The 43,954-nt window shown below is 70.1% G+C and carries 39 protein-coding genes, 1 pseudogene and 1 other annotated feature; of the genes and pseudogenes, 18 read left to right on the top strand and 22 right to left on the bottom strand.

Annotation, left to right across the window (positions count from 1 at the left end; all coding sequences use genetic code 11):
- Positions 1 to 56: 56 nt before the first annotated feature.
- Positions 57 to 1,289, bottom strand: a complete 1,233-nt coding sequence (locus tag FM125_RS04010; RefSeq protein WP_087133712.1) for a cytochrome P450 — start codon at positions 1,287 to 1,289, stop codon at positions 57 to 59.
- Entirely contained in the window at positions 1,286 to 1,723 is a 438-nt protein-coding gene (gene panD / locus FM125_RS04005; protein WP_087133716.1) for an aspartate 1-decarboxylase, read from the bottom strand. Before panD ends, FM125_RS04010 begins: the two co-directional genes overlap by 4 nt.
- Positions 1,724 to 2,013: 290 nt before the next feature.
- On the opposite strand from panD, the gene paaZ reads away from it, so the two are divergent.
- The 3 genes from paaZ (at position 2,014) to FM125_RS03990 (ending at position 6,578) form a co-directional block, all read left to right on the top strand.
- Positions 2,014 to 4,128: a phenylacetic acid degradation bifunctional protein PaaZ gene (gene paaZ, locus FM125_RS04000; protein WP_087133711.1), complete on the top strand. Its 2,115-nt coding sequence runs from the start codon at positions 2,014 to 2,016 to the stop codon at positions 4,126 to 4,128.
- 304 nt (positions 4,129 to 4,432) lie between these two features.
- On the top strand, positions 4,433 to 5,380 hold the full coding sequence (locus tag FM125_RS03995; RefSeq protein ID WP_067192348.1) for a hypothetical protein: 948 nt from the start codon (positions 4,433 to 4,435) through the stop codon (positions 5,378 to 5,380).
- Between the two features lie 289 nt (positions 5,381 to 5,669).
- On the top strand, positions 5,670 to 6,578 hold the full coding sequence (locus tag FM125_RS03990; RefSeq protein ID WP_087133710.1) for a hypothetical protein: 909 nt from the start codon (positions 5,670 to 5,672) through the stop codon (positions 6,576 to 6,578).
- Positions 6,579 to 6,654: 76 nt separating this feature from the next.
- Here the strand turns inward: FM125_RS03990 and FM125_RS03985 are convergent, their stop codons facing one another.
- From FM125_RS03985 to paaI, 3 genes are all read right to left on the bottom strand, one after another.
- Positions 6,655 to 7,290, bottom strand: a complete 636-nt coding sequence (locus FM125_RS03985) for a TetR/AcrR family transcriptional regulator (protein WP_087133715.1) — start codon at positions 7,288 to 7,290, stop codon at positions 6,655 to 6,657.
- A gap of 185 nt (positions 7,291 to 7,475) precedes the next feature.
- Complete coding sequence (locus tag FM125_RS03980) at positions 7,476 to 8,825, bottom strand: phenylacetate--CoA ligase family protein (RefSeq protein WP_067191427.1); 1,350 nt, start codon at positions 8,823 to 8,825, stop codon at positions 7,476 to 7,478.
- A gap of 10 nt (positions 8,826 to 8,835) precedes the next feature.
- Positions 8,836 to 9,255, bottom strand: coding sequence for a hydroxyphenylacetyl-CoA thioesterase PaaI (gene paaI / locus FM125_RS03975; protein WP_245829782.1), 420 nt, complete (start codon positions 9,253 to 9,255; stop codon positions 8,836 to 8,838).
- Positions 9,256 to 9,632: 377 nt separating this feature from the next.
- Here paaI and FM125_RS03970 point away from each other — a divergent pair, with 377 nt between their 5' ends.
- From FM125_RS03970 to FM125_RS03945, 6 genes are all read left to right on the top strand, one after another.
- On the top strand, positions 9,633 to 13,412 hold the full coding sequence (locus tag FM125_RS03970; RefSeq protein WP_087133709.1) for a TM0106 family RecB-like putative nuclease: 3,780 nt from the start codon (positions 9,633 to 9,635) through the stop codon (positions 13,410 to 13,412).
- Positions 13,413 to 13,445: 33 nt separating this feature from the next.
- Positions 13,446 to 15,029, top strand: a complete 1,584-nt coding sequence (locus FM125_RS03965; protein WP_143745213.1) for a hypothetical protein — start codon at positions 13,446 to 13,448, stop codon at positions 15,027 to 15,029.
- Positions 15,030 to 15,138: 109 nt separating this feature from the next.
- Positions 15,139 to 16,578 carry an adenylosuccinate lyase gene (gene purB / locus FM125_RS03960; RefSeq protein WP_087133707.1) on the top strand — a complete coding sequence of 480 codons (1,440 nt, stop codon included), beginning with the start codon at positions 15,139 to 15,141 and terminating at the stop codon, positions 16,576 to 16,578.
- A 377-nt stretch (positions 16,579 to 16,955) separates the two neighbouring features.
- On the top strand, positions 16,956 to 17,372 hold the full coding sequence (locus FM125_RS03955) for an acyl-CoA thioesterase (protein ID WP_087133713.1): 417 nt from the start codon (positions 16,956 to 16,958) through the stop codon (positions 17,370 to 17,372).
- A 190-nt stretch (positions 17,373 to 17,562) separates the two neighbouring features.
- Positions 17,563 to 18,780: a trimeric intracellular cation channel family protein gene (locus tag FM125_RS12430; protein WP_342743399.1), complete on the top strand. Its 1,218-nt coding sequence runs from the start codon at positions 17,563 to 17,565 to the stop codon at positions 18,778 to 18,780.
- A gap of 23 nt (positions 18,781 to 18,803) precedes the next feature.
- Positions 18,804 to 20,399: a DUF1846 domain-containing protein gene (locus FM125_RS03945; RefSeq protein ID WP_087133705.1), complete on the top strand. Its 1,596-nt coding sequence runs from the start codon at positions 18,804 to 18,806 to the stop codon at positions 20,397 to 20,399.
- A 203-nt stretch (positions 20,400 to 20,602) separates the two neighbouring features.
- On the opposite strand, the gene FM125_RS03940 is transcribed toward FM125_RS03945, so the two are convergent.
- The 5 genes from FM125_RS03940 to FM125_RS03920 form a co-directional block, all read right to left on the bottom strand.
- A complete protein-coding gene (locus tag FM125_RS03940) occupies positions 20,603 to 21,235 on the bottom strand; it encodes a hypothetical protein (RefSeq protein ID WP_087133704.1) in 633 nt (210 codons plus the stop codon).
- Between the two features lie 415 nt (positions 21,236 to 21,650).
- Entirely contained in the window at positions 21,651 to 24,512 is a 2,862-nt protein-coding gene (locus FM125_RS03935) for a hypothetical protein (RefSeq protein ID WP_087133703.1), read from the bottom strand.
- Positions 24,509 to 25,264, bottom strand: a complete 756-nt coding sequence (locus FM125_RS03930) for a hypothetical protein (protein WP_067191417.1) — start codon at positions 25,262 to 25,264, stop codon at positions 24,509 to 24,511. The genes FM125_RS03935 and FM125_RS03930 overlap by 4 nt, the downstream gene beginning before the upstream one ends.
- Before the next feature lie 220 nt (positions 25,265 to 25,484).
- On the bottom strand, positions 25,485 to 26,048 hold the full coding sequence (locus FM125_RS03925) for a DUF3427 domain-containing protein (RefSeq protein WP_174520650.1): 564 nt from the start codon (positions 26,046 to 26,048) through the stop codon (positions 25,485 to 25,487).
- Positions 26,049 to 26,068: 20 nt separating this feature from the next.
- A protein-coding gene (locus FM125_RS03920) for an IS3 family transposase (protein WP_087133702.1) occupies positions 26,069 to 27,261 on the bottom strand; the annotation gives its coding sequence in 2 pieces (ribosomal slippage) (positions 26,069 to 26,974 and positions 26,977 to 27,261; 1,191 coding nt in all).
- A 262-nt stretch (positions 27,262 to 27,523) separates the two neighbouring features.
- Between FM125_RS03920 and FM125_RS11710 the strand changes: the two genes are divergently transcribed.
- From FM125_RS11710 to FM125_RS12450, 6 genes and pseudogenes are all read left to right on the top strand, one after another.
- Positions 27,524 to 27,793 (top strand): hypothetical protein, encoded by a 270-nt coding sequence (locus FM125_RS11710; protein WP_210386710.1) that lies wholly within the window; start codon positions 27,524 to 27,526, stop codon positions 27,791 to 27,793.
- Between the two features lie 29 nt (positions 27,794 to 27,822).
- Positions 27,823 to 28,764 carry a metal ABC transporter substrate-binding protein gene (locus FM125_RS03915; protein WP_087133701.1) on the top strand — a complete coding sequence of 314 codons (942 nt, stop codon included), beginning with the start codon at positions 27,823 to 27,825 and terminating at the stop codon, positions 28,762 to 28,764.
- The gene (locus tag FM125_RS03910) at positions 28,764 to 29,501 is read left to right on the top strand and encodes a metal ABC transporter ATP-binding protein (protein WP_067191410.1); all 738 of its coding nucleotides are present in this window, start codon (positions 28,764 to 28,766) and stop codon (positions 29,499 to 29,501) included. The genes FM125_RS03915 and FM125_RS03910 overlap by 1 nt, the downstream gene beginning before the upstream one ends.
- Positions 29,501 to 30,376, top strand: a complete 876-nt coding sequence (locus FM125_RS03905) for a metal ABC transporter permease (protein WP_070637270.1) — start codon at positions 29,501 to 29,503, stop codon at positions 30,374 to 30,376. Before FM125_RS03910 ends, FM125_RS03905 begins: the two co-directional genes overlap by 1 nt.
- 60 nt (positions 30,377 to 30,436) lie before the next feature.
- Positions 30,437 to 30,571, top strand: a pseudogene (locus FM125_RS12455) (metal-dependent transcriptional regulator); the annotation flags it as partial.
- Between the two features lie 12 nt (positions 30,572 to 30,583).
- Positions 30,584 to 31,081, top strand: a complete 498-nt coding sequence (locus tag FM125_RS12450; protein WP_373279965.1) for a metal-dependent transcriptional regulator — start codon at positions 30,584 to 30,586, stop codon at positions 31,079 to 31,081.
- Positions 31,082 to 31,086: 5 nt separating this feature from the next.
- Here FM125_RS12450 and FM125_RS03895 read toward each other — a convergent pair whose 3' ends face one another.
- From FM125_RS03895 to FM125_RS11705, 3 genes are all read right to left on the bottom strand, one after another.
- The gene (locus FM125_RS03895) at positions 31,087 to 31,767 is read right to left on the bottom strand and encodes a metal-dependent transcriptional regulator (protein WP_067191406.1); all 681 of its coding nucleotides are present in this window, start codon (positions 31,765 to 31,767) and stop codon (positions 31,087 to 31,089) included.
- A gap of 278 nt (positions 31,768 to 32,045) precedes the next feature.
- Positions 32,046 to 33,294, bottom strand: a protein-coding gene (locus FM125_RS03890; RefSeq protein WP_087133700.1) for an IS3 family transposase whose coding sequence is annotated in 2 segments (ribosomal slippage) — positions 32,046 to 32,994 and positions 32,993 to 33,294 — 1,251 coding nt in all. Because the reading frame shifts where the segments join, the coding sequence is not laid out codon by codon here.
- Positions 32,886 to 33,016, bottom strand: a sequence feature (AL1L pseudoknot). (Overlaps the previous gene by 131 nt.)
- A complete protein-coding gene (locus FM125_RS11705) occupies positions 33,240 to 33,848 on the bottom strand; it encodes a hypothetical protein (protein WP_141756329.1) in 609 nt (202 codons plus the stop codon). Before FM125_RS11705 ends, FM125_RS03890 begins: the two co-directional genes overlap by 55 nt.
- Positions 33,849 to 33,929: 81 nt before the next feature.
- Between FM125_RS11705 and FM125_RS03885 the strand changes: the two genes are divergently transcribed.
- Complete coding sequence (locus tag FM125_RS03885) at positions 33,930 to 34,601, top strand: DinB family protein (protein WP_082740066.1); 672 nt, start codon at positions 33,930 to 33,932, stop codon at positions 34,599 to 34,601.
- Positions 34,602 to 34,610: 9 nt separating this feature from the next.
- On the opposite strand, the gene FM125_RS03880 is transcribed toward FM125_RS03885, so the two are convergent.
- The 3 genes from FM125_RS03880 to FM125_RS03870 all read right to left on the bottom strand — a co-directional run bounded on the left by FM125_RS03880 (position 34,611) and on the right by FM125_RS03870 (position 36,211).
- On the bottom strand, positions 34,611 to 34,889 hold the full coding sequence (locus tag FM125_RS03880; protein WP_067191534.1) for a hypothetical protein: 279 nt from the start codon (positions 34,887 to 34,889) through the stop codon (positions 34,611 to 34,613).
- 13 nt (positions 34,890 to 34,902) lie between these two features.
- Positions 34,903 to 35,616 (bottom strand): RelA/SpoT domain-containing protein, encoded by a 714-nt coding sequence (locus FM125_RS03875; protein ID WP_082740069.1) that lies wholly within the window; start codon positions 35,614 to 35,616, stop codon positions 34,903 to 34,905.
- A gap of 130 nt (positions 35,617 to 35,746) precedes the next feature.
- Positions 35,747 to 36,211, bottom strand: coding sequence for a hypothetical protein (locus FM125_RS03870; RefSeq protein WP_087133699.1), 465 nt, complete (start codon positions 36,209 to 36,211; stop codon positions 35,747 to 35,749).
- A gap of 298 nt (positions 36,212 to 36,509) precedes the next feature.
- Here FM125_RS03870 and FM125_RS03865 point away from each other — a divergent pair, with 298 nt between their 5' ends.
- Positions 36,510 to 37,949, top strand: a complete 1,440-nt coding sequence (locus tag FM125_RS03865) for a hypothetical protein (protein WP_087133698.1) — start codon at positions 36,510 to 36,512, stop codon at positions 37,947 to 37,949.
- Between the two features lie 97 nt (positions 37,950 to 38,046).
- Positions 38,047 to 39,165, top strand: coding sequence for a hypothetical protein (locus tag FM125_RS03860; protein WP_087133697.1), 1,119 nt, complete (start codon positions 38,047 to 38,049; stop codon positions 39,163 to 39,165).
- Between the two features lie 75 nt (positions 39,166 to 39,240).
- Here the strand turns inward: FM125_RS03860 and FM125_RS03855 are convergent, their stop codons facing one another.
- The 6 genes from FM125_RS03855 to FM125_RS03830 all read right to left on the bottom strand — a co-directional run bounded on the left by FM125_RS03855 (position 39,241) and on the right by FM125_RS03830 (position 43,883).
- Complete coding sequence (locus tag FM125_RS03855) at positions 39,241 to 39,978, bottom strand: hypothetical protein (protein ID WP_087133696.1); 738 nt, start codon at positions 39,976 to 39,978, stop codon at positions 39,241 to 39,243.
- A gap of 147 nt (positions 39,979 to 40,125) precedes the next feature.
- A complete protein-coding gene (locus FM125_RS03850; RefSeq protein WP_143745211.1) occupies positions 40,126 to 40,404 on the bottom strand; it encodes a hypothetical protein in 279 nt (92 codons plus the stop codon).
- A gap of 106 nt (positions 40,405 to 40,510) precedes the next feature.
- Entirely contained in the window at positions 40,511 to 41,563 is a 1,053-nt protein-coding gene (locus FM125_RS03845; RefSeq protein WP_087133694.1) for a hypothetical protein, read from the bottom strand.
- The gene (locus tag FM125_RS03840; protein WP_087133693.1) at positions 41,560 to 42,759 is read right to left on the bottom strand and encodes a hypothetical protein; all 1,200 of its coding nucleotides are present in this window, start codon (positions 42,757 to 42,759) and stop codon (positions 41,560 to 41,562) included. The genes FM125_RS03845 and FM125_RS03840 overlap by 4 nt, the downstream gene beginning before the upstream one ends.
- The gene (locus tag FM125_RS03835; protein ID WP_087133692.1) at positions 42,756 to 43,220 is read right to left on the bottom strand and encodes a PadR family transcriptional regulator; all 465 of its coding nucleotides are present in this window, start codon (positions 43,218 to 43,220) and stop codon (positions 42,756 to 42,758) included. Before FM125_RS03835 ends, FM125_RS03840 begins: the two co-directional genes overlap by 4 nt.
- Positions 43,221 to 43,445: 225 nt before the next feature.
- A complete protein-coding gene (locus FM125_RS03830; RefSeq protein WP_087133691.1) occupies positions 43,446 to 43,883 on the bottom strand; it encodes a hypothetical protein in 438 nt (145 codons plus the stop codon).
- Positions 43,884 to 43,954 lie beyond the last annotated feature (71 nt).

Below are 43,954 nucleotides of genomic sequence, written 5' to 3'. Positions count from 1 at the left end.
GCTTGGGGGCAAGACTCCCGCTCAACGAGTGTCATCAACGTGATGGCCGGGTACACCTAGGCGGGCACCCCCTGGCGGAGCACGAGTCCACGCACGGCGTATCCGGCGATCAGGTCCTCCCACTCGATCCGCGGCTCCCCCACGAGCTCCACGTCCCGGCGCAGCAGCCGCTCGAGCAGCACCTCGGTCTCGATCATCGCGATGGTGTTGCCCGGGCAGCGGTGGGGCCCGTCCCCGAAGCTCATCACCTCGGCCCGCACGCCTCGCGGCAGGGTGCGCTCCGGGCACAGCCGCTTCCCGTCGTCGCCGATCGCCGGGTCCGCATTCGCGGCCCGGACGTAGAGGTCGAGGCGGTCGCCGGCCGGGATCGTCACCTCGCCTTCCTTCGTCATCAGGCGGACGTCGACGACGGCCCGGCGCAGCAGGTGCCCGACCACCGGTTCCAGCCGGAGCAGCTCGTGGAGGATCCGCCGCCTCCCGGCCGAGTCGGCCCCAAGGAACCGGGTCCGCAGGTCCTCGTCCGTGAGCAGGTGCCAGGCGCAGACCTGCAGGAACTCGCGGGTGGTGACCATGCCGGCCGCGGCGTAGGTCACGCACTCCATGACGATCTCCAGCTCGGAGTAGCCCTCTGCGATCAGATGGGACAGCACATCCTCCCGCGTCTCGGCGCGGCGGGCCTTCAACGCGGGCCGGACGTCCTTGAGGTGGAAGCGCAGCAGCTCCAGCGAGCCGGGCAGCGCCGCGGGCAGGGACAGCAGGCGGCGCCAGCCGGAGGCGCCGGGCTCGAGGACGGCGGCGGGCTGGTCGAAGAACCCGACGAGCCGCCGGGCCATCGCCTCCTGGTCCGAGTCGGTCAGGCCGATCACCTGGGCGGCCACCTGCGCGGAGAAGTGCAGGGTCAGCTCGGACATGTCCACGGCCTCACCGGCGTCCAGGCGGGCGAGGAAGGCGTCCGCGCGGGCCTCGATGAGCTCCCGGTACCGGGCGTCTACCACCGTGGGCGCGAAATAGCGGGCCACCTTGGTGCGCTGGGCGCGGTGTTCGTCCCCGTCGGCCCACAGCACGGGCCAGCGCGTGAGCGGCATGCTCTGGCGGACCGCCTCGGAGCCGAAGCCGGACTGGTGGACCTCGCCGCTGCGGCGCAGGACCTCGCGGACCAGGGCCAGAGAGCGGACGTGCCACGTCGCGCGGCCCTGCTCGTCCACGGTGCGCTCGAGCGCGGGGGCGTCGGCCTCCCCGGGGCGGTCGGTGATGCGGTCGGACCCCGTCACCGGGCAGCCGACGGTCACAGCTCAGCCTGGGCCTCGCCGAAGCTCCGGGACTGCGGCGGGCGAGAGGTGCCCTCCACGATCGCGTCGGCAGGGTCGTGGCCGAGCTCGACGATCCGGTTGTCCCCGTCCACGTGCACCACGGTGGGGGTGAAGGTGCGGGCCTCCTCCTCGTCCATCTGCCCGTAGGCGATGAGGATGACGGTGTCACCCGGCTGGATCAGGCGGGCGGCGGCGCCGTTGATGCCGATCACGCCCGAGCCGCGCTCGCCCGGGATGGTGTAGGTCTCCAGGCGGGCGCCGTTGGTGACGTCCACGATGGACACGAGCTCGCCGGGCAGGATGCCCGCCGCGTCCAGCAGGTCCTGGTCAACGGTCACCGAGCCGACGTAGTGCAGGTCGGCCTGGGTCACCGTGGCCCGGTGGATCTTGGCGTGGAACATGGTGCGCAGCATGGGTGAGGCCTCGCAGAGGTGGGCGGCAGGGAGAAGGTGAGGGGCCATCGTCGGGAAGGGCCCCGTGCTCCAGCATAGGTGCGCCGGCGAGCGCACCCCAGACCCGCCGCCGGACGATCAGCCCCCTCCCCCTCCCCTGGCGCGAGCTTCTGCGGTAGCGTGGAGGCAAATACCGACCGATCGGTCGGGCACGCGTGCGCACGCCCCGGACCTCACCGCCGGTGGCACCCGCCGGCAGGCCCGGAGCGCGCCGCACGCATGATCACCGCCGCCCTCACGAAGGAGTCAGTGTGACCACCACCGCCGAGAAGACCCCCGCCGTCCTTTCCAGCTACGTCTGCGGACAGTGGTGGGCGCCGGAGAACCCGTCGAAGAAGACCGCCGTCCTGGACGCCAACACCGGCGAGCACCTCGTGGACGTGTCCACCGAGGGCCTGGACACCGCCAAGGCCATCGAGTACGCCCGCACGGTGGGCCAGCAGAACCTCGGTGAGCTGACCATCCACGAGCGCGCGCTCAAGCTCAAGGAGCTCGCGATCTACCTGAACTCCCGCATCCAGGAGCTGTACGAGATCTCCTTCGCCACCGGCGCCACCCAGCGCGACCACGCCTTCGACGTGGACGGCGGCGTGGGCACCCTGTTCACCTTCTCCGGCAAGGGCCGCCGCGAGCTGCCGAACTCGAACGTGATCATCGACGGCAACGTGGAGCCGCTGTCCCGGGACGGCTCGTTCATCGGCGAGCACATCTACCAGCGCATCCCGGGCGTGGCCGTGCAGATCAACGCCTTCAACTTCCCGGTGTGGGGCATGCTGGAGAAGTTCGCCCCGTCCTTCGTGGCCGGCGTGCCGACCGTCGTGAAGCCGGCGACCCCGACCGCCTACGTCACCGAGGCCTGCGTGCGCCTGATGGTCGAGTCCGGCGTGCTGCCAGAGGGGTCGATCCAGCTGATCTCCGGCTCCGCCCGCGACCTGTTGGACCACCTGGACTACCGCGACCACGTGGCCTTCACCGGCTCCGCCGCCACCGCCGCCACGCTGAAGAAGCACCCGAACGTGCAGGAGGGCGGGGTGCGCTTCACCGCGGAGACCGACTCCCTGAACGCCGCGATCCTCGGCCCGGACGCCGCCCCGGGCACCCCGGAGTTCGAGGCGTTCGTGAAGATCGTGTTCCAGGAGATGACCGTCAAGGCCGGCCAGAAGTGCACCGCCGTGCGCCGCGTGATCGCCCCGCAGGCGCACGTGGACGCCGTGGTGGAGGCCCTCTCCGAGCGCCTGTCCTCCAAGGTGGTGCTGGGCGACCCGCGCACCGAGGGCACCACCATGGGTGCCCTGGCCTCCAAGGAGCAGCAGGCCGAGGTCCGCAAGGCCGTGCAGCGCCTGGTGGACGCCGGCGCGAAGGTCCGCCTCGGCGGCCCGGACGCGGACACCGGATCGGCCGACGCCGAGGCCGGCGCGTTCTTCGCCCCCACCATCCTGTCCTTCGACGACGCCCGCACCCCCGAGGTCCACTCGGTGGAGGCCTTCGGCCCGGTCACCTCGGTGATCGGCTACACGGACGTCGCCGAGGCCGTGGAGCTGGCCGCCCTGGGCTCCGGCTCGCTGGTCGCCTCCGTGGCCACCAACGACGGCGAGACCGCCCGTGAGTTCGCCGCCGGCATCGGCGCACACCACGGCCGCGTGCACTTCCTGAACCGGCAGACCGCCAAGACCACCACCGGCCACGGCGCCCCCGTCCCGGTGCTGGTCCACGGCGGTCCGGGCCGCGCCGGCGGCGGCGAGGAGCTCGGCGGCGTGCGCGCCGTGAAGCACTACATGCAGCGCACCGCCATCCAGGGCTCCCCGGACCTGCTCACCGCCGTCACCGGCGTGTGGCACCAGGGCGCAGCGGCGGACACCGTCACCCGCGAGGACGTAGAGTCGGGCGCCAAGAAGCACCCGTTCTACAAGTCCCTCGCGGAGCTGAAGGTCGGCGACCAGTTCGCCTCGGGCCTGCGCAAGGTCACCCTGGAGGACATCACCGAGTTCGCCGAGAAGACCGGGGACAAGTTCTACGCGCACACGGACGAGGAGGCCGCCATGGCCAACCCGTTCTTCCCGCGTCGCGTGGCACACGGCTACCTGCTGGTCTCCTGGGCCGCGGGCCTGTTCGTGGCCCCGGATCCGGGCCCGGTGCTCGCCAACTACGGCCTGGAGAACCTGCGGTTCATCACTCCGGTCACCTATGACGACTCCATCCGCGTCACCCTGACCGCCAAGCGCATCACCCCGCGCGTCACCGACGAGTACGGGGAGGTCGCCTGGGACTGCCAGATCCACAACCAGGACGACGAGCTCTGCGCCCAGTACGACGTGCTCACCCTCGTCACCAAGACGTGGCCCATGAAGGAGCAGCCGGAGGCCTGACCCCCTCCGCCGGGCCGGACTGACGTCCACCCCTTCCCGACGACGGCCTCTCGCCCTGCGCTGAACTGCTCCCTGTCTCCTGGAACTGGATATCCAGTCCAAGAAACGGGGACCAGTTCAGCAGGGCGAGGGGCCGTTCGCTGTGGTCGCCGACGGGGGCCCGCCGCCCAGGAGGTCGGGACGAGCTTTCGGCGGGCTGGCCTGGGCGTCGTGACGTTGCCGTGCCCTGACGCGGGGATCGTTGTGAGGACGAGACCGCCGGATCCCTGGTCCCGTTGCCGCGGCTGTGGCAACGTCCCGGCACATGGATACGAACGCCAAGGACACCACGAAGCGCACTCACACCACCCCGGCCCTGGCCGGCACCGCACTCGTGCTGACCGCGGCCCTGGCCCTGGCCGGCTGCGGCGGGAATCCCGCCGAGGCCGAGAGCACGCCCACGACGACGACAGCCGCGGCGAGCACGCAGTCCGCGGAGGCCTCGGACGAGGCGACCGACGAGGCCTCGGACGGGGCAACTGACGAAGCCGCGGACGAGGCGAGCGACGAAGCCACGGATGAGGCCTCGAGCGGCTCGGACTCGCCCGCTTCGCCGAACGAGGACGCCGGCACTGCCTCCGAGGCCGGCGGCACCACCGCCGTCCCGCCGGTCCAGGAGGAGCTGGACGCCATGGTGGCGGTGGTGGAGGAGCACCTCGGCCCGCACGCGGACGCCCTCACCCGTACCCCCGAGGAGATGACCGCCTCGGCCGAGGAGCGCATCGCACGGGAGGAGGAGAAGGTCGGCGGCGACTTCTCCGAAGAGTGCGTTGCGCAGCTGGTCGCCCGCGACAGCGTGCACCTGGATGCGGACATCGCACACACCCAGGTGAACGGGGCGCCGCAGGACATGGACACCGCGCAGAGCTGGTATGTGAACCGGGAGGACACGGACTCCCCGCAGAGCGCGATCGCCTTCCGGGACGCCGCCGTCACCCAGGTGGAACTCCCGGCCTGCGCGGACGAGGAGAAGTTCCTGAAGCCGGAGGTGGAGCGCACGGAGCAGCAGCCATGGGGCGAGGGCACCGTGGAGCACATGGTGCACGGGAACCTGGACGACGGAGGCCTGCGCACCGTGCAGACCCTCGCCGTGGAGGGCCCCCGCGTCTACGAGATCAGCCACCCCGCTCTGGGCGCGGACCAGGCCGAGGAGGTGAAGCAGCGCAACGAGGCCCTGCTGGAGGACCTCCGCGCCGACGCGAAGGACGGCTGAGGCCTGGCGGGCTGGGAAGGCCGAGGCCTGGCGGGCTCGGGCGGCTGAGGCCCGCCGAGCTCGGAGGGCTGAGGCCCTGGCCGCCCAGGAGGGACGGCGCTCTGGCCGCCCGGGACCGCCGATCGCCCACCTGCCCCGGGCCGCGGGCCGTAGGCCCCGGCGGTGGACCGTGGACCGTGGGCCGTGGACCCGGCCGTGGGCGGTGGGCCGTGGCCGCGGACGGAACCGTTGCCGAACCGGTATCGTTCCGCCGCGGCTTCGGTGAGTGTGATCTGGAACACTCATCTCCATGAGGACTCATCGCCGCCACGCCACACCCCTCGCCGGCTCTGCCCTGATGCTGGCCGCCGCCCTGACGCTCACCGCCTGCCAGCAGGCGGACCAGGACGCCAGTGCCTCGGCGAACCCTTCGGACACCGACCCGGCGGCCTCGCCGTCAGAGGGCGCGGCCTCCGGCGGCGACGGTACGGGAGGCTCGGAGGGCTCCGGTGACGAGAACGGCCCGGGCGACGCCGAGATCTCGGCCTCGGCTGTGCCGGACCACCTCCTGCCACCGGACGGAGACAAGACCCGCGCCATGACGAGGGCCCTGGAGAAGACCATGGGCCGCCCCGTGGCCTCCGTGAAGGGAGGCACCGTCGCCGACCATCAGCGGGACAGCGAACAGTCCCTCGAGATTCTCCAGAACCCGAACGCGAACCCCATGGTCTCCGAGCAGTGCCGAGAGGACGTCGTGGCCCGGGCCGAGGTCTACGCCGCCGCCACGGCACAGACCACCCGCTTCTCCGGAGAGTCACCCGCCGCCGGCGGAGACGGGGACACCGTGAGCGCCCCGTACCTGGTGGAGGTGGACACGTTCGAGGGAACCGCCGGCGCCGCAGACTACGTGGAGGCCATGCTCACGGTCGCCGACAACCAGGAGTGCGTTGGCGAGCCGGTGGTCGCCACCGCGGTGGTCGCCACCGCCGGTTCGGGCCACGAGGAGCACGAGTGGGGCGAGGGCACCCGCTACACCTTCGCCACGGACCGCGGCGACGGCCAGGGGGTCTACGTGGGCACCGTCGCAGTCGACGGCAACCGCGTCATCTCCATCACGGACAGCACCGCACCGGACGAGGATCCGTCCGCTGTCCTCGAGCGGCACGCGGAGGCCGTGGACGCCCTCGCCGACGTCATCGGAGAGCCGCTGCGGGACTGAGCCGCCCCGCCTCGGGACTGAGCCGCCCCGCCTCGGGACTGAGCCGCCTCGCCTCGGACGGTCGCCGGGTGGTGCGTCAGCCGCGCACTCCCCTGAGGACCACGCCGGTGACGGAGTGGACCATGTCCTGAACGGTGTGTGGGCCGTCCGGGCGGAACCAGTCGACGATCGAGTTGATCATGCCCAGGGTGAGGCGGGCGAGGTTGCGCGGGGTGACGTCGTCCCGGACGGTCCCCTCGGCCTGGCCGGCCTCCAGCAGGCCGCCCAGGCGCCGGGTGATGGTGCGGCGGCGCTCCATGGCGCGCAGCTCCACGTCCGAGTTGCCGCGCAGCCGCAGCAGGAGCGTCACCTGCGGCATGTGGTCCGCCAGAGCCTGCAGGGTGCCGCGGACGGCGGCCTCCACCCGCTCACCGGCCGAGCCCCCACCGGCCTCGACGGCATCGAACGCCGCCTCGAGCGCACCGAGTGCGTCATCGAGGGCCTGCTCGAGAATGGCCTCCTTCGAGTCCACGTGGTGGTAGATCGCGGACTTCGAGATGCCCAGATGCTTGGCCAGCATGCCCATGGACGTCGCGTCATAGCCGTGGCGGATGAACACGTCCACACACACGGCCATCAGGGTCTGCCGGTCATAGCCGGGACGGCCGCGGCGCGCAGGCCCGCCCGACCCTGCCGAGGCCGCCCGAGGCCCACCGCCGGGCTCGCCCGGCATGGGCCGGGAGACGACCGGGCGCACCCCGGTGAGCGGCTCGCCGAGGCGGGTGCCGTCGTCGTGGGATGCGGCGGTCTGCGGGCTCACGGTGTCCTCCTGTGGGGCTGGAAGACCCACTCTAGGCGGAAGTCGGCCGGTGGGCGGACCGTCACAGACGGCAGCACCGGGGGTCGGCCGGGCAGGCGTCAGTCGTTGCGGCGGTCGTACACGCGGCGCAGCTTGCCGGAGGAGCGGACGAGGGTGTCCGGCTCGACCACGTTGATGGTGCAGGACGAGCCGATCTTCGTCTTGATCTCCTTCTGCAGCACGCGGGCACCGCTCTCCGCGTCCTGCCTGGAGAACTCCGGACGGCGCTCGATGTTCACGGCCATCTCGTCCATGCGGTTCGGTCGCGTGATCTCGAGGGTGAAGTGCGGGGAGAGGGCCGGGATCTGGAGGGCCAGCTCCTCGATCTGGGAGGGGAACAGGTTCACGCCGCGCAGGATGATCATGTCGTCCGAGCGGCCGGTGATGCGGCCCATGCGCCGGTGACCCGGCAGGGCGGTGCCCGGCAGCAGGCGGGTGAGGTCGTGGGTCCGGTACCGGATGATCGGCAGCGCCTCCTTGGTCAGGGAGGTGAACACGAGCTCGCCGGGGTGGCCGGTCTCCAGGACCTCGTCCGTGAACGGGTCGATGATCTCCGGGCGGAAGTGGTCCTCGTAGATGTGGGAGCCGTCCTTGGACTCGGCGGACTCGCCGGCCACGCCGGGGCCCATGACCTCGGACAGGCCGTAGATGTCCAGCGCGTCGAGGCCGAAGGTCTGCTCGATCTCGCGGCGCATCTCCTCGGTCCACGGCTCGGCGCCGAGCACCGCGGTCTTCAGGGAGGTCTCACGCGGGTCCAGGCCCATCTTGCGGAAGCCGTCGGCGATGGTCAGCAGGTAGGTGGGGGTGGAGAGGATCGCGGACGGCTCGAAGTCCTTGATCAGCTGCACCTGCTTCTCGGTCTGGCCACCGGACATCGGGATCACGGCGGCGCCGCAGCGCTCGACACCGTAGTGGGCGCCCAGGCCGCCGGTGAACAGGCCGTAGCCGTAGGCGTTGTGCACGCGGTCGCCCGGCTTCACGCCGGCGTTGCGGAGCACTCGGGCCACCAGGCTCGCCCAGGTGGCGATGTCGTTGTCCGTGTAGCCGACCACGGTGGGCTGGCCGGTGGTGCCGGAGGAGGCGTGGATGCGGCGCAGCTCCGGACCCTTCGCGGCGAACGCCTTGAACGGGTAGCTCTTCCGCAGGAACTCCTTGTCCGTGTAGGGGAACTTGGCGAGGTCGGCCAGCTCCTTGAAGTCGGACGGGTGCACGCCGTGGGCGTCGAAGTGCTCCTTGTAGGCCTCCACGTTCTCGTAGGCGTGGTGCAGGGTCCAGCGGAGGCGCTCGAACTGGATCGCCTCGATCTGGTCCCGGCTCATCGTCTCCTCCGGGTCACGCCGGCCGCGCTCGGCCGGGTTCGCCGGGACCGGCGCCGGGGTGTACGGGTTGGGGATGGATGCCTCGATCATGGGTCTCTCCTCAGCGGGCGGCGGGGTTCGGGATGGTGCGGGAGCGGCCGCGGAAGACGGCGACGACCGCGCCGTCCTCCGTGGTCACCGTGATGTCGTAGACGCCGGAGCGGCCGGCGCGGGAGACCAGCCTCCCTTCGGCGATGAGGCTCTGCCCGGCCGTCGTGGGGGCCAGGAAGTTCACGTCCACGCCGGAGGCGACGGTGATGGTGGAGCCGTCCGCGTCAGGGTCGTTGCAGGTCAGGGCGAAGCAGGAGTCCGCGAAGGCGAAGATCATGCCGCCGTGGGTGATGCCGAAGCCGTTGACCATCTCGTCGCGGACGGTCATGCGGACCACGGCACGGTCCTTCTCGGCGGTCTCCACCGTCAGGCCCATCCAGGCGCTGGCGGCGTCGCCCTCGAGGATGGGGTGGGCAGGCAGATCGGTCACGATGCTCCTCGCTTGCGGTCAGGGATGTGGGGCCGCACGACGGGCGCGCTCAGGGCGCGTTCGGAATTACTGAACGATCATTAGGTAACTCCAGCGGAGTGAGTCACGTCAAGCCCTGACGTGGCATCGGTCACTGATCGTGGTCGTGTGACGTGGGTGGCAGACGGGTGGAGGCGGGGTACGTGTCGGCAGGGTCGGGGAGCCTCGTGAGGACAGAGACGGGGCTTCCCGACGACGGCCGGCCGGCTTCCGCGATCGGCTCGCCTAGCGTGTCCGGTCCTGTTCCTAGGATGTGGAGCAACAGGGCCCGTTCACCGGCGGGCCACAGGATCCGGCGGTGTGCCGGGCCTGCTCCCCCACGAGAGAGGTGCCGCCTCATGGTGATGTTCCGCGGAGACCGCGTCCTGCTCAGCCCCACGGACATCACGGCCGCGTCCGGCTGTGAGTACGGCTGGCTGGCCATGAAGGTGGATCCGAAGCTGGGGCGGCGTCCGCAGCCGAAGGACGACGACGACTTCCTGGAGCGCGTCTCCCGGCTCGGCGACGTCCACGAGGAGCGCGTGCTCGCCGGCTTCCGGGAGGAGCTCGGGGCCGGCCGCGTGGTCGAGCTGCCCCGCACGGAGGGCTGGGACGCCGAGACGGTGGAGGCCGGGGTGGCGCGGTCCGTGGAGGCCCTGCGGTCCGACACGGACGTGGTGTTCCAGGCCCTGCTGCACGACGGCGCGTTCGGCGGCTTCGCCGACTTCCTGGTGCGCCAGGAGGACGGCCGCTGGCAGGTGGTGGACACCAAGCTGGCCCGCCACGCCCGCGTGACGGCGCTGCTGCAGATCGCCGCCTACGCGGACCTGCTGGACGGGCTCGGGGTGCCCCGGGCGAGTGAGGGCGTGCTGTGGCTCGGCGACGACGCGAAGGTCACCGCGGACCTGGACGAGATCATCCCGGTCTACCGGCGCCGCCGGGCGCGCCTGGAGGGGCTGCTGGCCGAGCACGTGGCGTCCGACGACCCGGTGGCCTGGGGGCGTGACGACCTGAGCATCTGCGGCCAGTGCGAGGCCTGCGCGGAGGCGATCGCCGAGAGCGGCGACGTCCTGCAGATCGCTGGCGCCACCCGCCTGCAGCGCGGCCGGGCCCGCGCCGCCGGGATCACCACGGTGGCCGAGATGGCCGCGTCCGAGCAGCCGCCGGCCGGCATGGCCCGCCGCACCTGGGAGGGACTGCGCGCCCAGGCCCGGATGCAGCTGGCGCCGGCGCGCGAGGACGGCCGGCCGACGTTCGAGATCGTGGACCGCACCGCCGTGGACCTGCTGCCCGCACCGGACGAGGGCGACATCTTCTTCGACTTCGAGGGCGACCCGCTGTGGTCTGCCCCGGACGGCCGCATGGAGGGCCTGGAGTACCTGTTCGGCTGGGTGACCCCGGTGCCGGGGAGGGCTACGGCAGAGACCGGCTTCGACGAGTTCGAGTTCACCCCGCTGTGGGCGCATACCCGCACCGAGGAGAAGGCAGCGCTCGAGCGGTTCGCCGAGTACGTGGAGGCGCGCCGCGCCGAGCACCCGGGCATGCGGATCTACCACTACGCGCCCTACGAGGTGACGGCGCTCAAACGCCTGACCGTGCGCCACGGCGTGCACGAGGGCACCCTGGACGACTGGCTCCGCGCCGGCCTGTTCGTGGACCTGTACTCCACCGTGCGCTCGACCCTGCGCGCCGGCGTGGCGAGTTACTCCATCAAGAAGCTCGAGCCGCTCTACATGGGCGACGACCACCGCGCCGAGGACGGCGTGACCACCGCCGCGGACTCCGTGAACGAGTACCACCGCTGGACCGTGCTCCACGAGGCCGGCCTGGCTGGGGACGCCGCGAAGGCCGCCGAGGCCGAGCGGGTGCTGGCCGGCATCGGCGACTACAACCGCTACGACTGCGTCTCCACCGTGCGCCTGCGCGACTGGCTGCTGGCGGAGGCCGGCGGGCTGCGCGGACGTGGCGAGGGCGGTGCCGGGACGGACGGCGGGGACGGCTCTGCGCCCGGTGCGGGCGGCGGGAGCGGCCCCCTCGAGGAGCGCACCGAGGGTCGAGAGGCCGACGCCCAGGACGACGCGGCCCTGGCCGATCGCCTGCTGGACCTCGTCAGGACGTCAGCGCTCGGTCCCGAGGCCGCCGCCGATCCGGAGGTCCCGCTGCCCGCATTCGCCCTGCTGGACGACGAAGAGCGCGGCCTGGTCCTGCTCGCAGCCGCTCTCGGCTTCTTCCTGCGCGAGAACAAGCCGCTGTGGTGGGCCTACTTCGACCGCGGCATCACCCCCTTGGACGAGTGGCCGGATCCTCGCGAGAACTGCACGTTCGACGAGATCCTCGACTGCGAGCAGTGGCATGTCCCACCGGGCAAGAGCAACAACTTCCGGAGGATCACGGTGCTCGCCCGCCTCGACGCGGGCACCGAGGTCAAGTCCGGCGCCAAACTGACCACGGTCTACGAGGATGTTCCGCCCAACGCCGTCCTCGCGCCGAACGCCTTCCGGTGGTTCGACACCAAGGTCGCCTACGCCATCGTGGAACACGTGGAGGACCGGCCGGACGGGCTCTCCGAAGTCACCATGTCCGAGACGCTCACCAAGGGTGCGGGCGGGTACGACGAGAGGCCGATCGCCGCGTTCCGCCATGACCTCGTGCGCACGGGCACCCTGAGGAGGCGGATCCGGGATCTCGCCCGGGTCGCGCTCTTCCTCGGCCGACTCCCCACAGCCGAGGACGCCGGCGTTGTGGTCCCTGCTGCCGGCGACGACGACACCAGCACGTGCCTGCGCAGTGCGGCGGTCGTCGACCTGCTCGCCCGCCGGTTGCCCCGCACCCGGCAGCGCTCGGTCGCCGAGATCTCCCGCGAGCTGCGGTCCGCTTCCGGCGTCGACGGGACGGTCGAAGGCGGCAACGTGGCGCGGGTACGCAGGGAGGGCCATGAGGCACTCGTGGAGGCCATCGAGTCCGCCCGGGGCTCCTATGTCGCCGTACAGGGCCCGCCCGGCACCGGCAAGACCCACACCGGCGCCCACGCCGTGAAGGCGCTCATGGACCGCGGCTGGAGTGTCGGCGTCGTGGCGCAGTCGCACGCGGTGGTGGAGAACTTCCTGACCAAGCTCCGCTCCGTGGGCGTGGACCAGCGGAGCCTCACGAAGGCTCCCAGGAACGGCCATCCCCTCGATCCCGATGCCGCCTGGACGTGGACGGGCCACCCCGAGGCCCGTCCGATGGGCGCCCCGGGGACGGCGTTCGGCGGCACCGCATGGACCTTCGCCCACCAGAACGCCGAGCCCGTGGACCTGATGGTCATCGACGAAGCCGGACAGTACTCCCTGGCCATGACCCTCGCGGCGGCGTCCCAGGCACGGACCGTACTGCTGCTCGGCGACCCGCAGCAGCTGCCGCAGGTCAGCAGGGGCACCCATCCGGCACCGGTGGACGAGGCCGCGCTGAGCTGGCTCATGAGTGACCACGGAAGCGTCCTGCCGGCAGAACTCGGCTTCTTCCTGGACACCACCTGGCGCATGCACTCTGAGCTGACGGAACCAGTCTCCGCACTGTCCTACGGCGGACAGCTCGGTGCCAAGCAGGACATCACCGACGGCCGGTGCCTGGACGGGATCGCCCCGGGACTGCACCCCGTGCCGGTGGAGCACTTCGGCAACGACGACGCCTCTCCGGAGGAGGCCGCCGAGGTGGTGCGGCTGGTCCGTGATGCCATCGGGCGGACCTGGACGAAGGACCCGAAGGCTGCACCGGGTGAGAAGGACGGCCCGCGGCCGCTGGAGGACGCGGACATCATCGTGATCACCCCGTACAACGCGCAGGTGGCCACTCTCCGCCGAGCTCTGGACGAGGCGGGGTTCAAGGGAACCGCCGTGGGCACAGTCGACAGGTTCCAGGGGCGGGAGGCCGCGATCGCGATCGTCTCCATGGCGGCGTCCTCCGCCGAGGACGTGCCGCGCGGGCTGGACTTCCTGCTCAATCGGAACCGTCTCAACGTGTCCGTCTCCCGCGGGCAGTGGGCGGCGTACCTGGTCCACTCCCCCGTCCTCGGGGACGCGCTGCCGACCAACCCGGCCGACCTGCCGCTGATCGGCCGGTTCCTGCGGCTGGTGGACGCCGGCCGAGAGTCCGACTGAGTCGCCACCGCACCGCGCGGTACGGTGGTGGACATGCGCGCGCTGCCGATCCTCCGTTCCGAGCGCGACGGGCCGCACCCTCGCCGTGCCGCCGTCCTCACCGCCGGGGCGGTCGCCGCAGCGCTGGCCCTGGTCGGCTGCTCACCCGCCGGCACGGAAAGCCGCGAGCCGGACGGCCCACCCACCACGGCGGCGCCGGAGCCCACCCGAGACCCGGCTGCGGTGGTGCACGAGGTGGACGGTGAACAGGTCCTGGACGCCCTGCTCGGGTCCGGCAGGAAGGACGCGGGGACGTTGATCGAGGAGCACCCGGACCGCGCCTGGACGGACGAGCTGCGCCTCGAACAGCAGGCCGAACAGCTGGCGGATTTCGACCCGCCGTCCCAGGTCGAGGACCCGCTGGCCTGCCGCTCCCTCGGCGAGCACGCCGCCCAGATCCTCCGCGAGGACGGCGTCACCGCGGTGACCGCCGGGACCCAGCCCGTCGACGGCCTGGACGCCTCGCGCACCCACTACACCGGCAGCGGCACCCTTGAGGTCTACGTCCTGGAGGACTCCACCGCCCGTGAGAGCCTCGAGGCCGCCCTCACCGGCCTCCGGCTCTCCTGCGAGTACAACTTCCAGACACCGGAATTCGACACCGTCGGCTGGGACGGCGAACGGGTCCGCATGGCCACCGGCAAGAAGGTCGACGGGATCGACGAGCTGGCCGTCGAGCTGCACTCAGCGGACGCGAACATCCTGGTCCTCCACCAGGCCTCCCTCTCACAGACCGGCGGCAAGGTCAGCGACCCGGACCCCGAAGACGAGGAGACCGTCCGCAGCCTCGCCGAGTACGTGCACGCCCAGAGCACGGACGTCCTGGACCTGCTCACGGACGAGGACTCCCGCGCTCGCGGCGTCGTCGCCGAGACGCCCACCGTGGACTCCGCCCGGGCCGCCGCGGACGATGCCGGCCACCGCCACGAACACCCCACCGACGACGGCAACCCCGCCCTCACCCTCCCCCAGGACGAGGTGGACCGGATCCTCCGCCGCCACGCCGACGGCTTCGACGCCCCGCAGACCGACGCCGCCTCCGAGCTCGCCGAGATCCCCCGCGAAGAGTCCGAGGAGTCCGTGAACCAGGACCATCCCGAGTGCGCCGATCACCTCGCGCAGCGGCTCGAGGAGGCAGACCCAGACAGCACCCGGGCAGCGATCGCCCGGCGCACCGTCTCCTTCGAAGGTGTCCGGAAGCCGCCGCAGGAGATGGTCGGGCTGCTCGTCGCCCCGGACATGGAGTCTGCGGCGGCGTGGGAGGGCCTGCTGCTCCACGAGATCCAGGACCGGTGCGGAGACCTGCGCAACCGAGGCTCAGGAGACTCCGCCGGCGTCCCGGTGGACGTGGACGGCGCCCGGTTCCAGAAGGCGCTGGCCTATCACCCGGACGCCGAGGTCAACGCCGTGGTGGGCCGCTACGGCACCGTGCTGGCCGTCGGCGTCTCTGTGGTGCCGCCGGCCGAGGGCACCGGGCCGGTCAAGCAGGCGCATGAGCATCGCGAGGAGGCCGTCACCGGGCCCCTGGCCGCCGTCCTGGAGGACGCGGTCGCGGCCGGGACCCCTGCGGATGGGTGACGCCGCAGAGGCGACGTCCGGACGCGAGGTGGGCGGCCGTCGTCGTGCCTCCATCCGCAGCGCCGCACACCCGCGCCCACGCCCGTGCGCGTGATGGAAGAATGACCCCATGAGCACCCAGCCCTCCGCCTCCCTGTCCGCTGACCGCCGCCCGCTGGGCCCCTCCGGCATCGCCCTCGGTGCGCTCGACGGCCGCTACCGCGCCGCGGTGGAGCCCCTCGTCGAGCACCTCTCCGAGGCGGCCCTGAACCGCAACCGCATCCACGTGGAGGTGGAGTGGTTCATCCACCTGTGCGAGAAGTCCGTGCTGCCCGGCCTGGCCCCGCTCGCCGAGGAACAGAAGGCCGGCCTGCGCGCCATCGTCACGGACTTCGGCCCGGAGGAGGTCACCGAGCTCGCGGAGATCGAGAAGGTCACCGTGCATGACGTGAAGGCCGTGGAGTACTTCATCGGCCGCCGCCTGGAGGCCCTCGGCCTGGGCGACAAGACCGCGCTGGTGCACTTCGCCTGCACCTCCGAGGACATCAACAACCTCGCCTACGCCGTCGGCGTGCGCGACGCGGTGGAGCAGGTCTGGCTGCCGTCCGCCCGCACCGCCGTCGAGGCGATCTCGGCCATGGCCGCCACCGCCGCGGACATCTCCATGCTGTCCCGCACCCACGGCCAGCCGGCCACCCCCACCACCCTGGGCAAGGAGATGGCGGTGTTCGTCCACCGCCTCGGCCGCCAGGTGAAGCGTGTGGCCGCCCAGGAGTACCTGGGCAAGATCAACGGCGCCACCGGCACCTACGCCGCACACCTGGCCGCCGCCCCGGACGCGGACTGGCAGGAGATCGCCCGGACCTTCGTGGAGCACCTGGGCCTGACCTGGAACCCGCTGACCACCCAGATCGAGTCCCATGACTGGCAGGCCGAGCTGTACGCGGACATCGCCCGCTTCAACCGGATCCTCCACGGCTTCTGCGTGGACGTGTGGTCCTACATCTCCATCGGCTACTTCGCGCAGGTCCCGGTCGCCGGGGCCACCGGCTCCTCCACCATGCCCCACAAGGTGAACCCCATCCGCTTCGAGAACGCCGAGGCCAACCTCGAGCTCTCCTGCGCGCTGCTGGACTCGCTGGGTGCCACGCTCGTGGAGTCCCGCTGGCAGCGCGACCTCACCGACTCCACCTCGCAGCGCAACATCGGCGTGGCGTTGGGTCACTCGGTGCTGGCCCTGTCCAACGTCACCAAGGGCATGGGCCAGCTGAAGGTCGCCGAGCCGGTGCTCGCCGAGGACCTGGACACCAACTGGGAGGTGCTCGGCGAGGCCGTCCAGACCGTGATGCGCGCCGAGGCACTGGGCGGCGCCGACGGTCTGGACAACCCTTATGAGCGCCTCAAGGAGCTCACCCGCGGGCACCGCGTGGACGGGGCGCGCATGCGCGAGTTCGTGAAGGGCCTCGGCCTGCCCGAGGGCGCCGAGCAGCGCCTGCTCGAGCTGACCCCGGCGACCTACGTGGGCATCGCAGCGGACCTGGCGAAGGAGCACGGTCCGGCGCGCGGCTGAGCCTGCGGCTCGTGTGGCCGGGTCGGCTGAGTGGCCGGGGGCTGAGTGGCCGGGGGCTGATAATCGATGGTTTGTCACGGAACCGCAGAGATTCTCTGCGATCCGGTGACAAACCGTCGATCCCGCCAAGCGCCAGCTCCGCGGCCACTGCTCCGCCCCCGCCGCACCACCCTTGCCGGCTCGCGCACCGGACCCCGCCGAACCCCCTCGCCGGCTCGCGCACCGGACCCCGCCGCGGGAGGCCTCAGCCCACAGTCCGGAGTACCGTCCGGTCGGTCGACCCGCAGAGCTACTCTGGTCCCATGAACGCCGAGAACGACGCCGCCTCCGACGCCGCCGCTTCCGCCACGGCAGCCTCCACCACCACGGACGAGGACATGATCTTCCGCACCCGCAAATGGGTGAAGCCGGAGGACCTCAACGCGAACGGCACGCTGTTCGGCGGCTCGCTGCTGCGCTGGATCGACGAGGAGTCGGCGATCTACGCGATCATCCAGATGGGGAATCCGCGTTCGGTGACCAAGTTGATCTCGGAGATCAACTTCGTGTCCTCGGCCCGGCAGGGAGACATGATCGAGATGGGCCTGCGCGCGGTGAAGTTCGGCCGCACCTCACTGACCATGCGCGCGAAGGTCCGCAACATCATCACCGGCGAGGTCATCCTGACCATCGACAAGATCGTGTTCGTCTCGCTGGACGAGAACGGCAACCCGCAGCCCCACGGCTACACGGACATCACCTTCAAGCGCGACCGCATCCCCACCTCCATGTCGGTCGCCAAGCCCCGCACCTGATCCCCGCGTCCCGACGACGGCTCCTCCCCGAACGCCCGAGCCTCACTTAGACCTGACCTGCGCTTCACCTGCACCTCGCCCGCGCTGCGCCCCCCGCGCGCTTCACGGGACAATGGCCTGTGAGTGCCGGACCGGACACGGACCGGACACAATGGCCGGTGGACCCCGAACCCGACGGAAGGAGCAGCCCGTGGACGTGCAGCAGTTCTTCGACGCCCTCACCGATGCCCCGTGGCTGCTCACGACCCTGGACCTGATCGGGATCTTCTTCTTCGCCACCTCGGGGGCGCTGCTGGCCTCGCGCAAGCAGTTCGACCTGGTGGGCTCGCTCGCGCTGTCCCTGCTGGCCGGCCTGGGCGGCGGCTTCACACGGGACATCCTCTTGGACCGCGGCCTGCCGGCCTCCCTGGACAATCCGATCTACCTGGCTCCGCCGGTGCTGGTGTCCCTGCTGGTCTATGTGAAGGCGATCGCCCCGCATCGGCTGAACCTGACCATCACCCTGTTCGACGCCGGCGGCCTCGCCCTGTTCACGGTCACCGGCGCCATGGTCGCCCTGGAGACCGGTGCGAATCCGGTGGCCTGCGTGGTCATCGCGACCGTCACGGCGCTCGGCGGCGGCATGCTCCGGGACATCGTGGCCAATGAGGTCCCCTCGCTGTTCGACCCGCGCGGCATCTATGCGATGCCGACGGTCGTGGGCGCGATCGTGGCCGTCACCGTGGGGCTGCAGGGCGCCTTGAACGCGGTGACCGGCTTTCTCATCGCGGCGCTGATCTTCACCATCCGCATGCTCGGCTACCGCTACCAGTGGAGGCTGCCCGGCGCGGACATCTCCATGGACCGGGACTCCATCGACCGGCTGCGGGCCGCCGCCGTGCAGGCGCAGCAGGCGGCCCGCCACCGCATGCGCATCGGCCGCCGCGTCTACGGTCCGATGCCGCAGGCGCAGGCGCAGGAGGTCGCCGAGCGTGAGGCCGCTGCCGCTCCGGCCCCCGATGGCTTCCACTACGACGCCGTGGAGGACGTCTACACCCGGGACATCCCGATCGTCCCGCCTGCCGGCCGGGACCCGCGCCAGGGGGCCCGTCCGACCGCGCACGACGCGCCCCGGCAGGAGGTCCACGCGGACTCGCATCTGGTGGGCGAGGACGGCTGGGACGGCTGGGACTCGGACGTGGAGCTCTCGGTCACCTCGGACGACTACGCCTCCCGCGTGCACGTGGAGGACTACGACCCGCAGACGGAGAGCATCACGGTGCTCGACCGCGCATCCGGCCGGGTCGCCCGCCTGGACGCCGCCACGGGCATCATGGACGTCACCGATCCGCGCACCGGCTGGACCCGCTCCTATGACGCCCCCGAGGACGACTGGGTCAAGCGCGACGCGGACGGCGAGGACCGCTGAGCCGTCGGCTAGCCTGATGTCCCATGACCGGCTCGTCTGACCACGTCGTCTCCGCCCCGCACCCTGCCGGGGTTGCCCCGGCCGACACTCCGGCGAACGTTCCGCAGACCCCGCCCGAGCCGCCGGCGTACCGGCGGCTCGGTTTCGACCGCGAGAAGTACATCGAGCTGCAGTCGAAGCACATCCAGGCCCGCCGCGATCAGATCGGCGGAAAGCTGTACCTGGAGATGGGCGGCAAGCTCTTCGACGACCTGCACGCCTCCCGCGTGTTGCCCGGCTTCACCCCGGACAACAAGATCGCGATGCTCGAGAAGCTCAAGGACGAGACGGAGATCCTGGTCTGCTTCAACGCGAAGGACCTGGAGCGGAACAAGGTCCGCGCGGATCTGGGCATCACCTATGAGGATGACGTGCTCCGCCTCGTGGACGTCTTCCGTGAGCGCGGCTTCCTGGTGGAGCACGTGGTGGTCACCCAGCTGGAGGAGTCGAACCACCGGGCCATCGCGTTCCTGGAGCGCCTCGAGCGCCTGGGCATGAAGGTGGCCCGCCACCGCATCATCCCGGGCTACCCGCAGGACACCCGCCGGATCGTGTCCGAGAACGGCTTCGGCCGGAACGAGTACTCGGAGACCTCGCGTGACCTCGTCGTCGTGACGGCCCCGGGGCCCGGCTCGGGCAAGCTGGCCACGTGCCTGTCCCAGGTGTTCCACGACCATGCCCGCGGCATCCGGTCCGGCTACGCGAAGTTCGAGACGTTCCCCATCTGGAACCTGCCGCTGGAGCACCCGGTGAACGTGGCCTATGAGGCCGCCACCGCGGACCTGGACGACATCAACCTGCTGGACCCGTTCCACCTGGCCGCCTACGGCGAGCAGGTCACCTCCTACAACCGGGACGTCGAGGTGTTCCCGCTGCTGGCCGCCCTGCTGGAGAAGCTCACCGGCGCCAGCCCGTACAAGTCCCCCACGGACATGGGCGTGAACATGGCCGGCCACGCGATCGTGGACGACGCCGCCTGCCGCGCCGCCTCCGAGCAGGAGGTCATCCGCCGCTACTACAAGGCGGTGGTGGCCGAGGCGATCGCCGGGGACGACGACGAGGTCTCCGAGCGCATCGCCCTGGTGATGTCCCGCCTGGGCCTGTCCTCCGCGGACCGTCCCGTGGTGGACGCCGCCCTGGCCGTCCAGGCCCGCACGGGCGAGCCCGGCTCGGCCCTGCAGCTGGCTGACGGCACGCTCATCACCGGCAAGACCTCGCCGCTGCTCGGATGCTCGGCGGCCATGGTGCTGAACGCGCTGAAGCACCTGGCAGGCATCGAGGACGAGGCCACGCTCCTGTCCCCCGCGGCCATCGAACCGATCACCGAGGTGAAGGTCCGGCACCTGGGGTCCTCGAACCCGCGCCTGCACACGGACGAGGTGCTCATCGCCCTGTCCGTCTCCGCCGCCACGGACGAGCGGGCCCGCCGTGCGCTGGACCGGCTGGGCGAGCTGAACGGCTGCGACGTCCACACCACCACGATCCTCGGCAGCGTGGACGAGGGCATCTTCCGTTCCCTGGGCATGCTGGTCACCTCGGAGCCGGTGTTCCAGAAGAAGGGCCTGTACCGGAAGCGGTGAGCGGCGAGGGGTGGCTACCCCGGGCCCGTGACGGCGCTGACCCGCCTTCTGTATCCGAAGCTGTATCCGCAGCGTCGGAATGCCCGCTTCCAGCGCCGTCTTTCCGACCCGCAGCACACAGACGGTCCCGCCCAGATCAGCCGAGCACGTCGCCCCCTTGGTGTGTTGGCGCTGGATGTGGGCCGGTCCCGTTTCTCCCCGGATCAGCCGAGCACGTCGGTGAACTTTCGTGCCTCGGCGGCGCCGGCCTCGGCGTCCAGGCCGGGGTGGCGCAGCAGCGTCGCCAGGGTGCCCGCGTCGATGCCCGCGCCGAGTGCACAGGCCGCGGCGACCTCGTCCTCCTCCGGCGGCAGGGCCTCGTCGTCGATGTCCTCGTCGCTGTCCCCCTCGTAGGACTCCACGAGGTCGGCAAGGGACGTGGCCATCGCGCTGACGGACCGCATGGGCAGCACGTGGTCGAGGGAGTCCTCTGACATCCCCTCATGCCCGGCCGAACGCCACGTCCCGTCCTTCCACACGGCGAGCAGGTGGGTCGGCACGCGGTCCCCGTCGTTCGGCAGGTACGGGTGCGACCAGGCCGGGTACTGCTGGGCCAGCTCCGGACCGATCGGCACCTCGGGCGCCCGGAAGTCGTCGCGGTCCCAGGCGCGGAGGACCGCGTGGTCGGCGTCCACCACGTCGAGGGTGGCCCAGCTGCCGCCACCGTCGTCCGACCTCAACTGGTTGCCCTCGATCATGGGGCGACCGGGGAACGAGGCCTGGATCTGTGCGGCATGGATGGCCCAGCGGTCCACGAGGTCCTTCAACGGGGGCAGAGGGTGCGTCATGGCGTCCATGGCCCACACGCTAGGCAGGGCCCGGCGCCGGGTCCAGCAGTCAGCGTCCCGGCGCCTCAGCGTTGGGAGAAGAGCGGCCGCTTCCAGTCCCGGTTGGGTGCGGAGAGCGGCCGTTCGGGTGCGGAGAGCGGCCGGGTCCATGCGAGGTCCACAAAATCCCGGCCGACGCCGGAGCGGGCGGTCCTTCTGTATCCGCAGCGTCGGAAAGAGCGCCGCTGGCGCCATCTTTCCGACCCGTAGCACACAGACAATCGCGCCCCGCCCCGCCCGCCGAAGCGCACGCTTCCCGACGACGGCCGCTCACCTCCACCTCGCCTCGCCCGGCCGCTCACCGCCGCCTCGTCTCGCCCGGCCGCTCACCGAACGCTCACTCTTCTCCGCCGCGCCGCTCACCTCCGCCCCACCCCGCGGCCGCTCACACCGCGGCGTGCCGCAGGGACCGCTCCAGCACCTCCTCGGCCCGCCCAGCCACGTCCTCGCGCCGCCCAGCCACGTCCTCGCCTCGCCCAGCCACGCCCTCGGCCCACTCGACCACGCCCTCGCCCCGCGCCTCGAGCACGGCCACGGTCCGCTCGAGCCGAGCCACTCGCGCGGTGAATCCGCCACGGGCCCGCTCCGGCACGGAGGTCTCGGCGAGCATCTGGCCTTCACGCCAGGCGGCCACGAGTTCACGCTCATAGAGCCGCTGCCCGGCCTCCTTCACGGACCCCGCAGGTCCGGCACCCAGCACGGCCACCGCGTCGATCCGGGACCGGTCCAGGCCGAGCATGAGCTTCTCCACCCGCCGCATGACGCGGCGCAGTCTGCGCCCAGCACGGCCCATCCCTCCGAGCCACCGCAGCCCGGCGGCCCGCCCGGTCAGCGCGTCGAGCACCATCAGCAGGGCGGCCGCACCGGCGAGGATGCCGCAGGTCAGCAGACGCTTCGTCAGCACTTCCCCGCCGACGTCGAAGCTCTCCGTGGCACGCACTGGGATGTCGGCGAGCTCGTCACCGGCCTTACGCACCTCGTCAGCCACCAGTCTGCTGATCTCGTCGGGCTCCTCGGCGGTGCGCATCCGCGTCAGGTTCGCCGTACCCTGCACGGACCGTGGCCCCTCGAGGGTGGTCAGCGCGGAGCCGACCTGCTGCATGCCGTCCTCCCACACGTAGACCGGCACCACCATGGCCGCGGGGCGCACCTCGCCGCCGGCACCGCCGCCGATGCCGTCGATCTCCCCCATGATGCGCCGCACGCCCTCCTGGGCGGCTGCCGGATCGATCTCGCCGTCCGGGTCCTCGCCGGGCCCCACGGGCTGTGGCTCAAGGTACTCCTCGGCCTTCCGCACAGCCACCACGACCTCCATCTCGCCGGGGAAGTCTTCGCCCAGGATCTCCTTGACCCGTTCGGGCTCCAGGCCGTCGCCCGGCCCGTCGATCCGTACGTCCTGCAGCGCCTGCTGCTGCACCTGCGGGCCGAGGTCGGTTCTTCCGTACCGCTCGTAGACGTCGTCGGCCACAACGGAGGCGAGCAGCCAGGCCAGGAGCAGCGCGACGGTCCACCCGCGGACGCCGAGGCCGGCGGCAGTGACGGCCTTGGTGCCGGCCAGCAGTCGGCGTGGTGGCACCGCCTCCCTCCCGACGACGGCACACGCCGGCCGCTGCCGTCGCTCCTCGTCGTGGGGGTCGGGTCGGGCGTCGAGGGTGGTGACGCGGGGTCCGAGGAGGGTGCGGGCAGCGTGGTCGGCGTCGGCGAGGGCGTCGCGCAGGCCGGCGTCCGAGCGCAGGCCGAGGCCGGCGCGGAACTCGCGGCGTGCCGCGGTCTCCTCCTCCGGCTCGGGCGGCTCCTCGTCGCGGGCCTTCGGGGGCACCGGGTAGCGGCGCAGCTGGCCGGCGACGTCACGGAGCACGGCAGTGAGGCGGTCCTCGGCGGCGCTCCAGCGCCCGGCGCCGGCGGCGCTCCAGTGCCCGGTGCCGGCGGCGAGGTCCTCGCCCTGGGCGAGGGCGAGCAGGTCCGCGTGGGCGTCGTCCAGGGCAGTGAGGGTTGTGCCAGCCACGGTCTCGGCGGGGGCGTCCCGCAGCCGGGCCTTGAGCCGGAGCAGAGCGGTGGCGGTGGGGCCGAGGATCCGGTCGAGGACGCGCTGCGGGCCGGCGATGCCGGCGAGCATGCCCGAGGAGACGATGAGCGCCTCGGTCTGGACACTGAGCCGTTCGGTCTCGGCGATCAGATCCCCGGTCTCCTGTGCCAGCTGCCGCCAGGAGCGGGTGTGGACATGGTCGCGGTTGTCCTGGGCGATGGTGTCCGCGGACCTCCGTGGGATCGGCAGGCGTTCGCCCAGCCGGTCCACGCGGCGCTGGAGGGTCCGCTCCTGCCGGGCGGCCCGCTCGAGGTACGCGTGCAGCCGTCGGCGTCCTGCGCGCACCCGCGCGCGCTCGCCCCGGTCGGCCATGCTCGCCTCGGACAGGCTGAGGGCCTGCTCCTGCAGCATGGTGCGCGCCAGGGCGGCCTGGGCGCGCTGAAGGCCGCGTTTCACGCTGCGTTCGCGGGCACCGAAGCGCAGGGCCGCGGCCCCGCAGACGAGCATGCCGATCAGCGGCACGATGCCCCAGGCGAACCAGGTGAGCAGGTTTCGTGGCGGGCCGGTGTAGCCGTGGTCGGCGAGGTCCCGGACCACGTTGACCACGGCGGTGGGGCCCATGCCGCGGGCCAGGTCGGAGAGGTAGCGGCTCTCGAGCTGGGCGGCGAAGACGTCAGGGGTCCGCCGATCATGGTCGAGGGCGTCCTCGATCTGCGCCGTCATGAGGAGCCCGGCCTCGTCCTTGGCGTAGCCGAGGTGGGCGGGGAGGTCATCGGGCTTGGTGGACATGATGATGTCGTAGTCGCCGAGGGCCGCGTCCTGCTGCCCGTCGTCCAGGTACTCGGGGAGCACGAGCACGTCCAGCTGCCGCCAGGACGGGATGGTTTCGCCGCCGGTGACCTCGTCCACGGTCTGTTGGCGAATGCCCGTGGTGGTGTCCTCGCCCTGGACGGTGATGGTGGCGGTGTGTTCGGGTTCGGCGCTGACGGCCTTCCAGCCGAGAACCGCGAGCGCGCCGAGCAGTAGGGCGCAGATCAGCGCGCCGGTCCAGGCGCGGCGGGCGGTGAAGACGAAGAGGTCGGCCCAGTGGCGGAGCAGGCCGTCGTCCTCCATGAGCGTGCGCCGGCGTTCGGCAGCGTCGGTCTTCTCGGCGTCGGTCCTCCCCGAGACGGCGGAGGCGAAGCCGCGGTCGAACTGACGGCCGCGGGGGTCGCGAGTCATGGCGACCTCCTTGCGGCGCGGCGAACCCAGTGCCGGGCGGGGGTGCCCGTCTCCTGCACGCCGGCGTACTGCCAGCCGGCATCCGCCACCTCGGGATCGAAGTGCACGGGCGGGTGTGCCCTGTGGCCCTCGTTGACGAGGTCTCCGATCAGCTGCGCGGCCTGCTCGGCACGGGCCTGCAGGTCCTCCGCCCGTGCGGCCTCCCGGGCGGCTCGGCCGGGCCGGAGGCCTTCACGGACGCCGCCGGTGCGGGCCTCCACCGCGTGGGTGTGCTGGACCATGGCGGTGACGGCCTTCCGCCCGGAGGGCAGGTCATGGGCGCCGTCGGCGGAGAGGGCGAGGCCGAGCAGCCAGAGGCGGTGGCGCAGGCCGAGGCTGGGGTCGTCGGTGTGGCTGCGGTACCAGCTCGCGTCCGCCGTCTTCCCGACGACGGCCGCTCCCCGTGGGCTCTCCTCTTTCCCTGTGTGGGTGGCCGGCGGTGCGGCGTGCTTCGCGCCGTGCGGGGGCGTCCAGTCCGGTGCGTCGGTGCGCCGTCGTCGTCCCTTCGACGTGTTGCCGAAGGTGCCCCGGCCCTGGGCGGCGCCGCGGGTGCGCCGGGCCCGGAGGACGGTCTGCAGGCCGAGGCCGGCCAGGCCGATGAACAGGATGACCGGGAGGATGACGAGTCCTCGCAGGACATCCAGGTCCACGTCGGGGCGGACGGAATGGAGGACGGCGGCGAGGGCCGTCCACCGTGCGGCGCAGCTTCCCATCCCCCACCTCCCAGGACCTGTCGCGGGCGTCACATCCGGGAATCAGTCTACGGAGCGGGGTGGACGGGATGGGGTGCCGGCGAGCCGTTATTGGTCGTCGTGGGTGCCACTGCCGCTGATGCTCTTCCCGCTCGGGCTCCAGCCGTTCTCTCAACCCAACTGCTCGTTCGCTCGTCGGCCCCTCCGTCGCGTTGATGCCCCCAACGTTGTTATCTGTTGATCATCGAGCCGCGCTTGCCTGGAGGAACGTCTCGGCCGGCATATGGCGATCCAAGTCCCACGTGATCTGCATAGGGCGCTCGGTTCCGGACCACTGCGCGAACTGCAGGGTTCCCAGGTTCAGGAATGCCGCGCCGTCGCCGATCTCGTCAGAAGAGGTGTTCCGCACGAACATCAGCGTGTTCGTTGCCCCCTTCTCCTTAGCCAGATACCGCTGTCCAGTCTGCGTCTTCGCACCGAGCCCACTCTGGCTCTCCCAGTGGAACTGGGAGGGACTCACCGCGTAGTCACGGTACATGGTGGTCGGAGAGAACCTCGTGGCGTCCTTCTTGAGCGTCACCAAGAACGCGTCGGTCGAGTAGACATGCGACCATGCCACGCCCTCACGGTGTCCGCTCTGCTTTTTCTCCCATGTCGCAATGTCGAGCCCAGCAAGAATCTCCTCTCGCTTGTAATGCGCATGACTCATGAGGGCCGTTTCGCGCGGCAGCTGGAGAGTCTCAGGCACTGTGCGTGACGCATCGAGCGAGCACTCGAGCAACTGTGTCACCTGGGACTGCTGCACGAATAGGTGACAGGTTGTAGTCACGCCGCCAGTGCGACGGCCGTGTTCATGATGGTCTCGAACTCGATGGGGATCAAACGGCCCAGGCGGGCCTGGCGTCGGCGGCGGTGGTAGGTCCGTTCGATCCAGGTGACGATGGCGATGCGCAACTGATCACGGGTGGTCCAGGAGCGGCGGTCGAGGACGTTCTTCTGCAGCAACGCGAAGAAGCTTTCCATGGCGGCGTTGTCTCCGCTCGAGCCGACTCTGCCCATGCTTCCGACCATGCGATGACGGGTGAGCGCGCGCCGGAACTTCCGACTGCGAAATTGACTGCCCCTGTCGCTGTGGACCACACAGCCGGCGACATCACGGCGCATCGCGACGGCGTTCTCGAGCGCCTGGACGGCCAAGCGGGACTTCATCCGCGAGTCGATGGAGTATCCGACGATGCGACCGGAGTACGCGTCCTTGATCGCGTAGAGGTACAGCTTGCCCTCGGCGGTCTTGTGCTCGGTGATGTCCGTCAACCACAGTTCGTTCGGCGCATCGGCGGCGAAGACGTGCCGGGTCCGGCCGTGCTCATCGACGACCGCGCACAGGTCATCGTGAACCGGAGGGCCGGGCCGGCGGTGCTTGCCGCGCTTGGGTTTCCCGAACGCGCTGAACCAGCCGTTGCTGGACGCGATCCGCCACGCGGTGCGATCCGACATCGCCTCACCGGCATCGCGGGCCTCGTCGGCGAGGAGCCGGTGCCCGAACTCCGGGTCATCACGATGCGCGTCGAACAACGCGTTCGCGCGATACGCCTCCACCACCTCGCTCGTGGTGACGGGGTCAGCCAGCCACCGGTAGTAGGGCTGGCGGGAGAGCTTGAGCACCCGACACGTCACCGTCACAGGGATCCCTGCGGTGGCGAGCTCCGTCACGAGCGGGTAGAACCTTTTCCCGGCAGGTTCGCCTGCGACAGATACGCCGCCGCGCGGCGGAGCACCTCGTTCTCCTGCTCAAGGAGCCGGTTCCGCTTCCGCAGCTCACGGATCTCGGCAGCCTCGGTCCGGGTCTGGCCGGGCTTCGCGCCCTCGTCGATGTCGACGCGGCGCAGCCACTTCTGCAACGTCATCGGGTGGACTCCGAAGTCTTTCGCGATCTGCTCGATGGTCACGCCGGGCTCGCGGCTCCTCGCGACGCGCACAACATCTTCACGGAACTCGCTCGGGTAGGGCTTAGGCACAGCAACATCCTTCCAGGCCCACCGCTCGGGCAAGCCAGATCAGATGTCACCTATTCGTGCAGCAGTCCCCCGGGACTCGGGTAGGGCTGGCATGGCGATCCTCCTCGCTCTTCGGGTGCGACGCACCCCGCCAGCAACCACTACATGTTGTGCCTCACCAGTGCTTGGAGCAACGTATTTAGTAATAACATCAATGTAGTGTACAGATGTACGACACGCCACCATTTGAAACTACGGCATGCCGAACACTATGCTGTGGGCTATGAGACGAACGCACACCGATCAGCGCAGTGAGGGTGCATGGCTGGAGGCCATCACCTTGTTTCAGTCCGTGCGAAAAGCCGACCATGACGCTGCCGGTCGCCTGCTGCGAACGTCTTCCGACCCCGAAGCGGTGACGCTGAACCTCCTGCGCATGCTCGGCGTGTACCTGCGCGGAGAAGCATCCGACAAGCTCGACCACTTCATCAACGCATCCCATCGCGCTGGCCCGCCCCCAACACCTCGCCCTCCGCTTCCACCACTCACATGAACGCCACCCGCTTAACTAAGGAAATATCCATGCCACGTAACTCCCGCTTCCTTCCCCGCCGTGCCCTGCCGCTTCTGACAGCATCCGTGCTCGCGCTCTCTCTTGCTGGCTGCGCGACATCCGGCGAGAACGATGCAGGAGCGGACGACGAGCGTCCCGTGGTGCTGACGACATTCACCGTTCTCGCGGACATCGCAGAGAACGTCGCGGGCGACCACCTGCGGGTGGAGTCGATCACAAAGGTGGGGGCGGAGATCCACGGCTACGAGCCCACCCCGGGAGATATTCGAAGAGCGTCGGAGGCGGAGCTCATCCTCGACAACGGAATGAACCTCGAAGCATGGTTCGGTCAGTTCGTCGAGGGACTGGATGTGCCTCACGTCGTCGTCAGTGACGGCGTCGAGACGATCGACATCACCGAGGACGCCTACGCGGGTATGCCGAACCCGCACGCCTGGATGAGCCCGGTGAACGTGCAGATCTACGTCGACAACATGGTCGACGCTTTCAGTGACCTCGACCCTGAGAACGCAGCCGAGTACGAGGTCAACGGCGAGGCGTACAAGGCCGAGCTGCAGGCAGTGCAGGACGAGCTAGTCGACGAGCTGGCGGTCCTGCCCGAGAACCAACGGGCACTGGTCACCTGCGAAGGCGCGTTCTCGTACCTCGCACGGGATGCCGGACTGACGGAGAAGTACATCTGGGCGGTCAACGCCGAGCAGCAGGCCACGCCTCAGCAGATCACCTCTGCCATCGAGTTCGTGCGCGACAACGATGTACCCGCGGTGTTCTGCGAGTCCACCGTGTCCGATGCCCCGATGCAGCAGGTCGTCGAAGCGACCGATGCCGCCTTTGGCGGTGTGCTGTATGTCGATTCCCTCTCCGAGGCGGACGGCCCGGTCCCCACCTACCTGGAGCTGATCCGTCACGATGCGACCACCATCATCGATGCCCTGACGGGAGGTAACTGATGGAGACAGCGATCTCCGTGCGCGACGTCACCGTGCACTACGGTGAGGTCCTCGCCCTCGACCACGCCACCCTCGACATCCAATCCGGACGTGTATGCGGGCTTGTGGGCATGAACGGATCCGGGAAGTCCACCCTGTTCAAGACCATCATGGGGCTGCTGCGCCCCGACTCCGGAACCGTACGCGTGAACGGTGAGAACCCGACGAAAGCACGCAAGGCCAGGACCGTTGGCTACGTGCCCCAGAGCGAAGACGTCGACTGGGCGTTCCCCCTGTCGGTGCGCGACGTAGTCATGACTGGACGCTACGGGCACATGAGATTCACCCGCCACGCGAGAAAAGTCGACCATGACGCCGTCGACCACGCGCTCGAACGGGTCGAACTGACCGAATACGCCGACCGGCAGATCGGGCAGCTCTCCGGGGGGCAGAAGAAGCGCGCGTTCGTCGCTCGGGGCATCGCTCAGGGCGCGACGATCCTGTTGTTGGACGAGCCATTCGCGGGCGTTGACAAACGCTCCGAGGCCACGATCACCCGGCTCTTACGAGAGCTCGCCGACGGCGGGGCCACGATCCTCGTCTCCACCCACGATCTCCACGCATTGCCCGACCTGGCCGACGAAGCCGTGCTTCTGATGCGGCGCGTGCTCATGCACGGCGACCCCGACGAGGTACTCCAACCCGACAACCTCGCCCTGGCCTTCGGCCTGGACGTCCTGAACCGAGGCGACAACTGATGAACCTGATCGAGTTCTTCCTCGAACCCCTCAGCTACGACTTCATGGTCCGCGCCCTCGCGACCACCCTGATCGCCTCGATCGTGTGCGCGGTGCTCTCGTGCTGGCTTGTCCTGATCGGCTGGTCACTCATGGGCGACGCCGTCTCCCATGCCGTCCTCCCCGGAGTGGTCCTCGCCTACATCGTCGGGGCGCCGTTCGCCCTCGGAGCGGTCGTCTTCGGATTCCTCGCTGTCGCCCTCATCGGTGCGGTGAGAGACACCAGCAGAGTGAAAGAAGATGCCGCAATCGGAATCGTGTTCACGACACTGTTCGCTCTGGGGCTCGTGCTGATCTCCGTCACGCCGTCGCAAACCGACCTGAACCACATCATCTTCGGCAACCTGCTCGGCGTGTCCTGGGCCGACCTCATTCAGGTGATCATCCTCGGCGCGATCACCTTCACGATCCTCGTCACCAAGCGCCGCGACTTCACCCTCTACGCCTTCGACCCCACCCACGCCCACGCAATCGGTCTGAACCCGAAGATCCTCGGCGCGGCTCTCCTCGGCCTCCTCGCCCTCACCGCCGTCGTCGCCCTGCAGGCCGTGGGCGTCATCCTGGTCGTGGCGATGCTCATCATCCCGGGAGCGACCGCATACCTGCTCACGGACAGGTTCGGGCGCATGCTCCTTATCGCTCCCGCCATCTCCGCAGCCTGCGCTGTCATCGGCCTGTACTTGAGCTACTACCTCGACACCGCTTCCGGCGGCATGGTCGTCCTCGCGCAGGGAGCCGTGTTCGCGCTTGTCTACCTCTTCAGCCCCCGGCACGGGCTCATCGGGACCCGGATCGTGAGCACACGCCGCAGACGCGCACTCGCTTCCGCGCAGTAGAAGGCATCCCGCACGCGCGGCAAGAGCGACCGGTCAGGGACCAGAGCACGGTATCTCCGTGCGATCTGGTCCCTGACCGAGACCAGTGACGCTCCGGTCACAGTCACAGGTCTTTCCCGTGTGCTGAGGTTCGTGCCGGGGAGCGTGTCCGAACAGGTAAAGCGACTCGTCGATGACGGTCTCGCCGACCACGAACGGTACAAGAGCATCTTCCTTACTCCAGCGGGACACCTCGAAACGATGCGAGCAGTGCGGGTGAACCGGATGCTTCGGTGCTTCCTCCACGATGTCCTCAGTCTGCCCTGGAGTGAACTCGCCACGAACGCCGACGCATTGGAAGCCAGCAGCTCACCCCGCTTCCTCCAGCGAATCGAAGCTGCCCTCGACCAGCCCACCCACGACCCCTACGGGCACCCCATCCCCACCGCAGACGGTCGCATCGAATCCCATCAAGATACCCCTCTGTGGGAACTCGCACGCCGTCGATGGGTTCCCGTGAGGATCACACGCGTCGCCGATGCACCAGTCGAAACACTGGCGTTCCTCGACGAGCGACGCCTTCGCCCCGGCACACGCCTACACATTCGGGCAAGCACAGCGGAAGTCGACATTATCGAAGCCCGCACAGCGCAATGGCACGGCACGTTACTCCCTGCCGGAGCAGCCGTTCTCCATGCGTCACTCCACAACGAAGCTGCGCGGTGACAGCGTCAACTGGCCGCGACAGACACGTAGAGTGCATCTGTCGCCGAACGGCCCAGTGCTACCGAGGCGTCCGATCCCGCAACTCGCGCGTCCAATGCGTCCGAGAACGGCGCCCCTTCGTCGATCTCCAGTGTTGATCCGATGACGAAACCATGCTCTTCGAAGAACTGCAGGAGCGCTGGGTCCGAGTCCGAAATGCGCTCGACGACCACTCGGTGCCCCGCCCCGACTCCGGTCAGCTGCGTCGCGTCCGGGATGTGCACTGTCCCGTCAGCAGATGGGATCGGGTCGCCGTGAGGGTCCCGGGTGGGGAACTTCAAGAACTCGTCGATCCGGTCGATCATGAAATCTGACACCGCATGCTCGAGGTGCTCAGCCTCGTCATGCACCTGATCCCACGAGTAGCCCAAGACGCTGACGAGGAATGACTCGATCAGTCGGTGCCGACGGACCATCGCCAGCGCGTAGGAGCGTCCCGTCTCCGTCAGCTCCACCGAACCGTAAGGAGCATGCTCGACAAGACCCTGCGTCGACAGCTTACGGACAGCATCCGAGACCGAAGAGAGCTTCAACCCTGTTCGCTCCGCGATCAGTGTCGGAGTCACCGGCACCGACGACCACTCCGTCAGACCCCACACAGCCTTCAAATAGTTCTGGGTACTCGCGGACAACTCAGAGACGGACATGAGCTCAGAATATCCCCGAACTCACAACTACGGCGTGGCGCCATTCAAAAGTACGGCATCGAGACGGCAAAGATCGTTCGTCGCCAGAAGCTCCCCGACCACGGCTCGGCTAACGGTCCAACCGTGACTGAACCAGTGGAACGTACAACGCATCCTTCTCGATGCACAGCACGCGATAGCCATCGCTGACCGCTGCTTCCACCATCGTCCCCGTGAAGTGCCCTGGGTTTCGTTCCGGGCTCAGGATGCCACCGGCGGTATGAATCGCCCCGGGTTTGTTAGAGGCTCGCAAGTGCCGCCCCGGCAGGCGCCGGCACGGGGTTCTCATGATGGTAGACGTCCTCGAACTCGACCGGAGGGACCAGCCCGATCTCGCCGTGCACACGACGATGGTTGAACCAGTCGATGTACTCCGCGACCGCGATCTCTAAGTCCTCGATGGACTTGAACGGGCCCCTGTTCCGGATCAGCTCCGCCTTGAACAGGGAGTTGAACGCCTCGGCGAGGGCATTATCGTAAGAATCCCCCGTCGAGCCGACCGAGGCGACTGCACCGGCCTCGGCCAGCCGCTGGGTGTAGCGCACCGCGACGTACTGGGCTCCTCTATCACTGTGGTGCCGTAGCCCGGCCACGTCCTGGCCGGCACGCTGACGCGTCCAGAACGCCATCTCCAACGCGTCCAACGCCAGGTCCGTGCGCAGCGACTTCGACAGCTGCCAGCCCAGCACCCGGCGGGAGAACACGTCGATGATGAACGCGGCATACACCCACCCGGCAAAGGTGCGGCAGTAGGTGATGTCAGCAACCCACAGCTGATTCGGGGCCGCCGCGGTGAAGTCGCGCTGCACCAAATCCTCGCGAGAATCCGGTCCCCGGCCCGGGACTGTCGTGCGAGGACCCTTCGCGCGGCTGATACCGCGCAGCCCTGCGGCACGCATGAGCCGCTCGACCGTGCATCGGGCAACTTGGATGCCCTCGCGGCGCAGTTGCGCGTGGACCTTCCGGGCCCCGTAGACCCCGTAGTTGGCCTCGTGCACCCGGCGGATCTCAGCGAGCAGCTGCTCATCGCGCAGACGGCGGGCCGAGACAGGACGTGTCTTCGCGGCGTAGTACGTGCTCGGTGCGATCTGCGTGCCCGCTGCGGAGAGTGTGGCGCAGATCGGCTCGACACCGAACTCGTCCTTGTGGTCGTCGATGTAGTCCACGATCAGCGCTGTGGGCGTCTCGAGCATCCGCCGCGAAGAAAGCCGATGCCGAGCGCAGGATCGCGTTGGCCCGCCGCAGCTCACGGTTCTCCTTCTCCAGCTCGGCCACACGAGAGGCCTCGCTGGTCGTGATCCCGGGGCGGTGGCCACCGTCGATCTCGGCTTGGCGCACCCAGTTCCGCAGCGTCTCGGGATTGATCCCGAGCTGCTCACCGACTCGGCGGAACGCTCCAGACCTCGTGGCGGGGTCTTGGCGGGCTTCGATGGTCATCCGCGTGGCGCGTTCGCGGAGCTCGTCGGGGTACTTCCGTGGTGCTGGCATGCTCTGCATCCTTCCGTTGAATCAGAGCCTCCACCAGACCCGGGGCGATTCAGTCCGTGCCACTTCACGAACGCGCACAGCAGGTCAACACGATCCGCGGAAGCCAACTCATACCTCACCTCCGAACCGATGCTGGGTTCTGCCTGACCATTCGTCAGCAAAGCGACATCAGAGAACGGAGTCTGAGGTCGTTCGGCCGGGGGCGCCATGGGTTCTTGAGCCCGGCGCAGCTCGTGCAGCACACGGATCTTGCCGTCATCGACGAGATTGTCCAGTTCATAGTCCGCCCCGAGAGCGTCAACGACCCGTGCCGCCAGAGACAATTGCTGTTCACGTGTCCTGGCCGAGGCGCCTTCGAACGCGTGCTGGATCAGGCCCGTGAGGTGCGTGGTCAGGTGCTGAGGAAGTGCTTCGTCCGGCACCGTGGAGAACGTGGGAGACAGCATCGTTGCCTCCGCCACGTTCTTGGCAACCTGCCTGGTTTCGAGTCGTTCATACACACCCGGTACGAGGTCGTTCTGACGGTTCTGCGAGGACGAGGCCGATCCGCTCATGCATTCGATTCTTGCATCCACAACCGACTCGATAGTGAGCTAGCTCTCCCCCGTCGCCGCTCACTGATCTACCCTCACCCCATGACCACACCCCAGAACCAGGCGCCCTCCGATGCGGAGGCGAGTGCCGTCGTCGGGAATGAGGGGCAGGGCTCCTCAGACCAGCCCGCTCCCCTGGTCCCCGCCGTCCCGCACGGTGCGTTTCTGGGCTTCGACGAGCACGGCCGGCCCGAACCCGCCGTCGCTGCTGGCGAGGCCGGCACGCTCCTCGGGTTCCTGGAGTTCCAGCGGGCCACGTTCCGGTGGCGGACGCAGGGGCTCACGGACGAGCAGCTGCGCCGCACGGTGGACGGGCACGCCTCGACCATGTCCCTCGGCGGGATGCTCAAGCATCTGGCCTTCGTGGAGTTCTTCTGGTTCGAGGTCACGGCGCTGGGAAGGCCGACGACGCAGCCGTGGGTGGACGTTGACTGGGACGCGGACCCGGACTGGGACTGGCACTCCGCGGACCAGGACGGCGCCGACGAGCTGCGGGCACTGTGGGAGGAGTCGGTGGCGAAGTCCCAGGCGATCGTGACAGACCTGCTCGGAGACGATGAGGCCGCAGCGCTCGCCCGCACGCACCCGGCCTGGGGCGGCGCCCAGGACGTATCCCTGCGGTGGATCCTCACCCACATGATCAAGGAGTACGCCCGCCACAACGGGCACGCGGACCTGCTGCGCGAGCAGATCGACGGGCAGACCGGGGAGTGAGCGGGCGGCTCAGCTTCGGTGGGCGGTGAGCTCGTCCAGGCGAAGAAGGCTGCGCAGATCGACCTTGGAGGCTCCGGCGAAGTACGTGGAGTGCGTGATCTTCACGGTCTCGAGAGAGTCCGAGCCGACAAGCACGATGTCGATGTGCCCGTCCTCTCGATGTTGCCGTTCGCGGGCGCTGTATGCCGCCGTCGCGGACTCCACATCCGTTCCGAACTCAACGACATCGATCAGCTCGTCACGGGCGTGGTCGAACACGAGCAGGTAGTGGTTGATCACTGGTTCCACCGTTCGCCTCCCTTCAGAGCCCAGCCTTGCGAAGTACACGCATGGCCTCCTCTCCAAGGTAGACCAGGCTGTCAAGGTCCTCCTGAGACGGTTCTGGGGCCAGCCCCTCGGCAAACGCGTCTATCCGCGAGACAACCGCCAGGTACCTCTGCAGAATGCTCGTCCCATCCTGTTTGTGATTGGTCCTGGTCATGCCGGACAGCCGCTCGACCAGCTGCGCCCACGCGTGCATCGGCGGAGTGCGGAGCTGAATCTCCACGAGACAGCTGTCCCATTCCACGACCACATGGACGGCCCGGTAACCGGACTCCCGTGGCTCGGACACATAGTCGCTGGATCGTTTGATGCGATCTCTCCACGTTTTCCGGATGCGTGCTTCCAAGAGCCTGAGCTGCTGGACGTCACTGACCACCACACGACAGCCGCCGATGTCCTGCATCCGGGACAGGTCCAAGCCTGATTCACGGATCAGCTTGTCCGTGATGGTCGGGACCTTCTTCAGGCGCTGCGTGACCTCACCGTCGATCTCCAGACTGCGGCAGAACCTGCGGAGGCCGTTGTTCACCTTGACCAACGGGAGGGCATGCCGGGCCCGGTGCTCCTCGATGACCGTCAGCGCGCTGTCCATTTCGTGCAGCCCCGCTTCTCCTCGCTGAAAGGCGCGGATGGTCGATCCTGCACGACGGACCGCGCCCTTGGAAGGAAAGCTCCGGGTGTTCCCACTCATGGTTCATGAGACTATTCAGGGCGGCGGACACGACAGCGCCACTGTGGAAAGCCAGCCCCGCGGCGGTGGACGTCTCAGACGAAGGCGAGTGCCGTCGTCGGGAAGCACTCGGCACGGCCCAAGCGCAAAGTCAGCACCGCGGCCGCCGGTCCCGGTGCCGCAGCACCAACCACGTGCCCAGGGCGGCCAGCCCGGCCGCGAGCAGCAGGCACACCACGCTGAAGCCGAGCCCCTCGGCGGCGCCCTGGGGCAGGCCTCCCCCGCCGGGGAGCAGGTCGCGCAGGAACGCGACCGCCCGGAAGCCCGCGGCGAACAGCACCCACGCCATGCCGAACACGAACGCCGCCAGCTTCACGCCCCGCCGCGGCGGCTCCGTGGCCCGGCGGCCCTGCCGTGCGGTCATCCACTCACCGGGCATCGGCGGCGGCACCGCCCTGCGGCCCCACGAGACGACCAGGCCCAGCGCGAACCCGCCGACCAGCACCGCCAGCAGGCCGGCCGTGATCAGCGAGTAGACGGTCGCCGCCTCGGACGGCCCCTTCGTCCACACCAGGAACGTCAGGAACCCCACCAGCGGCAGCGCTGGCAGCGCCACCGACCCAGCGCGATCAGACAGCCGGCGCGGGCGGCGCGGGCGGCGCGACCCGCGTCCCTGCCGGTCCCCCCGCACGGGCTCCGGCCTGGCAGGCCCCGGCGGATGCGGGGCGTACTCCCCTGCGGGTACGGGCCGGGAGTCGAGCCCTGCGACGGGTACGGCGGGATGCCCATGTCTCCGACCCTAGGGCCAGGCACCTCCCGTCCGCCTCGCCTTGTCCGCCGCACCTGGCAGACTCGTGGTGTCCGCCCCGGCCGGACACCGCCACGCCCCGCCGCCCGAAGCAGAGAGGACCTGCATGGAGATCGTCATCTGGATCGCGTTGCTCGCCCTGGTCGGGTTCCTGGGGATCGGCGCCGTGCTCCACTGGCGTGAGCACCGCTTCTACGGCGGCCTGCAGTTCCAGGAGAAGCCGGCCCTGGACGTCAGCGTCCACATGGGGCAGGAGGGGCAGACTCACTTCCGGCAGGCCCTGCGCGAGCTGCGCCACGCCCTGAAGAACGATCGCCACGAGGACGCCGCCGGCTGGGTGCGCGCCGCACGGCGCCGCGGTTGGTGGCTGGCCGAGACCGCCGCCGCCTCCGAGGAGTCCAAGGTGCTCGGCACGGTGGTGCGGCAGGTGGCCTCCCGCCGCGCGAGGGTCGAGGAGGCGGCCGTCAACATCGAGGAGACCGGCGCCATCGGCAGCCTGAATGCCGCCAAAGGGCAGGGCGGCCATCTGGACGCCGCCCACCTCTCGGGCCGGCACGCCTGGTCCGAGGTCACCGACCTGCGCCGCCGCCGCATCCACGACCGCACCGAGGAGCACTACCGCTGGGCCGTCGCTGAGATCGTCCGGATCGTCGAGCTCCACTGCCATGACACCCCGACTGCCGAACGGCTCATCGCCGACGCGCAGGCCCCCGTCACTGAGGAGGACCTCGCCTCCTGGGTCGACTTCGAACACCACCTCAGCCACTGGGCGGACAACAAGGTTCCCCACGGCGACCGCCTCCACCCCGAGCGCCCGCCCCTGCCGGCCTACGCCACCGACGCCGCCCGGAAGAAGCACCTCGAGGCAGCCCGGCAGCGGGAGCTCGACCCCGGCGCCCACGGTGACTCACCGCTCCCGTCCACGACGACGGCCCCTCACCTTCCGACGGCGCCCTCCGCTGGGAGGGGCGCGACCGTCGTCGGGAATCCGGCCGGAGACGGCTGGGACGGACACCGCACACTGGCCCGCCGCCGTGAGCAGGCGCGTGGGCTGCACCAGGAGATGACCATGAAGGTCGCCTCCTATGACATGGACTTCGACCTGCAGCTGAAGTACCCGCAGTTCCACAACCGGGACATCCCCGAGGTCCGCGCCATGGACGGCGCCGCCCGCCGCGCCGCGGACGAGTGGGACCTCATCGAGTCCGTGCCGGACCGGCAGCTGACCGCCGACGACGTGGCCTCCTACCGGCAGGCCGTGGACGCGTTCAAGCAGGCGGTGCTGGCGTGCGACGCGCGCGTGCGGCTCATCGGCGACTCCGGCATCTCCGATGCCGAGCTGCGCGACCTCGAGACCGCCCGCGGACTGTTCCGGCACATCTCCGACCCCGCCAACCCCGAGCAGCTGCGCGAGCAGTACCGGGCCCGGCTGGTGGAGGTGCTGCGGCGCATCGACTCCCGCCCCGGCAGCCGCGTGAGCTTCACCCCGCAGGGGCTGCTGGCGCTCGAGGCGGGCGAGGGGGCGGAAGGCTCCAAGACCCCCTAGGCGTTTTCGCTAGCGAAATGGGAAGCGGCAGCTCGGCCGCGCAACCCCAGTCCACGGACAGCCCCTACCGGGGCAGTTCTAGGTCTATTCTCAGACCATGGATTTCTGGGATCGCGCGATCGACATCGCGGACATCGTCACCGCCGTCTCCGCCGTCATCGCCATCATCATCGCGGTGTACCTGGGCGAACGGGCCATCCGCATCGCCAAGTCGGACAACGGCGTCTCCCGCCGTGAGTTCGCCTACGCCCAGGCCGACCGGCTCGTGGAGGCGACCATCGACCTGACGGGCGCCGCCCATGACCTCGCCGAGGCGGGCGCGGACCCGCAGGAGGCCGACCACCGGCTCCGCGCCGCGTTCGATGTCTTCGACGGCCGCCTCCTGGTGCTCCAGACCATCGGCGGCATGGACGGTGACCTCACCGACCGCCGCTCGCCCACCACTCTCAAAGACGCCGCCTCCGGCGCCGCTGCTTCTGACGGCTCAGTCCCGAAGCACCCGACCCGCCAGGACAAGATCCGCACGATCCGCGCCTTCGCTCACATGTTCGAGCCGATCGCCGGGGCGCATCGCGCACTGGCCCAAGACCGTGGGATCCTCGCCGCCTCCGTGTTCGACCACCGGGACGACCAGGGCTACGAATCGGTGCTGGCAGCCGTCGAGACGCATGCGGAGGACCCCAACCGCCCCCAGGGCACCGGCTCCTTCGACCCGTCCCCGGCCTACGCGGCCACCCTCAGGGAGCACCTCGCCGACGAGGACTGGATCCCGACCCGCAGCCAGGCCCTCCGCCTCACCCTGCCGTGGCTCTGGAACGAGCTCGGCGTCATGCGCACCGCCTGGGATGCCGAGGACGGAACCCTGCAGCAGATCCACTTCGCGGACGACCTCTCAGTCAGCGAGGCGGGCGTGCCCGCCTATGACGAGGAGGACGGGCCGCGCGCCCAGCCGGACATGGCCGCCGGCCAGCCCCGCTCGGACGCCCCCTTCGACGAGACCGTGTTCTCCTGGCTCAAGCACTGGCCCCACGACGGCCGCTCCTACGCCGACGACCCGATGGACCCCGGCCACGAGATCCCCGTGTTCGCTCGGCCGTCCGTGCTCGAGGTGCCCCGCGACATGATGGCCGACCTCCGCGACGAGCTCCTGGAGCGCGTCCTCGAGCTGATCGCCGACCTCCGCGAGGCCGACCTGCGGGACCAGGACAGCCTCTGATCCCGGCCGTCGGGCCCCTCCCATTTCGCTAGCGAAATGGGAGGCGGGCGCTCAGGCCGGCCACCGCGCCCGCGTTCACTCGCGCACGGCGCCCATCACGCCGACCATGGCGGCGACCTCCAGCCCCGCAGCCCCGGCCACCAGCCACGGAGGCGGGGCGACGGCGGCGAGATCGCGGTCGCCGAGCGGAGGACAGCGTCGCTGCCGTCGAGTCCCCCAGCGGATGAGCAGCACCATGGCACCCATGTAGAGGACCGGGATGCCGATGCCCACCACCAGGCCGAGCGGTGAGAGAGTCCTCTCCGGATCCTGGACGACACGGAGTGCCCACTTCACGGTCTGCTCGAACGGGAGCGCCCCCAGGGTCGCGCCGAAGACGCCGAGTGACACCACGAAGTCCCAGCGCGCCTTCACCACGGGGATCAGCCCCGTCTCCGCCGCGAACGCCATCTGCCATCGGCAGCGACGGGCATAGACCGTCATGTGCACCCCGAGGAAGAACAGCGCCGGCCCGATGACCAGGATCGGAGCAATGCGGCTGACCATCGGCGACCAGTCGCCCGTGTCTGCCGCGGCCATGAAGCCCATCAGAAGGTTGACAAGCAGTGCAAAGCCCCCGACGACCACGGTGCCGACCATGAGGATCCAGCCGAAGACCCTGCAGCCACTCGCCGCAGACCTCCGCTCCTCCCACGATTCCGGCGTGACCCAGTCGTACCCGTCTGGCGCGTCCGGCTTCTCCTCTTGGCGAGCCGCTTCGCGGTCGGCTTCACGGTCGGCTTCAAGGCGCGCGACAGCGTTGGATTGCTGCATCGGGTCCCCTCCCGGTCAGACGGACCGGGCCCGTCACCCGGTCACTGACCAGTGAACCAGGTCACCAGCCGGCCCGCAGAGTTGTCCACAGGCCTTCTTCGCGTCTGCCCGGCCCAGCCGGCGCCCCGGCTCCACACGCCTCTCCCCCTACGGCCGCTGCACGCGGATGCCGCCCCAGATCAGCAGCAGCGAGACCACAAAGGCCATCAGGCCGCCGCCGAGCCACGCGAAGATCTGCGTGTAGTCCTCGGCGAGCGCGGCCTCGCGCAGCGGGTCGCCGATGTCCTTGAGGACCCAGACCGCGCCGACAGCGACCGCCAGACCCACCAGCACGGCGATGATCCCGACCAGCCTCCGGAAGAAGCCGGGGCGTCGTCGGGTGCCGCCGCGTCGGGCACGGCGTGTGCGTCGCTGTGACGATTCCATGGGCGTGAGCCTAGCGGGCGGCCCTGTGTCCGCCTATGCCTGCGCACAGAGGCGACCGCGCATCGGCAGGTTCGACGACGGCCCCGCCGCCGCCTCAGCGCCAACCTCAGCCGGCGTCACGGCCGGCGCCGCGCCACTGCACACCGGCCAGCACGGGGAACAGCACCGCTCCGGCCACACGCCACCACCGCACCGTCTCCTCCGGGGAGAGCCACTCGAACACGAGCATCCCCACCCAGTACGCGGCCACGGCGGTCAGCAGCACCGCGTAGAGTCGCTGCTTGCGCCGGGTGTCCGCCGGCAAGCGGGACGCATACTCCGCGGGGGTGCCGAACTCCTCCGCCAGCGTCCGGCCGGAGGCCTCCGCGTGCGAACGGGCCTCCTGGACAATCTGCCGAGCACGCTCGTCCGAGTAGCCCAACCGACCACGCAGGGTGCCGCCGAGCACGAGGGCCCAGGTGCCGTCGTCGGGAATCTCCTGGACCGAGGCGTCCCCGGTGTTCTCGTCCCGCGGCAGCAGCCGGAAGCCGAGCAGCCCCAACAGCAGGTAGGCGCCCACGACGGCCAGCAGCCACGCCACAGACCCGGTGAACGCCACAACGTCCTGCAACCCCGTGAACAGCAGCGCCGCACCGACCGCCAGGAACACCGTGACCGCACCGGTCATCCCCACGGACGCGGCGAAGGAACGGCGCAGGATCGTGCGCGACCACACCGTGATCACCACCGCCATCAGCGTTCCCAGCACCAGCGGCATCAGCAGGTGGGGCCAGGAGTAGTCGAGGGTGAGGCCGTCGAACGCCATGACCACCGCGAACGGGACCGAGAACAGCGCACTGATGAGCAGCGCGTTGCCCGGTACCGCCCGCCACGTCAGCGGCGACTCCACGGCCAGCACCGCCTCACCGTCCTCGGCCAGCTCGTCCCGGCGGGAGCGGGCCCAGTCCGCAGCCGGACCGAACAGCTTCTCCGGGCGCGTGCCCGAGGCCTCGACGACGGCCACCGCCTCCTCGAGTTCCCGCACCATCACGTTCTCCCGGACGTCGTCCAGCACGAAGCGTGCGAACGCCTCTTCGGCCCAGCGCCTGTCCGACTCGAGTCCGCGGGCCTTGGTGAAGCGGGTGAGGAGGTCCTCCATGCGGGCATCGGCGGTGCTCATCGGGTGTCTCCTTCGGTGGTGTCTGCGGTGCCGGTGGTGGTGCGGGCGGACGCCCCGGCTGCGCGAGCCTGCCGCGCGTCGCGAGCGGCGGAGCGGGCGCCGGCCCAGGCGAAGCCGGTAGAGACGGCTGTGCCGGCCACCACCAGCCAGTGCACCCAGGAGACGTCCCCAGACGGGACCAGGACGCCGAACAGCATGCCCACCACCAGAGCCATGGCGACCGTGAGGACGGCAGCCCGGTTGCGGGCGTGGTGCACGCGATCGTGCGGGATGCGGGCGGCGTAGGAGGCCGGGGAGCCGAACTCCTCGGCGAGGGTGGCGCCGGACTCCGCGGTGTGGGCGCGGGCCTCCGCGACCGCCTCCGTGACGCGGTGCTCCGGCACGTCCGCGCGGGAGCGCAGGAGATAGGCGAGGCGGGCAGCCCATTCGTCGTCCGTCTGCGGGGTAGCACCCTGGTCCGCTGCAGCGTCCGGGAGGGCCCGGGCGGCAAGCCAAGCCAGGGCGGCGTAGACCGCGGCGGGTGCGAGCCAGAGGAAGCTGCTGATGCCGGCGAAGAGGACCTCGCCGAGAGCCAGCATCACCAGAGCCGTCAGCGCGATGAGGGCTCCGGCCAGGACCAGGACCACGCCGAACGCGACCACCGAGGCCAGCCGGCGCTGCAGTCTGTCCCAGGCCCAGAAGACGCCCACGCCGCCGAGGCCGATCACCGCCGGCAGCAGCAACAGGCCCAGCGAGAGGTCGGTGGTGAGTCCGTCCGCGATGAGGGTCAGGACGAGGGCGAGGACGGAGGCGACGGAGGCCAGCACGAAGCCGACCGAGAAGACGTCCGCTGCCGAGGTGGCCGAGGAGTCCGTGAGCGAGGTGCCCTCGGCGGCGGCCTCCTCCTGGACCTCCGCGGCCCAGTCCTCCGGCAGGCCGAAGAGTTCGTCCAGGGACTCCTGCGCCTCGACGGCGACCGAGTGGGCGCGGGCCAGCAGCCGGTGACGGTGCGCAGGGGTGACCTGTGCGACGGCGAGGTTCCCGTCGGCCCGGCGGGCCCAGTCGGCGTCCTCCTCGCGGCCACGGACGTCAGCGAAGGAGTCCACGAGGTCGCGGAGTGCGCGGGAGATGGAGGCCCCGGAGGCGGAACGGCGGGCGATGCGGCCGCGACGGGCAGGACTGTCCTGGTGGTTCATGCGATCTGCCTGCGTGCTCATGATGTCCCCTCCTCGGTGGTGCCGGTGGTGTGAGCGGTGGCGCCGGTGGTGGCAGCCCCTGCGCCGGCCGATCCTGCGACGGCGTCCGACGTGTCGGCCTGGTCGCCGAGGCCGGCGAGCGCGGCGGCCAGGGCCTGGAACGAGGCGACGGCCTCGGCGTACTCGGCGCGGCCGGAGTCGGTGAGCTCGTAGTCCTTGCGGCCGGGGCCGCTCTGCCCCTCGACCCAGTGGGTGGTGACGTGGCCGGCGTCCTCGAGACGGGCGAGCACTGGGTACAGCGAGCCGCCGCGCAGCGTGCCGAAGCCCCGGGCGGCGAGCACCTGCCCGATGCCGTACCCGTGCAGCGGCCCGCCCAGGAGCGCACCCAGGATGGCGGGCTCCAGGGCCGCCCGGACCCAGCCCGAAGGCCAGGGGCGGTGGTCTGCGTGAGGCGCGGGGCCGTCGTCGGGAAGCGATGTCACGTATCTAAGTACACCTTGTACCTAGGTCCGGATGCAACCCCCTTGCCCGAGAATCACGTGAATCAGGGCCGCCACGGCGCCCTACGGCCCCGGCGCAGCCCTTGCGTGTATCAAACCTGGGTCGGATCGCCCCGATTCACCCCGGTTCAGCCCACCTTTGATACACGCAACGCCGAGGACCGGGGCCACCTCAGCCCCCAGACCCGGCAGGCCGCAGCAAGGAGGTCACCGCGGCAGCGGGAAGTCCTCCGGAGTCGCGACGGTGAGACCGCGCAGGTAGCCGCCCTGGCGGGGGTCGGCCCAGGCGTCGGCGTCGTTGTCCTCGAGGGCCCAGGTGCCCTCCTCCCACAGCATGTGGTCCACGGCGTGCGGCCAGAGCTCGCGCTCCCTCTCGGTCAGGTCCACGTGGGCGAGGTAGGCGCGGGCGAAGGCGTCCCACTCCCCCGCATCCTGGAGGCGGCCGGGCGCGGAGGCGGACTCGTTGTGCAGCAGCACGGCGGCCATGGCGTCGGCGCGCTCGGCGATCTTCTTCACCACCACGGCGCGACCGCCCGGGGACACGGCGCGGTGCACCGGCGACCACGGCGAGAGCGAGTCGGCGGACACCTCGGTCAGCCCGAAGTCGGCGGTGAGGGGGCCGGCGGGGCTGGGCGAGGTGCTCATGAGCGTCGAGCCTAGCTGTACCCGGCCATCACGTTGATGACACTCGTTGAGCGGGAGTCTTGCCCCCAAGC

The organism is Micrococcus lylae (assembly GCF_900163825.1).
Taxonomy (GTDB): Bacteria; Actinomycetota; Actinomycetes; order Actinomycetales; family Micrococcaceae; genus Micrococcus; species Micrococcus lylae.
Note: the sequence above shows the minus strand (reverse complement) of the source record. Positions and strands in the feature narration are given on the sequence as shown.

Bases quoted from the DNA above. Each gene is read 5' to 3' on its own strand.
- panD (WP_087133716.1), bottom strand. From the start codon at position 1,723: ATGCTGCGCACCATGTTCCACGCCAAGATCCACCGGGCCACGGTGACC.
- FM125_RS03995 (WP_067192348.1), top strand. From the start codon at position 4,433: ATGGATACGAACGCCAAGGACACCACGAAGCGCACTCACACCACCCCG.
- FM125_RS03990 (WP_087133710.1), top strand. From the start codon at position 5,670: ATGAGGACTCATCGCCGCCACGCCACACCCCTCGCCGGCTCTGCCCTG.
- FM125_RS03985 (WP_087133715.1), bottom strand. From the start codon at position 7,290: ATGCCGGGCGAGCCCGGCGGTGGGCCTCGGGCGGCCTCGGCAGGGTCG.
- FM125_RS03980 (WP_067191427.1), bottom strand. From the start codon at position 8,825: ATGATCGAGGCATCCATCCCCAACCCGTACACCCCGGCGCCGGTCCCG.
- FM125_RS03970 (WP_087133709.1), top strand. From the start codon at position 9,633: ATGGTGATGTTCCGCGGAGACCGCGTCCTGCTCAGCCCCACGGACATC.
- FM125_RS03965 (WP_143745213.1), top strand. From the start codon at position 13,446: ATGCGCGCGCTGCCGATCCTCCGTTCCGAGCGCGACGGGCCGCACCCT.
- purB (WP_087133707.1), top strand. From the start codon at position 15,139: ATGAGCACCCAGCCCTCCGCCTCCCTGTCCGCTGACCGCCGCCCGCTG.
- FM125_RS03955 (WP_087133713.1), top strand. From the start codon at position 16,956: ATGATCTTCCGCACCCGCAAATGGGTGAAGCCGGAGGACCTCAACGCG.
- FM125_RS03945 (WP_087133705.1), top strand. From the start codon at position 18,804: ATGACCGGCTCGTCTGACCACGTCGTCTCCGCCCCGCACCCTGCCGGG.
- FM125_RS03940 (WP_087133704.1), bottom strand. From the start codon at position 21,235: ATGGACGCCATGACGCACCCTCTGCCCCCGTTGAAGGACCTCGTGGAC.
- FM125_RS03935 (WP_087133703.1), bottom strand. From the start codon at position 24,512: ATGACTCGCGACCCCCGCGGCCGTCAGTTCGACCGCGGCTTCGCCTCC.
- FM125_RS03930 (WP_067191417.1), bottom strand. From the start codon at position 25,264: ATGGGAAGCTGCGCCGCACGGTGGACGGCCCTCGCCGCCGTCCTCCAT.
- FM125_RS11710 (WP_210386710.1), top strand. From the start codon at position 27,524: ATGAGACGAACGCACACCGATCAGCGCAGTGAGGGTGCATGGCTGGAG.
- FM125_RS03915 (WP_087133701.1), top strand. From the start codon at position 27,823: ATGCCACGTAACTCCCGCTTCCTTCCCCGCCGTGCCCTGCCGCTTCTG.
- FM125_RS03910 (WP_067191410.1), top strand. From the start codon at position 28,764: ATGGAGACAGCGATCTCCGTGCGCGACGTCACCGTGCACTACGGTGAG.
- FM125_RS03905 (WP_070637270.1), top strand. From the start codon at position 29,501: ATGAACCTGATCGAGTTCTTCCTCGAACCCCTCAGCTACGACTTCATG.
- FM125_RS03895 (WP_067191406.1), bottom strand. From the start codon at position 31,767: ATGTCCGTCTCTGAGTTGTCCGCGAGTACCCAGAACTATTTGAAGGCT.
- FM125_RS11705 (WP_141756329.1), bottom strand. From the start codon at position 33,848: ATGAGCGGATCGGCCTCGTCCTCGCAGAACCGTCAGAACGACCTCGTA.
- FM125_RS03885 (WP_082740066.1), top strand. From the start codon at position 33,930: ATGACCACACCCCAGAACCAGGCGCCCTCCGATGCGGAGGCGAGTGCC.
- FM125_RS03875 (WP_082740069.1), bottom strand. From the start codon at position 35,616: ATGAGTGGGAACACCCGGAGCTTTCCTTCCAAGGGCGCGGTCCGTCGT.
- FM125_RS03865 (WP_087133698.1), top strand. From the start codon at position 36,510: ATGGAGATCGTCATCTGGATCGCGTTGCTCGCCCTGGTCGGGTTCCTG.
- FM125_RS03860 (WP_087133697.1), top strand. From the start codon at position 38,047: ATGGATTTCTGGGATCGCGCGATCGACATCGCGGACATCGTCACCGCC.
- FM125_RS03855 (WP_087133696.1), bottom strand. From the start codon at position 39,978: ATGCAGCAATCCAACGCTGTCGCGCGCCTTGAAGCCGACCGTGAAGCC.
- FM125_RS03850 (WP_143745211.1), bottom strand. From the start codon at position 40,404: ATGGAATCGTCACAGCGACGCACACGCCGTGCCCGACGCGGCGGCACC.
- FM125_RS03845 (WP_087133694.1), bottom strand. From the start codon at position 41,563: ATGAGCACCGCCGATGCCCGCATGGAGGACCTCCTCACCCGCTTCACC.
- FM125_RS03840 (WP_087133693.1), bottom strand. From the start codon at position 42,759: ATGAGCACGCAGGCAGATCGCATGAACCACCAGGACAGTCCTGCCCGT.
- FM125_RS03830 (WP_087133691.1), bottom strand. From the start codon at position 43,883: ATGAGCACCTCGCCCAGCCCCGCCGGCCCCCTCACCGCCGACTTCGGG.